Origin of the sequence: Ochrobactrum sp. BTU2 (genome assembly GCF_024539785.1) — a bacterium.
Classification (GTDB): domain Bacteria; phylum Pseudomonadota; class Alphaproteobacteria; order Rhizobiales; family Rhizobiaceae; genus Brucella; species Brucella anthropi.
Genome location: NZ_JAHWRG010000003.1, coordinates 1 through 57671, shown reverse-complemented (window position 1 = coordinate 57671; position 57671 = coordinate 1). Strand labels below are relative to the sequence as shown.

The window sequence follows — 57671 nt, the reverse complement described above, 5'->3', positions numbered from 1 at the left end:
TGCCCGCAAACACGGCACTGTCGGAGCAGTTGCACTGGATCGTTTCGGTCATCTGGCGGCAGCTACATCCACGGGCGGCATGACCGCCAAGACACCGGGACGCGTTGGTGACAGCCCGGTCATCGGTGCTGGAACCTGGGCGGATGACGAGACGGTAGCGCTTTCCGCCACAGGTCACGGAGAATATTTCATTCGCTGGGCGGTGGGTCACGAAGTGGATGCACGGATGCGCTGGGCAGGGCAATCGCTCAATGAGGCGGCTGGCGCGGTTGTCCGCGAGCTGGGTGAAATCGGTGGCTCTGGCGGTCTTGTTGCGGTGGATCGCAAAGGCAATGTCAGCCTGCCGTTCAACAGCCCAGGCATGTATCGTGCATGGTGCGGTTTGGACGGGGAGATAAATACGGGTATATATAGATAGGGTCGAAGCGCTCGCCTGTTTTTAACAGGGCTTGTTCAACAAGCGTCAGCTTCTCTATTCCAAGTTGGAATGGCAAGTCTAAAATTGCATTGGCCAAAGCCTAAATTTGCTGCCTATAAATTTCAAATAACAAAATTGACAGTCAAGGGAGATTACTCCTCGGCTTTTCTTCAAGCTTCTGAAAAAGCAAGAAGATTGGCTTCGGGTAACGATGACTGGTGCGCCTTTCAAACGAGCGCGAAAATGGGGAAATGAATGACGGAAGCCAAGCGCGTTCTGGAGGGGAAGATTTACCCTTCTGACGAAAAGGCGCAGCTATTCAACAATATGGAGCCGCAAAGCGGTGCCAGTGGAGCGGCAAGTCTTGCGCAACCAGTGCAGGAGTTTCGCTTGCCGGTCAGTGACCTGCATGAACTTTCCGTTTTGGAATATGGCAATCCAAAAGGGATCCCAGCTGTCTTTCTACATGGCGGTCCCGGTGCGGGTGTCTCGGCCAAGCAGATTGCCAGTTTCGATCTCAACACTTATCGTGTCATTACCTTCGATCAACGCGGTGCGGGCCGTTCCACCCCTATCGCGGAAATTGCTGAAAACACCACACAGCATCTGATCGCGGACATGGAGACCCTGCGCAAAAAACTGGGTATCAAGCGCTGGCTTGTGGCCGGAGGCTCTTGGGGATCATGTCTTTCGCTTGCCTATGGAATAGTGCATCCGCAGCACTGTCTCGGGTTTCGGCTGCACGGAATATTTCTGGGCGGGCAGGAGGATGTTGACTGGTGGTTCCATGGCTGCCGTGCCATTTTCCCGGATCACTGGCAGGAATTCGCCGAATTCGTACAGGAAAGTGAGCGCGCCGACCTGCTCGCCGCCTACTATACGCGGCTAACGTCTGGTGATCCGGTACAAGAGCAGGCGGCGGCCCAGAGCCTGCGCGGATTTTCGGCGCGCACGCAGACCTTCGAACCGGACACGAACCACGTCTCCGAACTTCTGAAGCCGGAAGCGGCCTTGGCCGTATCACGCATTTTTACCCACTATTGCATCAACCGCGCTTTCTTGCCGGAGAATTATCTCATCGGGAGTATTGATCGTATTCGTCACCTGCCGGCCGAAATTGTGCAGGCGCGATACGATACGGTGACGCCGATGATGACGGCCTGGAAACTCAAGGAAGCCTGGCCGGAGGCCGGATTCACCGTCGTCACACTTGCCAATCACCAGTCGACGATCGGCCCAATGGCCGATGCGCTGGCAGCTGCATCTGCCCGGCTGGCGCGGCAGTTGGTGTAACCCAGTTCATCAATGTTTGGAATTGAGGACAATTCGATGTTCGATACAAGGACCGCCGATACATCGCTTTCGATGACGCACTACGTCGATATCTGCAAGGCGGTGAAGCCCGCCGTGTCGCCGGACGGTGAACTTCTGGTCTATCTCAGCGATGAAAGCGGTACGGCACAGGTTTGGGCGCGCTCGCTTGCAGGTGGCAAGCCACGCCAGCTCACCAATCTGCCGGAACCGGTCGGCAATCTTGCCTTCAATCCCAAGAACCGTGATCTGCTGATCACCACAGACTGGGGTGGCGACGAACGTCACCAGCTGTGGCTGATCGAAGACGCCGAAGGTGAGCCGCGCCTCCTCACCACCGATACTACGGTGGTGCACGCCTGGGGCTGCTGGTCGCCGGATGGCACCCAGATCGCCTATAGCGCTAATTATCGCGACCGTTCGCACATGGATATTCATGTGATGACCGTTGCAACGGGCGAGACGAAATGCGTCTACGAGGGTATCGGCTGGCGCAGCCCGGCAGCTTTTGCGCCCGATGGCAAGTCGCTTCTGGTCAATGATTGCCAGCGTGCCATGACGGATCAGGACTTCTGCCGCCTCGACCTCGAAACAGGTGCCTATGAAAACATTCTGCCGCATGAAGGCCGGGCGCACTATCAGGCACCGAAATTCTTCAAGGATGGCTCCGGTATTCTGTTGATTGCCGATCAGGAACGCGAGTATCTCTCGGTCATGGTCAAGCCGCATAACGCGGCATCGCTGACCGAACTCGCCGCTTTTGAAGGGCAGGATGTTGAAGCGCTCGCAATCTCACCTGATCAAAACAGGATAGCACTCGTCCTGAACCGTCAGGGCTGGAATGATTTGGTTCTGATCGGTCGCGACGGAGCGGTGCTGAAACAGCTAGAGATGCCGGTTGTCGGGGTCGTTGCTTCGATTGCATGGACGCCCGATGGCATGTCGTTGATCATGCCTGTGGAAGGTGCAGCGACGTCGGGCGATATCTGGCGCTGCGATGTTGAAAGCCGTGTTTTTACACGCCTGACAGATGCGCCGAAAGCCAAGGTGAAATTGCCGGCCTTTCTGGAACCAACGGTAACGAGCGTTGCAAGTTTCGACGGTCTGGACGTTCCATATTTCGTCTACAAGCCGGAGCGTGCACCGGGTCGTGATGGTTATCCAGTTATGATCATTGTGCATGGCGGTCCTGAAGCCCAGTGGAAACCGGATTTCCGGGCGGACATCCAGTACATGCTGGCACGGGGCATCATGGTCATCGCGCCGAATATTCGCGGCAGCACCGGTTATGGCCGCGACTACCAGCATCTCGACGATCGTGAACTACGCATGGACAGCGTCGCCGATCTCAAAGCGGTGCGCATGGCGGTCGCGACACGCGGTGATGTGGATGAAAGCCGTATTGGCGTGTTTGGCCGGTCTTATGGCGGATTCATGGTCCTCTCGGCCATGACGGAATATCCCGACCTGTGGAAGCTTGGTGTCGAATATTACGGGATCGCCAATTTTCTCACTCTGCTGCAGACAACGGGACCGTGGCGCAAGGAACTGCGCGCCATCGAATATGGTGATGCCGAAACCATGCGGGATGAGCTGGAGCGGTTCTCGCCCATCAATCGCATAGGCAATATCGCCGCGCCATTGATGATCGCGCATGGTCTGGAAGACCCGCGTGTCACGCCGTGCGAAAGCGAGATGGTTTATTCGTGCCTGCGCGGCCTCGGCAAACCGATCGAATATCTGCGTGTACCGCATGAGGGCCATGGCTTCGCGCGTATCGAAAATCGGCGCCGCGTGTTTGGCGCGCTGGCCCGTTTCATTGACGAGAATCTTTAAGAGCATTGTTGGGAGAGAACACCGTGAAGAATGGTGAAGATATCTGGGATCTGGTGGACGCGAAGAAGGCTGATTTTGAAGCCTTGAGTGACCGCGTCTGGGGCATGCCGGAGATCGCTTATACCGAATATAAGTCCTGTGCCGAGCATACTGCAATGTTGAAGGAACAGGGGTTTCGTATTGCCGAGAACGTAGCGGGCATTCCCACCGCCGTGATGGGTGAAGCCGGGGATGGTGGACCGGTCATCGCAATCTTGGGTGAATACGATGCCCTTCCGGGCCTCAGCCAGGAAGCGGGTATTGCGGAACCCCGTCCGATCCCTGGTACGGGACATGGCCATGGTTGCGGCCACAATCTTCTGGGTTCCGCCGCCATTTTGGCTGCGACGGCGGTTAAGGACTGGCTGGAACAGACCGGCAAGAAGGGACGTGTACGCTATTACGGTTGTCCGGCGGAAGAAGGTGGGGCGGCGAAGTCGTTCATGGCGCGTGCTGGCGCTTTCGATGATGTCGACATTGCCATCTGCTGGCATCCGGCTTCGTTCACCCAGGTAGACGACGCGCAGTCGCTCGCCAATACGCGCATGGATTTCGAGTTTACCGGACGGGCCTCCCACGCCGCCGCGGCACCGCATCTGGGGCGCTCGGCTCTGGATGCGGTGGAGCTGATGAGCGTCGGTTGCAATTATTTGCGTGAACACATCCCTTCTGATTGCCGTCTTCACTATGCCTATCTCAATGCGGGCGGTATCGCGCCGAATGTCGTTCAAGCCAAAGCCAAGGTGCGCTACGCCATCCGGGCAACCGATCTTCCGGGTATGTTCGCTCTCAACGACCGGGTGAAGAAGGTTGCAGAAGGCGCTGCGATGATGACGGAAACGACCGTCAACATCTCCATTATGAGCGCGGTGTCGAACCTGCTCGGTAATACGCCGCTGGAAATCGCGATGCATTCGAACATGGAACGTCTGGGCGGTGTGCCGTTTGACGATGTGGATCGTGCCTTCGCAGCCAAGATTCAGGCAACACTTTCGAAGGAAGACATTGAAACCGATTATCTGCGCGTCGGCCAGCCATTGGCGGAAAACGAGCCGCTATGCAACTACGTCTTGCCGCGCGAACAGAAGGGTGTGCCGATGATCGGTTCCACTGATCTGGGCGATGTAAGCTGGGTCGTCCCGACCGTTCAGGCTCGCGTGGCAACACATGCGATCGGCTCGCCCGGTCATTCGTGGCAGATCACCGCACAAGGCAAGATGCCAGCCGCGCATAAGGGCATGGTCTACGCCGCCAAGGTGATGGCGGGCACTGCGCTTGATGTTCTTCAGAACGAGAAAACCCTGAACGACGCCAAGGCTGATCACAAGGCTCGTACGGCAAAGACGCCCTATACCTGCCCGATCCCGTCAGACGTCAATCCGCCGCTCCAACCGCGTCCAGCAGACTGACTGGCTGAATAATTGCATTTCGTGCCACGCGGGCTCGCGCGGCACCTTTCGAAAATGCTCAACCATAAAAGGGGATAATAATGCAAAAACAAAAGACAACCATCTTGCGCCGTACCACAGCACTCGCACTTGTCGCCGGTATGAGTGCTGCGACGTTCCCTGCTGAGGCCGCGTCGCCACCGAACGCGCTTGTCATGGCGTGGAACATCGACGCTATCAGCACTTTTGACCCAGCACAGATCGGTGAGGCGGCTACCAACGAGATCATCCAGAATATCTGCGACCCCATGGTTGATTTCGATCCGACTGACGAGACCAAGATCGTGCCGCAACTCGCCAAAAGCTGGGACGTCTCGCAGGACGGTCTGCAGATCACGTTCCACATGCGCGATGACCTGAAGTTTGACAATGGCGACAAGGCGACGGCGGGCGATATGGCCTGGTCGCTCCAGCGCGCAGTCAAGCTGGGTTTTGGCAATGCCGCGACGTTGACAGAATATGGTTTCACCAAGGACAATGTGGACCATACCATCTTGGCACCTGACGACGACACGGTCGTTTTCAAGCTGGACAAGCCTTATCCGGTCAACCTCATTCTGGCAGCGATCGCTGCCAACCGGGTTGCCAGCCTTCTTAATCAGAAGGTGTTGATGGAGAACCAGGTCGATAATGACATGGGCAACAAATATCTGGCCACTCGGTCAGAATGCGTCGGCCCCTACAAGTTGATGCGGTGGAACCCCGCCGAAGTGGTTATCCTTCAGGCGACCGACAATTACTGGGGAGAAGCGCCGAAGCTCAAACAGGTACTGATCCGCCATGTTTCAGAAGCGGGAACTCAACGGCTTCTGCTTGAAAAAGGTGACATAGACATTGCTCGCGATCTGACGCCGGAGGACCTGCGCGATCTCGAAGCCCAGGATAAGGTGACCGCTTCACGCTCGCTAAAGCCTTCGCTGTTCTATTGGAATTTCAACAATGCCGATCCGATCTTCGCCAATGAAAAGGTGCGCCTCGCAATGCGCTATCTCATTGATTACGAGGGCCTCGGCAAGACGGTCATCAACAATGTCGGCGTGCCGCGTGCGAGCTTCGTGCAGTTAGGTGCTTTCGGTGCACTGGATGAGAAGGAAGGGCAGCCCTTCAAACTCGATGTGGAAAAGGCTCGTGAACTGCTGAAGGAAGCCGGTTACGAGAAGGGCTTCGAGACGACGATGTTTATCAGTACTGCGCCTTATGCGGCTCCGATTGCCCAGAGCATTCAGGATGCCGCCGCCAAGGTCGGCGTGAAGATCAAGATCGAACGCATGGCCAACGCGCAATTGTTCAGCCGCATTCGCGGTCGTGAGTTCCAGACGTCGCTGATGGGCTGGCAGACCACCGTTCCGGACGCGCATGGCAATGCTTCGCGTCAGATTTTCAATCCTGATAACCGGGCTGAGGCCAAGCAGACCATGTATCCGAGCTGGCGCGCGAGCTATTTCAATGAAGCGGTCAACAAGGAGGTCGACACGGCTTTGTTCGAGAAGGACGAGGCCAAACGCAAACAGATGTATATCGATCTGCAGAAGGAGATGATGGAGAAGGGGCCGCACGCCTTCATTTTCCAGATCTATAATGTCGCTGGCGTTAACAAGGCTATGAAGAACTGGAGCTGGAACGGCTTCCGCGTCTACTACGATCTGGCCGCGAAATAGCGAGAATAGCGTTCCCGGTGGCTTCCTCACAGTCGCCGGGCGTTCTTCGCTTCGATGGATGACCGTGTGACCGCTTGTGGCTCGCAGTGCGATCCTGGCCCGGCATCCCGTTTTTCTCTTTCGGGAATTTGCAGATGACGACGCACGAAATCATGGACGACGTGGAGGAGGTGGACCGCGACAGGGAAGCCGGTCCGGTGCTTCAGTTTCTCGCCGCCACAGTGCGCCTGATCATTTCAGTGGCGATTACGCTTCTGGGATTGGTCACACTGACCTTTTTCATCAGCCGCCTTTTGCCGCTCGATCCGGTTATTGCCATGCTGGGGGACAATGTTTCCCAAGAAGCCTATGACACGATGTATCGTAAGTTGGGTCTCGACCAGCCGTTGATCGTGCAATACGGCCTATACCTCAAGAATGCGCTTATGTTCGATTTTGGCAACGCGCTGACTTCCGGTCGTCCGGTACTGGAAGATATTGCACGCGTCTTCCCAGCCACCATCGAACTGGCGACCGTGGCTATCGTCATCGGCACCACGCTTGGTATTCCGCTTGGTGTTTTCTCTGCCATGTATCGCAATTCGCCGCTGGACCATGTCGTGCGTATGGTCAGTTTGCTTGGCTATTCTACGCCGAACTTCTGGCTCGGTCTGATGGCACTGCTGATCTTCTATGCCACGTTGGGTTGGATCGGTGGGCCGGGGCGGATCGACTTCATCTACGAATATTCCGTCGAACCGACGACCGGCTTCTTGCTTCTCGACAGCGCAATGCAGGGGCAGTGGGATGCATTTTGGAACGCTATAAGCCATATCATCATGCCGGCCCTGATCCTCGCGTTTGGCTCAATGGCTTACATCAGCCGCATGACGCGTGGCTTCATGATCGAGCAGCTCAATCAGGAATATATTATCACTGCGCGCGTCAAGGGGTTGTCCTGGGCGCGTACCGTTTGGGGTCATGCATTCCGCAATGTTGCGGTTCAGGTCGTGACGGTGGTGGCGTTGTCCTATGCGTTCCTGCTGGAAGGTGCGGTGCTGACCGAAACGGTGTTCGCATGGCCGGGCTTTGGGCGCTATCTCACCAATGCGCTTCTGGCGGGTGACATGAACGCGGTGGTCGGCTGCACGCTGATTGTCGGCATCCTGTTTGTTGGTATCAACCTGATCAGCGATCTTCTGTATCGCGTTTTTGATCCTCGCACACGATAGGACACTGCCGATGAACACCCACACCAGCACATCGTCGGCCCAAACTTCCAATTCTCTGCGGGGTTGGCTGACTGCCCCCGTGCCTACTTCTGCCTTTCAGGCCAATATCCAGCAGTTACGCCGTTCCTGGTTCAAGCTGATGGCCAATACGTCCGCCGTGTTCGGTCTGGCCGTAATCGTGCTTTTGGTACTGGTAGCTATTTTTGCGCCTCTCATCGCGACGCACGACATTGGTGCCAACAATCTCGCTAACCGGCTTCAACCACCGTCATGGGGGCATTTCTTTGGTACGGACGAACTGGGGCGCGATATTTTCAGCCGCCTTGTCTATGGCTCGCGCATCACGCTTTACATCGTGACGCTGACTGCTGTCATCGCTGCGCCTATTGGTCTCGTCGTTGGCACCACCGCAGGCTATATGGGCGGCTGGGTTGATACGGCACTGATGCGTATTGTCGATATCTTTCTTGCTTTTCCTAGTCTCGTGCTCGCGCTGTCCTTTGCTGCAGCGCTTGGGCCAGGCATCGAAAATGCCGTTATCGCCATTTCGCTCGCCGCATGGCCACCGATAGCCCGTCTTGCACGTGCCGAAACACTGACCATCCGCTCGTCTGACTATGTGGCCGCCATTCGTCTGCAGGGGGCTTCCACGATGCGGGTAATTACGAAACATGTCGTGCCGATGTGCATTCCGTCGGTGGTGATCCGCATTACGCTCAACATGTCTTCGATCATTCTGACGGCCGCCGGCCTTGGCTTTCTCGGTCTTGGCGCACAGCCGCCAAGCCCGGAATGGGGCGCGATGCTTTCCAGTGGTCGCGAATTCATGATGACCTCGTGGTGGCTTGCTGCTGTACCCGGCACTGCAATCTTGATCGCGAGCCTCGCCTTCAACTTGTTCGGCGACGGTTTGCGCGACGTTCTCGACCCCAGAAACGGATAAGATCGATGACAAAACCATTGCTTGAAGTTGACGATCTGTGGGTGTCGTTTCCCGGCGTTGACCGCAATATCGATGTCGTTCGTGGTATCAGTTTTTCCATTGGTCGTGAAAAGGTTGGCATTGTAGGCGAATCCGGCTCCGGCAAATCGATGACTGGGCGCTCGATCCTCAAGCTGACACCAAAGGCGGCACAAATCCGCGCCAAGAGCCTGCGTTTCGGTGAGATAGACCTGCTGTCGGCCAGCGAACGTCAGATGCGCGGTGTACGTGGCAACCGCATTTCGATGATCCTTCAGGACCCGAAATATTCGCTCAACCCGCTGATCCGTATCGGTGATCAAATCATGGAGGCCTATCGGCTACACCATCGGGTGAAATCGGCGGCGGCACGACAGAAGACAATTGCCATGCTGGAGGCCGTGCATATACGCGATCCCGAGCGTGTCATGCGTCTGTTCCCGCATGAGATTTCCGGTGGCATGGGCCAGCGTGTGATGATCGCCATGATGCTGATCCCTGAACCGGACATGATTATTGCTGACGAACCGACCTCCGCGCTCGACGTGACTGTGCGGCGTCAGGTTTTGACTGTGCTCGATGAATTGGTCAGCCGTTCAGGCACTGGGTTGATGTTCATCAGCCATGACCTCAACCTGGTGGCGGACTTCTGCGACCGGGTACTGGTTATGTATGCGGGGCGCATCATGGAAGATCTGCCGGCCAAGGACCTGCACAAGGCGCGTCATCCCTACACTCAGGCGCTTCTGGCAAGTCTTCCTCGGCTGGATCAGCCGGTCGATATGCTGAAGGTGCCCGAACGCGACAAAAGCTGGCTCACCGAGCCGACGCTGGTGGGAGAAAACTCATGACACATGCCGCCAACTCTCCATTTGTGGATGTCTCGGACCTTTCCATCAGCTTCGGCAAAGGGCGCAAGCGCGCCACTGTCGTCAGGAAGGTAAAGTTTCATATCGAGCGCGGCGCGGCCTATGGCCTGATCGGTGAATCCGGTTGTGGCAAATCCACGATCCTGCGCGCTCTCGCAGGCCTCATCCCGCACCATCAAGGCAACTTCGTTTTTGATGAACAGAAGATGGGCGGCGAGCGCGACAAAGCGTTTTTCCGTCGTGTGCAGATGGTGTTTCAGGACCCCTATGCTTCGCTGCACCCGCGCAAGCAGGTGCACAAGGTGTTGGCGGAATCGCTTGCCATTCACGACATGGATCGCAAAGACGAGCGTATTCGTGACGTATTGCAAGCGGTCGGTCTCGGCCCAAGTTTCCTTTATCGCTATCCGCATGAATTGTCCGGTGGTCAGCGTCAGCGCGTCGCAATAGCGCGTGCGCTTATCATCGAGCCGGATGTGCTGCTTCTCGATGAACCGACATCCGCGCTTGATGTTTCCGTGCAGGCGGAAATTCTCAATCTGCTCAAGGTACTGCGCCGCGAGCGCAATCTCACCTATCTCATGGTTTCGCACGACCTCGCCGTAGTGGCGCATATCTGCGAGCGTGTCGGGGTCATGCACAAGGGCATCATTCTGGAAGAACTGACGGCAGACGATCTTCGTCATTTGCGTGCCAAGGCTGAATATACGCAGGAATTCCTGCAGGCCAGCGTGGAAGCCGTCGCACATAATCAGGCTGGGGAAATACGGGTATGAACTATCATTCGGCGGCTAATCCGGGACAGGAATGGGAACGTTTGAAGAGTCCTGCCGCGGCGGGTTGGTCGGAAGCTGGACTTCGTGCTGTTGATACTTGCGCGTACCAACAGGAAACCGATGCGTTGATAATCGTCCAAGGTAACAAGATCGTTCACACATATGGTGACATCACACACAAATATCTCTGCCATTCCATTCGCAAGAGCATCCTTGCCGCACTGATGGGGCAGGATGTGGTCGATGGCACCATTGATCTTAGCCTGACGCTGGAACAGCTAGGTATTGATGACAATGAAGGCTTGAGTGAAGTCGAGAAGCAGGCGACGGTTTATGATCTCCTGACCGCGCGTTCCGGCGTCTATCATCCCGCGGGCTACGAGACGCCATGGATGCGGATGATCAAGGAAAAGCGCCACTCCCATGCGCCGGGTACCTTCTGGTGTTACAACAACTGGGATTTCAATGTGCTCGGCACTATTTTCGAGCAGTTGACCAGCAAGACCGTACCCCAAGCTTTCGATGAGCGTATCGCAAAACCGCTCGGGCTTGAAGATTTCAGACTGGATGGTGACAAGCCGGATGGCTGGCATGATCGCTTTACGGAAAGCCGGCACGCCGCCTACCCGTTCCGTCTGTCCACACGTGATCTGGCCCGCTTCGGCCAGCTTTATCTGCGCAATGGCCGCTGGAATGGTGCATCCGTTCTACCTGATGGGTGGGCGCAGGAATGTGTGATGCCTTACTCTCATGCTGGTGCACGTGGCGCTTATGGCTATATGTGGTGGCTGGAGCGAGACGGTGTGTTCTTCCCCGGTGTGGTGACACCGAAAGGCAGCTATGCAGGCTTCGGTGCAGGTGGCCATTTCTGCGTTGTCTTGCCTGCCCTTGACATGGTGATCGTGCATCGCGTGGATACTGACATTGCTGGGCGCCAGCTCAATCGACACAAGTTCGGGCGTCTTTTGAAGCTCATTCTCGACGCATTTCAGGGGTGAAATCATGCCGCGGGAGGAAATGACGGTCGCACTCGCGATAGCTTCAGCATGCGCAAAGCCAGTGTTGAGCACCAATGCGCGGGAACTGGCGCGTGACGCCATTTTAGATACCTTGGCCTGTATGGTGGCAGGCCGCGACGACGTCAGCACGCAAAGCGTTGTGAAAGCCTTTGCAGAATTCAGCGCTGGTGGAACTGCTTTGTCGGTTGCGGGAGGAACAGGCAGCCCGATGTTCGCTGCGCTGGTCAATGGTACAGCAGCACATGCGCTCGATTTCGACGATAATTTTCTGCCCGGCATGAGCCATGCTTCGGCGGTGATCGTGCCTGCTATCCTGGCGTTGGCCGATCTAGATGAAACCGCAGGGGGGCGTCTGATCGACGCCTATCTGGCAGGACTGCAGGCGCAGGCGCTGGTAGGCAACGGCCTGGGACAGGCACATTACACAGCTGGCTGGCATGGCACCTCAACGGTGGGGAGTATTGGCACTGCTGTCGCCACGGCTCAAATGCTTGGTCTCGACATCCAGGCGACCGCACAGGCGATTACTATCGCTGCCAGTTTCGCATCCGGCACGAAAGGTCAGTTCGGCACGCTGATCAAGCCGTTTCATGCGGGCATGGCCGCGCGCAATGCTGTTGAGGCTGCATTGCTCGCAAAAGCTGGAATGGAGGCACGGCCCGATATTCTGGAAGGGGAGCAAGGTATTCGTGAGCTATTCGCTGGTGACCCACGTCTCAGCTGGAATATCGAAGATATCCTCATCGACAAGGCGCATGTGATTGAAACGGCCGGTGTCATGCCGAAACGGCACCCTTGCTGTGGGTCCACCCATATGATCGTCGACTCATTGCTTGATCTTAAGGAAGAGCACGGGTTTGATGCCGAGGATGTTGTGGCTGTAGACTCTTTGGTCGGGATCGCGAATTATCGCAATCTCGCATATACGCAGCCGACCGACCAGATGCAGGCACGCTTCTCAATGCAATATTGCGTCGCACGCGCCTTGCGGCAGGGCTATCTTACACTTGCAGATTTCACCCCAGAGGCTGTGGTTGCTTTCCGGGACGATCCACTGCTCGATGTTATCGCCATGCGAAGTTATTCGATAGAGGAAGAACGGGTATCAGCGGAAAAGCTGCCGCATGTCGCAACCGTTACACTGAAAAACGGACGTGTTTTGCAGGCGTCGCGCAGCTTCGCTGTTGGTACTCTGCAGCAACCTTTCAATGCCGATGATCGGACGCGGAAATTTCTGGATTGTTGTGCGGCGATTCCGGTCGCAGATAAGATCTATTTGGATTTGCGCGGTCTTGACGATGCAGAGAACCTGAAAGCTGTTGCGGCACTTTTCACGCGGCCTTGATGTTTTAACTCGGCGCAAGACTTCCGGCGTTGTGGCCACTTTTCTGGGAAACCAGTTGTGAGGCGCGGCGCCAGAAGAGTTCCGCCTGTTTGTTCCTGAATTGGGGTGTTCGGTAAACACGGATTTCGATCAACAGATCGGTGTTTGTTTCACTGGCGCGGACCAGCACGCCGCGCTTCAATTCATCGTCGACAAGGCTTTCCGGTATCCATGCAACACCGTGTCCGGAGACCGCCATTGCCTTGAGCGCAACAGACATTCCGTTTTCGTAAACCGTGTTCAATTCGAAACCATGTTTCTCAAACAGCCAGGGCAGAGCGAGAGAAAAGAACGAGTTGCCACGATAGCTGAGGAAGTCGATCGGTAGCGACTTTTCCTTCAGGCTATGCAGGGCCTGTCCATTCGGCGCAGGAGCGGATACAGGGATGACCCTCTCGGTGCCCAGTGCCAAAAACGGATAACCGCCAAGATCGTCCATCTGCGGAACAGCCGGATGCGCATAAGTCAGGAAGAAGTCGCAATGCCCGCTGACGAGTGTGGAGATATTACCGACGAACGATGAATGCGGATCGGCAAAACGGGCGCGGAATGAAGCCCCAGAAGCTTCAATCTGTGCCATCCAATGCGGGAAGAATGTGAGCGACAGCGTGTTGAGTGTTGCGAAAGAAATGATTTCCCACGTTGCGCTGTAGCCGTCGCTGACACTCTTGCGAGCACTGAGCAGCATTTCGAGAGCATCTTGTGCCCGCGGAAGAAAGCATTCTCCTGCCTTTGTCAGGCATATCGGGTTGGATGAGCGATCGATTAGTGGCAGACCAACCCAGTCTTCCAGTTGCTTGATGCGCTTACTGAGAGCGGACTGCGTGATATTGCGGTCACCTGCAGCACGGGAGTAGCTCCTGTGTTCCGCGAGGCTGACGAAATCTTCCAGCCATTTTAGTTCCATAGTCTGTACCAATGCATCGGATAAGCGAAAATGATCCCGCCCTGATTTATAACGCGATCCGGCTCCATTGAGTTAGAACCCATCCGATGTTTTCGATCAAACGATAATCTGACTGATAGTGATAAACAGATAGAACTACCCACCTGATTGCCTTTACATCGAGTCGCGTACGCGCTCCCATGCCTTGGTCAAATGGCGTCCCAATACTTCAGACAGTCGGGTTGCGTCGCGGGCTTCCAGCGCCTCGATCATTTCTTGGTGCTCAGATACAGCCGCCGCCCATTTCTCGGCGCCTTCGTGGCCGACGAAACGGATCCGCTTCAATCTCGTCTGCAGCATCTGGTGAATGTCAGCCAGCGTGGGGTTCTTGGCAAGATGAACGATGGCAAGATGAATCTGCTGGTTCAGTTTGTAATATTGCAGTCGGTCAGCATGCTTGTAGCGTTCGATCATTTCATCGTGCAGCGAACGAACCTCGGCGATTTCCTTGTCGGTCGCAAGCTCGCAGGCGAGTTTCCCAGCAAGTTCTTCCAGAGTACGCAGGACGGTGAGCATGTCCCTGACATCAGCTGCACTGAACCGTTTCACAATAGCGCCGCGGCTTGGAACAAGCTCGACGAGTCCCTCGCTGGCCAGATATTTGATCGCCTCACGCAACGGTGTCCGGGACACACCGAGTTGTTCTCCGAGCTGGCCTTCATGCAGGCGCGTGCCGGGTTCCAGCTGCCCTTCGATAATCATGTCGCGCAGATGGTTGACGAGCATATCGTGCAAGGCCGTGCGGCGGAACGCTTGTGAGCCGTTGTCGGCTTGCCCGGTTTTCTGAATTTCGTCCATCGGCCTTTTTCTCAAAGAGTGGTTTCGAATCCTCATCGCACCAATTGAGGCGAAGATGGCTGGCCCGCTTTCAACCGTCAACATAAAATGCTGCATACAGAATACAAAATGCTTGCGCCGTACGGAAGACCATCTTATGAATGCTGCATACAGAATGCAGACGAGGAGGATGCTAATGTCCGTTACTGGCGCTGAACCGAGCGTGATCGCGCTTGCAATGGGGGATCCAGCTGGTGTCAGTCCAGAGCTGACAGCCCGTCTGCTCGCTTTGCCGGATGTCAGAAAAGAAGCGCATATCATCGTCTTCGGTGATCGCCGCATTCTGGACGAAGGTGCGTATATCGCAGGTGTTAAGCTTGATTTGCAGGATGCCAACCTCGAAAATGCGCCTAACATGCCGGTCGGCAAACACGTCTTCGTTGACTTGAAGAATCTCGATCCGAAGGATGTTGTGCGTAGCGAAGCCACGCTGGTTGGCGGAACTTTCGCAACCCAGAACTTTCGTACCGCACTGAAATTTGCCGATGCTGGACATGCGCAGGCTGTTTGTTTTACGCCGTTCAACAAGCAGGCGATGCGGTTTGCCTATCCGGGTTACGACGACGAAATCCGCTTTGTTGCCGATGTGCTGAGCTTCACAGGCAAGGTGCGTGAGTTCAACGTTCTGGAGAAAGTCTGGAACGCGCGCGTGACGTCGCATATTCCGCTCAAGGATGTAGCCTCGACCCTGACTGTTGAAGGAATTCTCGCCGAGCTGGAACTGGCTTGGGTGTGCCTGAAGAAAGCGGGATACGACAATCCGAAGATTGCAGTGGCCGGGCTCAACCCACATGCCGGTGATGGTGGCAGCTTTGGCATGGAAGAAATCGACATTATCGAGCCTGCAGTAAGGGCAGCGAAGGCCAAGGGTTTCGACGTCGATGGCCCGTTCCCGGCTGACACAGTGTTCCTGCGTGCGCTGAAAGATGATTTTCAGGCGGTGCTGACCATGTATCACGATCAGGGTCAGATCGCGATGAAGCTGATGGGCTTCGACAAAGGTGTGACAATGATGGGCGGATTGCCATTCCCGCTTTGCACGCCGGCCCATGGAACAGCCTACGATATTGCTGGAAAGGGCATCGCCGACGTGGGAGCCACGCGCGAAGCGATCCTGCTCGCGGCACGAATGGCGAAAAGAGCAGCAGCACTTTCAGACGCTGCCTGATTTTCGTCATTTTGACACTATCGGCATGGGGGGAGGCCCATGCCGCTTAACTGGGAGGATAGACCATGAAGAAGTCTTTGCACATTGCCTGCCTGGCAGCAGGAGTGGCAATAATCGCATCATCCGCTCTGGCATTCGAGCCGACACGGCCGGTGGAGTTTGTCGTGACTGCAGGACCGGGCGGCGGCACGGATATTTTCGCGCGTACGATCCAGTCGATCATCGGCAAGTATGACCTGATGAGTGCGCCAATCGTCGTCACAAACAAGGGCAGCGCGGGCGGAGCAGAAGGTTTTGTCTACACTGCCGGCTATAAGGGCGATCCATACAAGCTCGCTTTCGGCACGAACAACGCCTATCTTTTGCCGGTGCGCGCAAAGGTTCCTTATAAATCGGCAGATCTGGTCCCAGTTTCGGCACTGGCTTCGGATGAATTCATTCTTTGGGTCAACGGAAAGTCTGAATTCAAGACAGCCGCAGAGTTCATCGCCAAGGCGAAAGATGATGCGGGCCTGAAGGTTGGCGGCAGCCAGTCCAAGGACGTTGACCAGATTTTGACATCCATGATCAACGATGCCACGGGCTCGAAACTCGGCTACATCCCGTTCAAAAGCGGTGGCGAAGCTGCCGTCCAGCTCGCGGGCGAGCACATTGCTGCCAACGTCAACAATCCCAGCGAGAATCTTGGCCAATGGCAGGCAGGCATGGTGAAGCCGCTTTGCGTCTTCAAGGGCGAAAAGCTCAAAGGTGACGGCAAGATTGCTGGCGATATGGGGTGGAGCGACATCCCAACCTGCAAGGAAGCGGGGATTACAATCGAAAATTACGCCATGCCGCGTACTGTATGGCTTCCTGCGGGCGTTGATCAGGACGTCGTTGATTACTATGCAGGCGTACTCAAGAAGGTTGCCGAAACACCTGAATGGGCGAAGTATCTTGCCGATAGTTCGCAATCTGCCGCCTATATGAGCGGTAATGAACTCTCATCCTTTATCAAGAACGATGAAACAGCGGTAACGGCCGTGCTGAAGCGTGAAGGCTGGCTTGCCAACTGACGTTTCGTGCATTTGTGCAGACGCCGCCGGCGTCTGCACCATTCATTGAAGGAGCTTATCCAATGAATGACAAAGGCGAGGCCGGAATTTCCCGCTTCATCGTCGAGGCGAGCGTAGCTCTTTTGACGGGTGGGTTGGGAGCGGTGGTCTGTTATGGCTCACTACAGGCTGGTATAGGCTGGACGGAAATGGGGCCGGATGCAGGTTATTTTCCGTTCTACATCGGGCTACTGATCATGTTCGGAAGCGCGGTCAATCTCGTTCTGGCATTTGTAAAACATCGTGGTAGTGGAGAAGTATTCGTTGAACTCTGTCGGTTGAAACCTGTTCTCGGTTTCGCCTTGCCGCTGGTTGCCTTCGCTGCCATATCGACGGTTCTCGGACTATATGTCGGTACCGCGCTCTATATCGCTGCAGCGATGATGTTTCAGGGGCGCTACAAGTGGAGGGCTTCATTGCCAGCGGGTATTGCCGTTTCCCTCTTCTTTTTCGTCATTTTTGAAATCGGCTTCAAGGTTCCGCTCCTTAAAGGTCCGGTGGAGGCTTTCTTCGGCATTTATTGATACCGGAAAGTCCGATGTCTTGGGAGGAAAGACATGGAAAACTTCAGTCTCCTGATGGATGGCTTTGCCCACATACTCAGTTTCAATCATGTTTTGCTGATGATGCTGGGTGTGACGCTTGGAATTCTGGTTGGTGTCCTGCCTGGATTGGGTGCGCCCAATGGTGTTTCCCTGCTTTTGCCACTGACTTTTACAATGGACCCCATCTCCGCGATCATTCTGTTGTCCTGTATGTATTGGGGGGCATTGTTCGGTGGATCAACCACGTCCATTCTTTTCAATATTCCGGGCGAGCCTTCGTCCGTTGCCACCACTTTCGATGGATATCCGATGGCGAAGGCCGGACATGCGAGCCGCGCCCTGACTCTGGCATTCGTTTCGGCTGGCATCGGCGCGCTGGCTGGTGTGGTGATGATTACACTGCTCTCTAGTTGGGTTGCCAATTTCGCCCTGCGATTTTCATCGCCAGAGTATTTCGCTGTTTATTTTCTGGCTTTTGCCAGCTTCATATCCATGGGCGCTCAATCGCCCTTCAAGACGCTCGTTTCCATGATGATCGGTTTTGCCTTTGCTTCGGTAGGCATGGACACGATCTCCGGCAATTTGCGCCTGACATTCGAAATACCGGAACTCATCAAGGGTATCTCCTTCCTGATTGCAGTGATGGGCCTGTTCGGGATCGGCGAACTGTTGCTGACGACGGAGGAGGGGCTGCGCTTTGATGGCATCAAGGCACGGGTGCGCCTCGGTGAGATCGGGCGCACGCTTCTTGAAATGCCACGCTACTGGTTCACGCTTGCACGCTCAACGCTGATCGGTATCTGGATGGGCATAACGCCCGCCGGGCCAACGGCTGCATCCTTTATGAGCTATGGCGTGGCTCGTCGTTCCGCCCGCGATAAATCGAAGTTCGGCAAGGGAGACCCGCGCGGTATCGTGGCTCCGGAAACCGCTGACCATTCTGCCGGTACATCTGCGCTTCTCCCCATGCTGGCACTTGGTGTTCCGGGTTCGGCTACCGCTGCCGTGATGATGGGTGGCCTGATGATCTGGGGTCTCACTCCTGGCCCGACATTGTTCACGGATCGCCCGGATTTTGTTTGGGGCCTGATTGCATCCATGTATCTCGGTAATATCGTCGCCGTTATTCTGGTCATTGCGACCGTGCCGCTCTACGCATCTATTCTGCGCGTGCCGTTCTCGATCATCGGACCGATCATTGTTGCGGTCATTTTCTCCGGCGCTTATCAGGTCGCCAACTCGATAACCGACGTCTGGCTGGTGATCGCATTTGGCGTGCTGGGCTATATCTTCAAGAAACTCGACTATCCGCTGGCACCGTTGGTTCTCGCCATGGTTCTCGGAGACAAGGCAGAAGATGCATTCCGCCAGTCGATGATGATGTCCAGCGGTCAGCTTTCGATATTCTGGTCGAATGGCCTGGTTGCATCGTTGATGACGCTCGGCGTCTTCCTGCTTGTTTCACCCGCCATCTTCTGGGGCATTGGCAAACTGCGGAACCGGAAACCCGAAATTCCCTCCGGTAACGGCAACGTGGCCTGATGTCGATGGATCACGCAAAAGAACAGGAATGTAAGTTGCAACAGACGACTTCCAAATGGACACGCGAAACCTGGCCAATTGCAGCAGCGATGATCCAGTATCCCAACATGCTGCCGGATGGCAGTTCGGTGCAGGATCAGTCGGCAGAAGATTGGGTTCGCACTTTGTCCGATGTTGCGGATGCAGGGTTTACCGAACTCGATCCAACTGACAGCTGGCTGCGACTGGCTGACTTGTCATCCGTCCGTCTCAGTGAATTTATGGCGGTCGTCAAATCGCTCGGCTTTACTATTCCTGCAATTTCGACGTCGCGACGCAGCGTGATCGACGCACAACACGGCGACGAATATCTGGCTTATGGTCACAGGGTTATCGACACCGCTAAGGAAATTGGCGCGAGCTGCGTTTCCTTCGGGCTTTTCGAACCGCTGACGGACGTTCAAAAACAGGCATTGTGGTTCTGGACGGTCGATGGTGCTAAGAACCCGGACGATCCGGTTGTGTGGAACAAGGCTGTTGAGCGAATTCGTGAACTCGGCCGCCATGCGGAGGAGCTTGATATAGAGCTGTCGCTTGAAATGTACGAGGATACCTATCTCGGCACTGCGGACAGCTCGGTCCGTTTTGTCGAGGACGTGGGGCTCGACAATGTCGGGATCAATGCCGATCTAGGTAATCTCATCCGTCTGCACCGTCCGGTCGAACATTGGCAGAAGATGATGGAGAAGGTAGCGCCTTACGCAAAGTTCTGGCACGTCAAGAATTACACCCGTACGGAAGACCCAGCATCCGGTGTGACCGTCACGCATCCAGCTCCCCTTGAAAGCGGGATCATCAACTATCGTACGGCTATCAGGATGGCGCTGGATCACGGTTTTGCCAGCCCCTTCTTATGCGAACATTATGGTGGCGACGGGCTCTCCGTTTCGGCTACAAATCGTGACTACCTGCGCCGCATCCTGCCACGCGGCTAATGACCCAGACCAAGGACTGTTTCAATGACGACGATTTTCGACGCGCCGGAGGAGTTTGCCTCGACCGCTCTTGCCGGGTTTGCCAATATCTATAACCGCTATGTTCGCCACGTGCGTGGCGGCGTTGTTCGTTCCACAAAGGTGCCTCAAGGCAAAGTTGCTGTGGTTGTCGGAGGTGGCTCGGGTCATTACCCGGCATTTGCTGGTTACGTCGGGCCGGGCTTCGCGGATGCAGCAGTTGCTGGTGACGTATTTGCTTCGCCTTCCACTGCGGCAGTGGCGCGCGTTTGCCGACAGGCGCACAAGGGCGGCGGTATTCTGCTGGGATTTGGCAATTACGCCGGAGACGTTCTTAATTTCGGTGTTGCCGCCGAACGTCTGCGTGCCGAAGGTATTGATGTCCGCATCGTACCCGTAACCGACGATGTGGCTAGCGCTCCGGCGGATATGCATGAAAAGCGACGCGGCATTGCTGGCGATCTGGTTGTGTTCAAGATTGCGGGTGCGGCTGCCGAAGCCGGTCTGTCACTGGACGAAGTCGAACGGCTGTCACGCCACGCGAACGCGAACACTGTCTCCTTCGGCGTTGCCTTCAAAGGCTGCACCTTGCCGGGCGCGTCGCACCCGCTCTTTACCGTACCGGAAGGCCAGATGGCGCTTGGTCTCGGCATTCACGGCGAACCGGGGATCAAGGAGGAGGCGATCCTGCCTGCCTCCGGTCTGGCAAGCCTGCTGGTGGAGAAACTTCTTGCGGAACGTCCAAAAGGAACGCAAAAAGTTGGCGTTATCCTGAATGGCCTCGGTGCGACCAAATACGAAGAACTGTTTGTCCTGTGGACGGCGATCGCGTCGCTGCTGGAAAAAGCTGGTCTTGACGTTGTCGCTCCGGAAGCGGGTGAATTTGTCACCAGCCTAGATATGCAAGGTTGTTCACTGACCCTTCTTTGGCTCGATGACGAACTCGAGCGCTACTGGACAGCAGCTTGCGATACTCCGGTTCTACGTCGCGGCGAAGCGATTGCAGTCGAGCCTGCAAACAATGTCATTGCCAACGAGGATGCAGCCCCCGATTTCGCTAAGGCGGATGAAGCCGGGCGTGCTGGTGGCGTTTGCATTCAGGGAATTTTGCACGCCGTCGCAGACGTGTTGGTCGAGGCTGAAGAAGAACTGGGCCGCATCGATGCCTTCGCCGGCGACGGTGATCACGGTCAGGGCATGCGACGCGGCTCTGCAGCTGCAAAAGATTCAGCTGATCAGGCCGTCAAGGCTGGGGCCGGGACCGCAAGCGTATTGGCTGTTGCAGGCGATGCCTGGGCAGATCGGGCGGGAGGAACATCCGGAGCACTGTGGGGACTTCTGTTGCGCTCGTGGAGTGCGGAGCTCTCCGATAATGGCAACATTGATGATGGTGCAGTCGTTCGCGGTGGCAGGCGCGCGCTTGATGCCGTAACAACCCTCGGCCGCGCGAAACCCGGCGACAAGACATTGGTGGATGCGTTTGTGCCTTTCGTGGAAACGCTCGAAAACGCATTTGCATCGGGCAAACCACTTGCTGATGCATGGAAACAAGCCGCTGAAGTCGCCAAGGTGGCTGCGGAAGCGACAGCTCCACTTACTCCGAAACTCGGTCGGGCAAGACCGTTGGCAGAAAAGAGCATTGGCCATCCCGACGCGGGCGCCATTTCACTGGCTCTGGTCGCAGAAATCGTCGGCAAGAAACTGAAAAGCTGAATTGTCAATCAGGCGGGCTGGTTCGAAGCCGGCCCACCTGACAGGCATTAAATGATTGTCTAAATAGCAATCAGGACGGGAGGATCTGGTAGAAATTATCAAGTTTTCCCGGCTTTGAGTGGGCTACCAGCATGACCAGTTTTTCCTGATCGAACACGCGAAACCAGTCTTCCCATTCCACGACCTCAAGACCGCCAGCATCCAAGGGTCGTTCGACATCGGCGACGAATTCCGGTTCGAAAACAATTCGCAAAACGGGCACTGCATCGGGGTCTATGGAAGTGCTGACAAAAGCCGGGTTTCCATTGCGAGCGGCCACCCAGTCCCGAATGGCTTCATGCGTATCAAGGGTGATCGTTTCACTCATCGGGAGCATTCCTCTGGTTGCTATCATTAAGGACATCTTTGGCTCGGCTGGCAGATGAGTCAAATGCAAGCTTTCGTAATGTGCCATGATATTCAGATAGGCCCGCTCAGGTTTCTGAAAAGACACTGCTCCGTTCACTTTCTTCATGAATCTGCAATCGGGGTAAAATCTTTCAGTCCATCCTGTTGACGACGGCTGTGCGTTCATTCATGTCGTAAACCGACTATCTGCTGTTACAGCCTGGAAATCCCCAAAATGACTGAACGTCTCTCTCTCGCACGCGACCGCATCAATGTTCTTCTACTGGAGGGCATCAATCAAACGGCCGTCGATTACTTCAAAGCCTCCGGTTACACCAATGTCACGCATCTGCCGAAGGCGCTGGATAAAGCCGATCTGATTGAAGCGATTTCGTCTGCACATATCGTCGGAATTCGTTCGCGGACGCAGCTGACTGAAGAGATTTTTGCTGCGGCTAACCGCCTGATCGCAGTCGGTTGCTTCTCGGTTGGGACTAATCAGGTTGAGCTGAAAGCTGCACGCAAGCGCGGCATTCCGGTCTTCAATGCACCATTTTCGAATACCCGTTCGGTCGCAGAACTGGTGATTGGCGAAATCATCATGCTGATGCGCCGGATTTTCCCACGCTCCGTCTCCGCACATGCAGGCGGTTGGGACAAAACGGCAAACGGCAGCCGCGAAGTGCGCGGCAAGACGCTTGGTATTATCGGTTATGGCAATATCGGTTCGCAGGTCGGCAATCTGGCCGAAAGCCTCGGCATGACTGTGCGCTACTTCGATACTTCCGACAAGCTGCAATATGGCAATGTCAAACCGGCTGCGAGCCTCGATGAGCTGCTGAAGATTTCGGATGTCGTCAGCCTGCACGTGCCGTCCAACAAGTCGACTTCGAAGCTGATTACCGAAGCGAAACTGCGCAAGATGAAGAAGGGAGCCTTTCTCATCAACAATGCGCGCGGTACGGTTGTCGATCTGGAGGCTCTGGCGAAGGTTCTGCAGGAAGGTCACCTTGCAGGCGCTGCCATTGACGTGTTCCCGGTTGAACCAGCCTCCAACAACGACAGGTTTGTCTCCCCGATTCAGGGGCTGGAGAACGTCATTCTCACACCGCACATCGGCGGATCGACAGAAGAAGCGCAGGAACGTATCGGTTTGGAAGTCACCAGAAAACTGGTCGAATATTCCGATGTCGGTTCCACGCTGGGCGCTGTCAACTTCCCGCAAGTCCAACTGCCGCCGCGTCCCACGGGTACGCGCTTCATGCACGTGCATGAAAACCGCCCGGGCATCCTCAACAGCCTCGTGAATGTTTTCTCGACGCATAACATCAACATCGCCAGTCAGTTTCTGCAAACCGATGGCGAAGTGGGTTATCTTGTGATGGAAGCAGACGGCGTCGGTGAGGCCAGCGAAACGGTTTTGCAAGCCATTCGCGAAATTCCCGGCACAATCCGGGCCCGTTTGCTCTATTGAGTGTATTTCGCAGCGCCAACTATCTCTGGCGCTGTGATTTCTCAAAACGTTTGATGAGGCGGTCTCGACGCAATCGCGAAAGGCGCTGAATCCAGAAAATACCATCGAGCTGGTCTATTTCGTGCTGATGGCAAACTGCGAGCAAGCCTTCCGATTCCTCGGTTTGCTCGGTGCCACTCAGGTCTTGATAGCGAATTTTGATGCGGGCGTGGCGCTCGACGTCGTCGACTACGCCCGGCATCGAAACGCTACCTTCCTGATGATGGATTTTTTCGTCCGAAGCCCAGACTATTTCCGGATTCACATAGAATTTCGGGGTTAGCTCGGTAGGTAGTTCTAAAACCACCAAACGTTTCGATATGCCGACATGTGGCGCGGTGATACCGATGCCCGGTGCTGCGCGCATTGTATCGAGAAGATCGGTGCCTAGTTCCTGCAAATCGCTGTCGAATTGGGTGACTGGCTCGGCAACAGCGCGCAGTCGTTTATCCGGATAGCTTACAATCGGGCGAACAGTCATCGGACCTCACATTCTGCATGCGGATAGACCTCGTATCCGCACGCGATCTTTTGGCCGATTTTCACCGTGACTTGCAAACACTATCGCAGGTGACCGTCACAATCCTCGCGCTATAACGAGACGCTGTACGTCGCTGGTGCCTTCGTAAATCTGGCACACGCGAACATCGCGATAAATGCGCTCAACCGGATAATCAGCAAGGTAACCGTAGCCGCCATGAATCTGAATCGCGGCGGAGCAGACCTGTTCGGCCATTTTGGAGGCGACGAGTTTGGCCATTGATGCTTCGGTCAAGCAAGGTTTGCCCGCCTCGCGCAGCGCAGCTGCATGGAGAACCATCTGACGGGCTGTCTCAATCTTCGTTGCCATGTCGGCGAGCCTGAAAGAGACAGCCTGATGTTCGATAATGGGCTTGCCGAATGTAATGCGCTCTTTGGCGTAAGCACATGCAGCTTCGAACGCTGCGCGAGCCATACCGACTGATTGCGCCGCAATGCCGATGCGTCCGCCTTCCAGATTGGCAAGCGCGATTTTGTAGCCCTGGCCCTCATCGCCCAGTCGGTTCTCTACTGGGATGCGCATGTTGGTGAAAGCGAGCGCACAGGTATCCGACGAATGCTGGCCGAGCTTGTGCTCGACGGAAACAACCTCGTAGCCCGGAGTATCGGTCGGCACGATGAAAGCCGAAATGCCTTTCTTGCCTGCCGATGGATCGGTAACGGCAAACACGATCACCACGCTGCCGTTCTTGCCTGATGTGATGAACTGCTTGGAGCCATCGATCACATAATGATCGCCGTCGCGGCGTGCACGGGTTTTGAGCGCAGACGCATCCGAGCCGGCCTGTGGTTCGGTCAACGCGAACCCGCCAATCCATTCGCCTGAAGCCATCTTGGGCAAAAAACGTTTTTTCTGTTCTTCGGTGCCGAAGCGCAGGATCGGAACGCAGCCGACGGATGAGTGGACTGAAACGATGGTCGAACATGCCCCATCGCCAGCAGCAATCTCTTCCAGCGCCAGAGCGTAGGCAACCGTACCGAGATTGGAACCACCCCATTCTTCCGGCACCAGCATTCCGAGAAAACCAAGCTCGCCCATTTCCGCGAGCTCGGCGCGTGGAAAAGCGTGCTCCCTGTCACGTGCGGCGGCGCCCGGCGCGAGCCGTTCCTGCGCGAACTGCCGGGCGGCGTCGCGAATCTGCTCCTGCGTATCGCTCAAGAGCATCAGACGATCCTCTCGATACCAACCGCAGTCGCTTCGCCGCCGCCCAGACATATGCCAGCAACACCGCGCTTCAGACCATGGGTTTCGAGGGCTGAAAGCAGGGTGACAAGTATGCGCGCCCCTGACGCGCCGATGGGGTGGCCAAGGGCGCAGGCGCCACCATGAATGTTGACTTTGTCGTGCGGTAGATCAAGATCACGCATGGCCGCCATGGTTACGACCGCAAAAGCTTCATTGATCTCAAAGAGATCGACATCTTTCAGGTTCCAGCCGATTTTCGCTGAAAGCTTGTTTATGGCGCCGATCGGGGCGGTCGGGTAGAGATTCGGCTTGTCGGCATGGGTCGCATGGCCGACCAGAACCGCACGTGGGGTGAGGCCGCGCTTTTCCGCTTCGGAAGCACGCATGAGAACAAGGGCTGCCGCCCCGTCCGAAATCGAGGAGGAATTGGCAGCCGTCACGGTGCCGCCATCACGAAATGCCGGGCGAAGGGTGGGAATTTTGTCCAGTTTCGCCTTGCCGGGCTGCTCATCAATGGAAATTTCAACTTCGTTACGTCCAGCTTTCACTGAAACGGGGGTAATTTCGGCAGCGAAAAGGCCGTTCGTGATAGCATTCTGCGCACGTGTCAGAGAGGCAATGGCGAACTCATCCTGAGCTTCGCGAGTAAACTGGTAGGCTTCCGCGCAGTCTTCGGCAAAGGTGCCCATCAGACGACCTTTGTCATAGGCATCTTCAAGCCCATCGAGGAACATATGGTCGATAATCTGGCCGTGTCCCATACGATACCCACCACGTGCCTTTGGCAGCAGATAGGGGGAGTTCGTCATGCTCTCCATGCCGCCGGACACGATGACATCGGCAGAACCTGCCAGCAGCAGATCGTGCGCCAGCATGGTTGCCTTCATGCCTGAGCCGCACATCTTGTTGACCGTCGTCGCGCCGGTTGAAACCGGCAATTCGGCTTTGATTGAGGCCTGACGTGCCGGAGCCTGCCCCTGACCGGCAGGCAGAACACAGCCCATATAGACATCTTCGACCGCTTCCGGTGCAAGACCCGCGCCCGCAAGTGCGCCGCGAATGGCGGCGGCACCAAGATCGGTCGCCTGGGCGTTGGCAAAATCGCCCTGAAAGCCGCCCATGGGAGTACGGGAAGCACCGACAATGACAATAGGATCGCTGTTGGACATGATTGTTCCTCGTTACTTTGCTGCCATGCGAAGTGCGCCATCCAGACGGATGACTTCACCGTTGAGCATCTGGTTTTCCACGATGTGGCGGGCAAGAGCCGCATATTCGTCCGGGCGACCGAGGCGAGGCGGGAAAGGCACGGAAGCGCCGAGGGCATCCTGCACTTCCTGCGGCATGCCTGCCATCATCGGCGTGGCGAAAACTCCGGGCGCAATGGTCATGACGCGGATGCCATGTCGCGCAAGCTCGCGCGCCACAGGCAAGGTCATGGCAGCAACGCCGCCCTTGGAAGCGGAATAAGCAGCTTGCCCAATCTGGCCGTCAAAGGCTGCAACCGACGCCGTGTTGATGATGACGCCACGTTCTCCGCCTTCACCGGGCTCGTTCTTTGCCATGGCTTCGGCAGCAAGGCGCAGCATGTTGAATGTGCCAATCAGATTGATCGAAATTGCGCGCGTGAAGCTTTCCAGCTTATGTGCGCCGTCGCGACCGAGAACTTTTTCGCCCGGTGCCACACCCGCACAATTGATGAGTATATCGACGTGCCCGAACGCCTCAAGCGCAGCCGCGATGGCAGCCTTGCCATCCGCATCGCTGGTGACGTCGGTGCGATGAAAGTTCGCCGCCGAACCAAGCGTCTTGGCCTGCGCTTCGCCAGCTTCCGCATTCACATCGAGAAGCATGACTTTGCCACCGGCATCGACGGCCATTTTCGCAACTGCTGCACCGAGGCCAGAGCTTGCGCCAGTAATCAGAAATACCCGATCCTTAATCTGCATAATCTTGTCCTCAGGCCTTCGTCTGTTGCTGTTTGTCGATTTCCGCCTTGCGTAGGAGGAAACGTTGGATTTTTCCACTTGGTGTCTTGGGGAGCTCGTTCACGAAATCGATTTCGCGCGGATAGGAATGGGCGGAGAGCCGCTTCTTCACGTGCAACGCCAGCTCATCCTTCAGTTCATGCGTACCTTCGAAACCGGGTGCAAGAATAACGAATGCCTTCACAATTTCCGTTCGTTGCGGGTCAGGTACGCCGACGACCGCTGCTTCGTTGACGGCTGCGTGTTCAAGAAGGGCGCTTTCGACATCGAAGGGTCCAATGCGATAACCTGATGATGTTATAACGTCATCGGCACGGCCTATGAAGCTGATCGAACCATCCGGCTCGAATTCCACTGTATCTCCGGTGCGATAGTAACCGTCCGCAATGGCTGGTGTTTCCTGCTTGTAATAGCCGGAAAACCAGAGAAGTGGCGATTTTGCAACATCGACAGCAAGAATGCCGGGCTGATTAGGACCGAGCTCATTGCTCTGTTCATCCAGAACGGCGATGCGATAGCCGGGCATTGCATAGCCAGCCGAACCGTGTCGAACGGAATGTTCAAGGCCGTGATGATTATTCACCACCATGCCGAGTTCGGTCTGGCCGTAATGATCGTAAATCGGTGCGCCAAGATATGCGTCGAACCAGCGAATGACTTCCGGGTTAAGCGGTTCTCCCGCACTCGACACCACACGCAGGCGACCTTTGACGCGTTTCGCAGCTTCCGGTCCCTCGGCCATTAACAGACGGAAGGCAGTCGGCGAACCGGCAAGGCTGGTGACGCCAAGACGCTCGATAATGTCGTAGGTGCTTTCGGCGGTGAAACCGCCTTCGTAAAGCGTGGTTGCCATGCCAAGCTGCAATGGCCCGGTCACGGCATAATAAAGGCCATAGGCCCATCCCGGATCGGCAATATTCCAGAAAATATCGTCGGAACGCAGGCCGATGGCTTCGCGCATATAGGCACCGAACGCCATTAGCGCATAAAGCGGGACCGGTACGCCTTTGGGCAGGCCAGCGGTGCCGGAAGTCGACATCATCATGAACAGATCGCTGCCCTTGCGAAGCACCGGCGCGCAGTCAACTGAAGCAGAAGCGGCCGCCGCGCAAAAATCGATGTCGCCGGCTGGCAAGTCTTCGCCGGGTGCCGGTACGATTGCGACTTTGGAGCAGTTTTCAACTTCTGTCAGCTTGGAGCGGTTGGCCGTGTTGGTGACGACCAGTTTTGCGCCGCTGGTTTTCAGGCGATGTTCGATTGCTTTTGGGCCGAAAGCGGTGAAAAGCGGCTGATAAATAGCGCCGATACGCCATGCGCCGAGAATGGTTGCAATGAGTTCTGGTGTGCGCGGCAACAGACCGGCGACCACGTCACCAACGCCGACACCTGCATCTTTCAGTACATTGCCGACACGAGCGGCCATATCGCGCAGGTTCTCGAAGGTAAATTCGGAAAGTTCGCCATTGGCTGTAATCGCGCGCAGGGCTACGCGATTATCACCCGTATGCCGGTCGCAGCATTCAATACAGGCATTAATGCCTGTTTCAGGATTGCCGTGAAGCTTTGCAATGGCATCTTCGATGCGAAATTGCGCGACGGCATCATCATAACGCATCAATCGCGCTGAAACGGACGTTTCAGTCATCCAGTATAACCTCCCTGACCGCCACCTCCTCGTGGCCAACCATGCCTAAAGGTTAACGCGTCACGCATTGCAAACAATGACATTAGATGCATTAATGTGTGATCGATTTTGCAATATAGAGAAACCATGGAACGCCATAATATTGCACCGGGCTTCGTCGAGGATGCGCTCGAAAGCGTGCGTGTCCGGGGGATGGATACGGCTGCCCTGATGGCAAAGATCGGCTTGCCGGAGACAGTGACAGAACCCGTCACTAATGTGGAATATGGTCGTTTGTGGTGGCTGATTGCCGAAACGATCAACGACGAATTCTTTGGGCTGGCTGCAAGGCCGATGCGCCCCGGCAGCTTCAATCTGCTTTGTCATGCTGTGCTGCATGCTGGCACGCTGGAACGGGCTTTGCGACGGGCTTTGCAGTTTCTCAATGTAGTGCTGGATGATCCGCGGGGCGAATTGCGGATCCGCGATGGCATGGCCCATGTCGTTCTGACCGATGCCGGGCACCCGAGACCTGCCTTTGCTTATCGTGCCTATTGGCTGATCCTGATGGGTGTGGTCTGCTGGCTGATCGGGCGACGTATTCCGTTGCGGACGCTCGACTTTGCTTGTCCGGCGCCGGTCCACCGTCAGGACTATCACAAGTTCTTCGGAGCGCCGGTCCTGTTCGACCAGCCGGTGACGCGACTGGTTTTTTCGTCGTCCTATCTATCACTGCCGATCATTCGCAGCGATGTAGCGCTGGACAGTTTTTTACGAGAGGCTCCCGCCAATATTCTGATCCGCTATCGTCATGATAATGATCTTTCCGCAAGGGTACGCGCGCAATTGAATGCTTTGCCAATCACAGACTGGCCTTCTTTTGAAGAACTCGCGAAGGGGCTTGGCATGTCCGTACCGACCTTGCGACGCAGGCTGCGCGGGGAGGGGCAGAGCTTTGGCACGATCAAGGATGAGTTGCGGTTCGTTATTGCTGAAAGGCTTTTGCAGGAAAGCAGGTTGAGCGTGGCGGAGGTGGCTGCCGAACTTGGCTACAGTGAGCCGAGCGCCTTTTATCGCGCCTTCCATAAATGGATGGGGCAAAGCCCTGGGCGGTTTCGGACAATACAACAGGAGGAATAAAAATGCCGGACGTTAAGTCCGGCATTTTGTCGCTTGGGAGGCAGTATCAGTCTTCCTTGATCATGCTGTCCTTGCTCGTATCCCGCATACGCAGATAAACGATGAGGGAAATGCCGATCATGATGGTGACGTACCAGTAGAAGCCGCGTTCCCAGCCACCATTCTTGAAGCTTAGTGCAACATATTCGGCAGTACCACCGAAGAGAGTGTTGGCCAGTGCGTAGGGCAGGGCTACGCCGAGTGCACGGATATGCGCCGGGAAAAGTTCCGCCTTCACCACAGCGTTGATGGAGGTGTAGCCGGTGACGATGATGAGCGCTCCCATGACCAGCAGACCAGCCGTGATCGGGTCGCGGGTCTGTTCCAGCGTCGTGAAAATCGGATAGGTGAAAAGAACACCTGCGGCACCGAACGCGATCATCAATGGCTTACGACCAATCCTGTCTGACAAAGCGCCAGCGATGGGCTGCAGGCACATGAAGATGAAAAGGGTCACGGCATTGATCTGGCTCGCTACTTCACGGCTGAAGCCGGATGTATTCACCAGAAATTTCTGCATATAGATCGAGTAAGCGTAGAATGCGAGCGTACCGCCGGCAGTCAGAAGCATGACGAGAGCGGTTTCCTTCGGATGATGCTTGATAAGCGTCCAGAAACCGGACTTTGGAGTGTCTTTGGTCTTGGCGTTCTTGAAGCTTTCGGTTTCCGCAAGGCCGCGACGCAGCCAGAATACTACAACGGCAAGCAGTGCGCCGATGAAGAACGGAATACGCCAGCCCCAGGCCTCCAGTGCCGGGGTTTCCATGGTCGACTGAAGCACAATCAAAAGCAAGATTGCGAGAAGCTGGCCTGAAATGAGCGTGACATACTGGAACGAGGAGAAGAAGCCGCGACGATCCTTGCCCGCCATTTCCGACAGATAGGTGGCGCTAGCGCCATATTCGCCGCCGACTGACAGGCCCTGCATCAAACGTGCGAGCACGAGAAGGGCCGGAGCTGCGAGGCCGATGGTCTGGTAATCGGGCGTCAGTGCGATGATGAGCGAACCTGCACACATCAGCGTCACGGACAGTGCAAGACCCGCCTTGCGACCCTTGCGGTCGGCGTAAATACCCATGATCCACGCACCGATGGGGCGCATGACAAAGCCGACTGCAAAGACTGCGGCAGCACTCATAAGCTGCGCGGTCTGGCTTTCAGACGGGAAGAAGTGCGGTGCAAAATAGAGCGCGAATGCTGCGTAAACATACCAGTCGAACCATTCGACCAGATTGCCGGTCGAGCCACCGATGATGGATTTCAGGCGGCTATTGGTGCTTTGCACTTCACTCCGTTCACTTGTAATTGAGACCATGGGTTGCTCCTTCCAATCTCTGGATTTTTGAATTTCACCCCTTGTTGTGGAACCGGATCAGCGAAACGGTTTCAGGGTGTTTTTCCGTCGCCATCAACTCGTCTCTCTGCACTTCCACTTGGGTTCGTGAGAGAAGGCTTGTTTGGCGCTGGTGAATAATCTCATTCCGCGCTCCGCTTCAGCTTCGAGCACGCAATATCAGTGACCCGGTCGATAAGAGCGGCTCTGGAAGTGATTGCGATGCGGGTGCTATATTGATGCGGTTCACGGTTAAGCTCCTCCCTTCGAAACTCCCTTTTCGAAGTAGCGCTAACATGCTGTAGCTGAACAATGATCACCAGAGAGCGAATTTAAAAAGATTAAAATATTGAAATTAAATGATTTTCTGCAGATTTCGATTTACTTTCGTGCGCGTCTTGTGCAAGATTCTGCGTGACTATTCGTTTGAATTTGCATAAATATGCACAAATGAAGGTGCCATCGAAGATTACAAAATTCCTTTTGGTTGCCCTCGCTTTCTTACTGGCAATCGGTGTGTGGTTTTCCGCCCGGCTGTGGGCGGAAAACGAGGCGCTTGATGGACTTCGGCAAAATGCCACGCTTGTAGCGCGTCAACAGACCCGCCTGATAGACAGTGAACTGGCAAAGTTCCGGTTGTTGCCTGTGGTTTTGAAGGAATATAGCGATCTGCGTGATGTGCTTGCTGGCAGATCAGAGGACGCGACCACTCGTCTGAACCAAAAGCTTGAACTTCTTGCACATCAGATCGGTTCGCCAATCATCTATGTGATCGCTCGTGACGGAACTGTTATTGCGTCATCGAATGCTAATACGCCGGAGAGCTTTGTCGGACGCAATTACGATTTCCGGCCTTATTTCAAGGGCGCGATGGCAGGAGGTTCGGCAGAATATTATGCCATAGGTGATTTGAGTGGGCGTTTCGGCCTTTTTTTGGCGCGGCGCATCGGTGATCAGGCTAATCCGGTTGGTGTGGTCGTCATCAAATTTGAATTCCACAGACTGGTGCAAACATGGGCAAATGACCCCGGCCAGACCTTCGTTGTTGATCCTCGCGGGATCATACTGGCCTCCACCGATAAGGCCGAAGACCTTCGCTCCTTTCAGCCGATATCAACTACAGAACGCACAAAGATTATCGAGAGTGGACAGTTCAATGCTGCGGATATGAAGCCGAGCAATTATCGTTTTGCGCCGGATGGGATGATGATCGGGCCGTCCGGCCAATATTCAGTTGCGGTTGACGAGCCGATTGCCGAAACGTCTCTGAAACTGGTTCATATGGAACCTATGGGGCGGGCTCTGCGCGCTGCCAACGACCTTGCGCGCCTGATAACGGTGGCAGTTATGCTCGTTTTTGTCATGATTGCCGGTGCCGTTTACTGGCGAGTGAGCCGCGCAGCGCGTGCGGCAGCCTATCGTGCCGAACTCGAGACTGCAGTTGACGAGCGCACTGCCGCATTGAGCGCGGAAATGGCGGAACGTGAACTGGCTGACAAACGCTTTCGTAATGCGCGGGAAGAGCTCGCCCAGGCGAACAGGCTCGCCTCCCTCGGATCGATAACCGCAGGGCTGGTGCATGAAATCAACCAACCCGTCGCGACCATTCGGACGCTCACCGAAAACGCACAGCATCATCTAGCACATGGCAAGCTCGATAAGGTCGCCCAAAACCTCAATACATCTGTGGAACTGACAGCGCGCATAGGCTCTATCACACAGGAAATGCGCCGGTTTGCGCGCCGTCGCAGCGGTGTCGTTCGCTCGCTCCCGCTGAATGAGCTTGTAGATGGCACAATGCTGCTGATGGGAGACCGGTTCCGCAACGCCAAGGTTCAACTGGATATACCGGAACGTTCCGACGTGGTGATACTTGCCTGCCGCGTCCGATCAGAGCAGGTGCTGGTGAATTTGCTGCAGAACGCATTGGATGCGGTCGTGAACATCGAGAATCCACGTGTTTCGTTCAGCGTCCGCGACGAGGGCGACCAGATTTCTCTTGTCGTGGACGATAACGGACCCGGCATTGATCCCCAATTGGCTGACGAGATTTTTAGCCCATTTGTTACAGGAAAAGCGGATGGCCTCGGTCTGGGGCTGGGCATCGCGAGAGACCTCATGACCGAATTGGAAGGAACGCTACGCGTCGTTCCATCGCAGCTTGGTGGTGCAGCTTTTGCGGCAACCTTGAAACGGGCGAAAGAGGAGGGTGGCCTTGACGGAAAGTGAGCCTTTGCGCGTGATGCTGGTCGATGACGATGCAGCATTTCGTACGGCCTTGGCCGATTCATTTGAAATCGCAGGTCTTGATATTGAAGTGCACGGTGACGGTCAGTCCGCTTTGACCAGTTTGACGCCTGACTATCCGGGCATCGTTGTGACCGACATCCGCATGCCGCGGGTTGATGGACATGCCGTGATGGAAACATTGTTGGCGCGTGACCCGGAGCTGCCGGTTATTTTGATGACTGGACATGGCGACATTGGAATGGCTGTGGCCTCACTCAAGAAAGGAGCTTTCGATTTCATAGCTAAACCATTTGCTGCTGATCATCTGATATCGAGCGTTCGCCGCGCCCTGGAAATGCGCCGGCTGGTGCTGGAAAATCGCCGCCTTCGCCGGGCTGCGGCAAATGCCGAGCAGGATTATCCCCTACTTGGCGAGACGCCGGTGATGGTGCGACTGCGTGACACGATCCGCCAGCTTGCCAGTGTCGATGTCGATGTTTTGATAGAAGGCGAAACCGGGACTGGAAAAGAATTGGTGGCTCGCCTTCTGCACCGCTGGAGCGCGCGTCACGCCCGCAGTTTTGTTGCCATCGATTGTGCCGCCTTGCCCGATGTCATTGCCGATGAAGTTCTGTTCGGCAGTCGCATCCAGCGCGGGAGAATAGCCGACGCGGATCGCGGCACATTGTTTCTCGATGAAGTCGATAGCATGTCACTGTCCGTTCAGGGCAAGCTGCTGCGTGTTGTCGAAGAGCGTGAGTTGCCTTCGCTTTCAGGAGAACCGCGCGCGGTCAATCTAAGGATCATAGCGGCTGCGAAAGGCAATCTGGAGGAAGCTGTGACTTCCGGTCGCTTTCGTTCCGATTTGTTTTATCGCCTTGAAACGGTCAGGCTCCGTGTTCCGCCTCTGCGCGAGCGGCGGAAGGATATCGGTCTGCTTTTCTCTTATTTCCTTGATGAAGCGGCAGCACAGTTCAGCCAACCGCGACCTGCAATTGATGCAGTCATGGAAGCGCGATTGAACTCGGACGAATGGTCGGGAAATGTCCGCGAACTACGCAATTATGCCAAGCAGGTCGTGTTGGGATTGCGCCACGATCCAATTACGGAGCCCAGTCCGCTTTCGCTGTCGGAACAGATGGACCGTTTTGAAGACGGCGTTATTCGCGCGACGTTGGATCGTTGCAACGGTGATGTAGGGGTTGCTGCAGTTCTGCTGCAATTGCCGCGGCGCAGTCTCTACGCCCGCCTGCAAAAGCTTGCAATTGACGCTTCGACCTTCAGAAAGCGTGATTGATGTTTTCATTACGGGGTTGGTTTGATAACGATGCCAGCGAACTCGCTGATATTGACGCCAAGTTTTTGCCAGACGACGGTCTGGCAATGAGGATGTGATGGCTACCCCCCTTGATAAAACACAGATCCGCTCCCTGTCGGTCTTTGCCGGTATGGATGATGCGGGTTTTGATCAGTTTCTTGGTCTGGCTACTCGGCGTGCTGTTCCGAAAGGAACCGCCGTCTTCAATCAAGGTGACGATGCAAGCCACTTTTTTGTGTTGTTGCATGGGCGCTTGAAAGTCATGCAAGTTACCGCCGACGGGCAGCAGATTATTGTGCGGGTCGTCAATCCCGGAGAACTTTTCGGCTTCGCGGTAGCGTTGGGGCGCAAAGACTATCCCGGTACGCCTCTGGCCGCGGTCGATAGTTCCGTCCTTGCCTGGCCGATGGAAATGATGACTGATTTCATGGCGCGCAGCCCCGCACTCGCTGTGAATACGATGCAGATGATTGGGCGCAGACTGGATGCCGCGCACAATCGCATCAGAGAGATATCAACGCAAGAAGTCGAACCGCGCGTGGCACATGCAGTGCTGAGACTTGTTCGTGAAGCTGGGGTAAAAGAAAGGGGCGGTGTGCGTATCGATTTTCCGGTTTCGCGACAGGATATCGCTGAACTGACCGGAACAACTTTGCACACGGTTTCGCGTATTATCAGCCAGTGGCAGACTAAGGGCTGGGTGGAAGGTGGCAGACAATCGTTGCTCGTTCGCGACCTCCGGCATCTGAAATCGATTGCCGAAGGCGAGAGCTAGAGTTCTTCCGATAGAAGTAAGAACGGTCTCGATCTAGTTTGCAGCCGCCGACCGCTGACGGCTGATCCATGCAGCCCCGATGTTCCCATGCAAGAACCCGTTGGAGAGCGGGACGCCCGGATAGACAGTTCTCAAGCGCGCAATGCCGTCTTCAGGGCTGATAGATCGGTTTAGCACCTCGTCATGGATATGGGCTACTTCCACCATATCGCAGTCCTGCGGTGACAGTCTAAAACGCCTGATCCCTGCTTCTTGCAGCTCAGGCAGGTCCTCAATCAGTGACTGACAGGTATGAGAGAGCGTCTGCACACCGTTCAGTGCCAGAAATGGTTGGCTATCCAGGGTCTTGACTGGCAGTCCGTCGGGCTCTTCGCCACATACAAATTGGCAGTTGTCCTTTATGTGGCCCTTGGATCGCGCATGCGCACAACGAGCTGAAATGGCGAGCGGCACTCGTCCGAACGTGAATACTTCAAACGCAATCTCAGGCGCGGCTTTGACGATTTCCCGGATTGAACTGATTGGTAACTCTGGCGGCAGGCAGATCGACTGTGCGCCACGGGCCGCAAGAACCTTCGCGGTCGCAGCATTATAAACATTGACCAGTGGACCGACTATATGCGGCACACCGGACAACAGCCCCAGTGCCGACAGATCGTTTGCCTCCACCGGTAGTGTCGCCTCCTTAATCGTGTGACGGACCTGTTTTGCTTCTCGCTCGAGCATGACGAGCGCCAGCGAACCGACGTTCACCGTTTTTCCTGCGCGCTGCAGCCGCTCGATCACAGCGTCCATATAAGGTGTCAAGAAATGGAACCGTTTGGAGCAGACGATTTCACCGACGGTGACATGGTCGATCGGGGCTTCGTCGGCGATACGAAAATAAAAATCCCGCCATTTTGGGCCGTCCCACAGGAAGAGAACGGGACCAAGGCTGAGGCTGGGTGCTGACATATCTATCTCCAGCGTTTGTCGTAAGCGCCCGAAGTCGTTTGCTGGCCTTCGCTCAGCAGACGGAGGCGGGACAGAAGGGCGGCGCGGCTTTCGGGACTTGCTGCGAGTGTCTGACGCAGTGTGGAGACGACTTCACCAACATAAGCCTTGCCGCGTTGGCGACCCTCAATCTTGAGCGCTGAGACGCCTGCCGCCCGCAACTCATCGATATGATTCATGACATCGAGGGAAACCGGATCTTCAAATGCATAACCTTGATCGTCTGCGATATCGAACCGGCCTTTACAGAGTGTCGGATAGCCGGTGGGCTCGCCCAAAGGGAAACGATTGATCGTGTAATCGCCGAGTTCGGAGACGAGTTCCTCTCCGTCTTGCCGGTAGCGGACGTGGCTGGCCGGTGAGCAAACGCCGTTCATGTTGGGCGATCTGCCAGTGGCGTAGGAAGACAGGGAGCATCGTCCTTCTGCCATCACGCATAGTCCACCGAACACGAATACTTCCATTTCGCAGCCGATCTTGCGGCCGAGTTTCGCAATATCGGCAATGGTCAGAACGCGTGGTAACACGACACGCTTAGCCTTGAATGCATCGACGAGAAACTGGATTGCGTCTGCATTGGAAGCGGAAGCCTGTACGGATACGTGGAGCCGCTGTGTTGGATGCTTCCCGGCAGTATAGGCCATGAGCCCGAAATCGGCGATGATGACTGCGTCTGCGCCAAGGGAGGACGCATCGTCTACAGCTTGATACCAAATGTGCTCATCGCCTGCGCGCATGAACGTATTGATGGCAACGAAAACTTGCGTTTTACGAGCATGGGCGAACTGGATTGCGTCGCGTAGTTCGTCACGGCTGAAGTTGAGGCCTGGAAAGTTGCGCGCATTCGTTTCGTCGCGAAAGCCGCAATAGACGGCATCCGCTCCAGCACCCACTGCTTCACGCAAGGCCGATGGCGTTCCTGCAGGACAAATCAGTTCCATCCGGTAGCTTCCTTGCCGAGGGCCTTGCTGCGTACGTAGTTTGCAATGCCGCGGACCATCGGGGCAAACGGTCCGGCACTTGTGCCGAGGTCGGATGGAAGGTCTATATTGCAGTCATCCAGCGCATTGCGAAGCGCCAGCATGGCCTCCATGTCGCCCGTCACGGTAATATCCCTGGAGAAGAACAGCGCATCTCCATCAAGCTTACCTTCGAGAAGCGCGAGCAGCATAACCAGCGGTCCTTCGATGCCTGCGTCGACCTCTGTCGCTTCGTCGTCGCGCACGATTGTGATGCGCGGCTTATCCGGCTCGATCACAAAAGCAAATGGTATGTCGGACGGGCGAAAACGGAACCGCTTCGTCGCATAGTCTCCGAGACGCTCGAAGAGGCCCGGATGCGCGCGCATCACTTGAAAGAAAATGCGCGAGACAAAAGGGGCGATCAAAAAGGGTGGAACAAGCCGGGCAGGAACAGCCACAGCTGGAGGTATCTTCATCATCACTCAGCTCCGGTGAGCTTTACAAGGTGAGTTCAGAACTAGGCGATTCAATACAATGACAGTTTGATTCAGATCAAAGACGGCGAAAGAATTCGATATTCAAAACTAAGGGCATGAAAACGGCTCGCTCTCTTCGGTCACATTACGACTGCCTGCAAAGCTTTTTGTCGGAGCTTGAACGGCGCAACGATCTCATTCGGATCAAACGTCCGGTCTCGCTCGTCCAGGAAATAACAGAAATCCACAAGCGTGTGCTCGAAATGGATGGTCCGGCATTACTCTTCGAACAACCGGTCGATGCAGACGGTCATCAACATTCAATTCCACTCGTGGCCAATCTTTTTGGTTCTAAGCGGCGTATTGCGTTGGGACTTGGCTGTGCCGTTGAGGGAATTCCCGACCTTGCCGAGATGCTTGCGGAACTGCGTGCACCAAAGCCGCCCCGTTCAGCAGGGGAAATATGGAGCAAGCTGCCTTTGGCAAAGGCAGCATTGAATATGCGTCCTCGGCAGGTCAGACGCGCATCGGTGCAGGCGACGATATTGGAAGGCGAAGCGGTCAACCTCGATCTACTGCCGATCCAGTGGTGTTGGCCGGGAGAGCCTGCGCCGCTTGTTACCTGGCCGCTGGTTATCACACGGGCACCAGACGATCCATCCGACGTAAATGTCGGAATTTACCGGATGCAGAAGCTTGGCCGGGATAAGTTGATCATGCGCTGGCTCGCCCATCGCGGCGGTGCGCGTCATCACCGCATGTGGCAAAAGCGAGGCGAGGATATGCCGGTTGCCGTTGCTATCGGGGCCGATCCGGCGACAATCCTTGCAGCCGTTATGCCCTTGCCTGAGGGGATGAGCGAACTTGCCTTTTCGGGCCTGCTTGCTGGACGAAGGCCTTCCGTCGTTGATGCGTACACTGTGCCGCTCTCCGTGCCCGCTAACGCTGAAATCATTCTGGAAGGGCGAGTTTCCGCATCAGTGACAGCGCCAGAGGGGCCTTATGGTGATCACACGGGCTATTACAATAGTGTCGAGGAATTTCCGGTCATGCAGGTGACAGCGATAACCATGCGGAAAAACCCAGTCTATCTTTCGACCTATACCGGTCGCCCGCCGGATGAACCCTCAAGACTTGGCGAAGTGATGAACGAGCTGTTCGTGCCAATTGTACGAAAGCAATTCCCGGAAATCGCCGATCTGTGGCTGCCTCCGGCGGCGTGTTCCTATCGGGCAATAGTCGTTTCGATTGACAAACGCTATCCCGGTCAGGCGCGGCGGGTGATGATGGGGCTTTGGTCGATGCTGCCACAGTTCAGTTACACGAAGCTCATAATCGCCGTCGATCCCGACATAAATGTTTGTAACTGGGATGACGTCATGTGGGCACTTGCCACACGCTTCGATGCTAGTCGCGATGTCATCACGCTTACCGACACACCAGTGGATTATCTCGATTTCGCGTCGCCGCGCTCAGGTCTGGGCGGGAAGCTTGGACTTGATGCGACCAACAAAATCGGTGCGGAAACTGACCGGGAATGGGGTGCGGTGCTGAAGATGAGCGACGATGTAATCGCCCGCGTGGATGCAATGTGGGGCGAGCTTGGGTTGATTAAGGAAAGCATGCGATGAAACGGGTTGTTGTTGGCATTTCCGGCGCATCGGGCGCTCTCATCCCGCTCAAACTGCTGGAACAGCTTTCCACTTTAAACGATGTCGAGAGCCACCTGGTCGTATCGGACGCAGCGCAGCAAACATTGCGCCACGAGCTGGGTCCTGACGGCTATGCGCTTCTGCACAGGCTGGTGCACAGAAGTTATTCCGTCAGCGATATAGGTGCACTGATTGCAAGCGGATCAGTCGCAACGGCCGGTATGATCGTTGCGCCGTGCTCCATGCGGACGCTCGCGGCGATCGCAACGGGGCACAGCGACAGTCTGTTAACCCGCGCTGCGGACGTTCATTTGAAGGAGCGGCGCAGGCTGGTCCTGATCGCGCGGGAAACGCCGCTGCATCTGGTCCACCTGCGCAACATGTGCACGGTGACAGAAATGGGCGCGATTGTGATGCCGCCGGTTCCGGCCTTTTACTTCAAACCCCAATCGGTCGATGAAGTAGCCGATCAGATCGCGGCGCGAGCCATTGATCTGATCGGTATTGGCGAAAAGCAATCGGAAAGCTGGGCGGGAATACCCGGCAATCGATAGCAGTAGTTACGGCATTATGTGAAAGGTTCGGTTGGGCCTTTTGCTGGTTGGGTGAACCATTTTGGTCCGGTCGCCGTCATATGGATATGATCTTCCAGACGAATACCGAACTGGTCCGAGACTACGATCATCGGCTCGTTGGAGAAGCACATGCCTTCAGCGAGCGGAAGCGAATTGCCGCGAACGATGTATGGGGCCTCGTGAATTTCCAGACCAAGGCCGTGACCGGCTCGATGCGGAAGGCCGGGTAGCGCATAGTCCGGTCCCAATCCATGCTTCACCAGCGTAGCGCGTGCCGCATCGTCAAGGGTTGAACAGGCCGCACCAAGCTTTGCCGCATCAAAAACGGCTTGCTGCGCTTCGCGTTCAATCGCCCATATGCGCGAAAATTCTGCGCTTGGCTCTTCCAGCATGTAAGTGCGCGTGAGATCGGAGTGATAGCCATCGATACGGCATCCGGTATCCACAAGGATAACGTCACCGGGCTGATAGAACTGTTCGCCATCTGCGCCATGTGGCAACGAAGTCGCCGTTCCGAACGAGACGATGCAGAATGTCGAGCCGCCTGCGGCGCCGAGGGCACGGTGCTGTTCATCGATAAAGCGCACCACTTCGCTTGCGGCAATGCCGGGCTTAATCAGCGCATGCGCCCGGCGATGAACTTCAAGCGTCAGATCCATCGCGTGCTGAATAATAGCGATTTCATTGGTTGACTTGCAGATGCGCTGTTCACGGATCAGTTCGCCGCCGTCAAGCAAGCGCTCCGACGAGATTTCCTGTTTAAGGGCATTATAGACGAACAGCGGCACGGCATCGTCCACGGCAAGTGTAGCACTTGCCGGAATGAGTGATGCTATCAGCGCTGCGCTACTTTCTTCCTCCTGCCAAACACGGATTTCTCCTGGCAGATGCGGCAGGCTTTCGACGCGGCTCTGTTCAAAGCCGGGAACGATATAAATGACTTCCGACGGTGTGACGAGGGCACCCAGAAAACGTTCGCTGATGTGCCAAACAAGCCCGGTATAATAACGCAAACTTGCCGTTGGCCCGAGCAGAAGGCCGCCAATCCCGCGCTCTCTCAACTTGTCTTGCAACAATGCCAGTCGTTCCAGGCGTTCTTCCTGTTCGATCCGCGGAGGAGATGACGGTGAAGTCATAATGCATACCTTTGTGATTTTGTTTGTACGCAAGCCTGTGTCTGAAAGCGGCTCGCTTGTCGCCAGATATATCACGGCTTGCGCCGTCTGAAAGTAATCTCTCTGCTCTTGTGTTCAAAAGTGCAGGACTGCATGGTCGATCGGCGAAACACGATGTGGAGTTCGTTTTCAGCATTTATTGCGACAGATACGAGACCATTCCTGCAAATGTATGAGAGAGGTAAGCGATCACAAATTGATGATTACCGGACTAAACGTCCTATGGTACATTGCAGGCTTGAATGTGAAATATTAAGTGACATCACACTGTAGTAATAATGTTTTGATATAATTCGCGCAGTTTCAAAATGAGTTCAGCATTTGTGAGGTTTCATGTCCGAGATATGGCAGTGGGTTTCCGCTTTCGGTTTTTCGATTGTCATCATCGTCGCTGCGCTGGTCTATCTCAACATGTCCAACCGTGAAACGCCTGGCGACACGTTCAATCTTTTCACAAAGGTCGGTGCTGTCGCAGTGGCGTTTGTTGCCGCTTTCGCGAGCCTCGCCGCCGCAGCTATTATCGATTGATCTTACTACTCATATTTTCAGCGAAGACACTGCCGCTTCGCTTTTATGTACATAGTCATTGGCATCCTGCTGTCGTTGGAACAACAGGATAAAAAGCAAGTCGGTCAGAACCAGTTGTGCATCGCGTGCGGTGATCGATGATGAGCGAACGCGTTCTTCGTCTGCGACTGTGTACAGACGAATGTCGGCAATCTTATTGAGCGGGTTCTCGTTGAGGCCTGTGACGGCAATCACAGTCGCTCCCCATTTTTTAGCCTGTTCAGCAATGCGAAGGGTTTCAATGCTCGTTCCGGAATAGGAAAGGGCAAACAGAACGTCACCCTCGTGCAATGTGGAAACATTGGCCATCTGGATGTGACTATCGCTGTCGTGCATCACATTGCGACCGAGCTTCATCAGCTTGTAAGAAAAATCGCGTGCGACGAGTGACGATGCGCCAACGCCGGCGAGGTGGATACGCCGGGCGCTGATCAGGGCTTGCAAAGCGCCGTCGATACCTTGTTCATTGTTGGCGGAAATCGTCTGCTGCATGGATTGCAGTTTGCTGCCGATAAGCTTCTGCAGAACCGTGATATAGCTGTCCCCGGTCTCAATGCTGCCATGGACCATGCCTGCCGGAACCTGCCATTCCTTGGCGCGCGCCTCACTGACGGCGAGTTTAAGTTCCTGATAGCCGTCAAACCCGAACTTCTGACTGAACTTGACGACACTGGATTGACTCCGACCGGTTGCGACCGCGAGCGCGGAAGAGGAAAGCTTCAATACCTGTTCTGGATGATCGACGATGAACTGGCCGATCTTTCGGTCTGCAACAGTCAATTCGTTCAGTTTGGCGTTGATCTTTTGCAGGATCGACATGCGCGATTATTCCCCATTCCGGCGCCGGAGGGCTCGATATTCGGTTGCCTTGCCTCATAAGACAACCGAAATTGATTTGGAATATAAAATTCCAATCTTTTAAAATTTATGGAATGAGCTAACAATCCGCAAGAGAGGACATGGTGGAGAGACATGGAACGATTGCGAATTGTCGGTGGACGACCATTGCAGGGAGCGGTCAATATCTCCGGTGCAAAAAACGCCGCGCTGCCTCAGATCGCGGCTTCCTTGTTAAGCCCTCACCCTGTTGAACTTACCAACCTCCCAGCGGTGAGTGATGTCGAAAACATGCTCAATGTCGTGCAGTCACATGGGGCACAGGTCTCCCGCGCGCCGCACTCGACGACAGTAACCGCCACGGATGTTGTCGGAGGAGAAACTCCTTATGACACTGTAAGGCGAATGCGTGCGACTGTTCTGGTGCTGGCACCCTTGTTGGCGAGACTGGGCAAGGTTCGTGTTTCCTTGCCGGGCGGGTGTGCCATTGGTGCGCGTCCCGTGGATATGCACTTGAAAGCGCTCGCAACACTTGGCGCAGATGTTTCCATTGATCGCGGCTGGATCGTGGCTTCGACTGATAACGGCCTGATCGGAAGCCGGATTGTTTTGCCAGCGCCTTCCGTTGGTGCGACGGCGACGGCGATGATGGCGGCAACTTCCGCTCGTGGCGAAACGGAAATATTGAATGCGGCTCGGGAGCCGGAAATTGGCGACCTTGCCGAATGTCTCGGGGGCATGGGTGCGCAGATTGAAGGAGCGGGTACGCATCGCATTCTGATCCAGGGCGATACATCTTGGCGGACTGCACGCCACCACGGCATACCGGATCGTATCGAGGCCGGAACTTACGCTGTTGCCGCCGCCATTACAGGCGGCACGCTCGAACTCACGCATGCCCGTCTTGAACATCTCGCGTCTGTTGTGCAGATGCTTGAAACGATGGGCGTCAGCGTTTGGCCAAGTGATCGCGGATTGGTTGTTTCACGTAGCGGTTCCTTGCGTGGATCTGATCTGACGACAGAGCCCTATCCTGGTTTTCCGACCGATCTGCAGGCCCAATTCATGGCACTGGCAGCTTGTGCCGAAGGAGCATCACTCATTCGCGAAACGGTGTTCGAAAGCCGGTTCATGCATGTGCCGGAACTGATGCGGCTTGGTGCCGACATCAAACTGCATGGGACAACTGCGCTGGTACGCGGCGGGCGCCCGCTGCATGGCGCACAGGTTATGGCAACGGATTTGCGGGCGTCCGTATCACTTGTTCTTGCAGCACTCGTGGCCGAGGGAGAAACTGTCGTTAATCGCATCTATCATCTGGATCGTGGATATGAACAGCTTGACCGCAAACTGAAGCTTTGCGGTGCAGATATAGAACGGCTGTCAGAATGATGTCGGACAGGGTTGGGAAAGATCAGTTCTATCTTGGTGTGGATGGCGGCGGTACGGGCTGTCGAGCCCGGCTGGAAAATGAGACCGGCAATGTGCTGGGACAAGGATTGTCTGGCCCGGCAACTACACGGCTCGGGATAGACAAGGCGTGGGAATCCATCGCACGTGCGTTTGACGCAGCAATCAGCGAGGCGGGCCTGGGTGCTGAAGAGTTGGCCAGAACACATGCAGGCGTTGGGCTGGCGGGCATAGGCAGGCAAGGTGCGCTCGAAGCACTTCAGGCTATACAGCATCCCTTTTCGAGTATTCATTTCATGAGTGACGGCAAAGGCGCGTGTCTCGGTGCACATTCGGGTAGTGATGGGGCTATCGTTATTGCCGGGACCGGCTCAATTGGTCTCGGCTTCGTGAATGGTATCGACATTCGCGTCGGAGGCTACGGCTTTCCAATTTCCGACGAGGGCAGCGGTGCTTTTCTGGGGCTGTCAGCGATTCAACAGGCCCTTCAGGCTTATGATGATCGGATCGAGCGTACGCCGCTTCTCTATGAGGTTATGGAGCGCTTTAATCAGACCCCGATGGACGCTGTGGCGTGGATGGACCGCGCAACCGCTACAGAATATGCGTCTCTGGCGCCTATGGTCATGCGTCATGCGGACCAGGGAGATGCAGCGGCACGCCGTATCGTTCAGGCGGCTGCGGGCCACATAGATACTATCGTGCGCGCGCTTTTCGAAAAGGGGGCGCCGCGCGTGACCTTGCTTGGCGGGCTTGCTACCCCACTTGAACCGTGGTTGGCGCCAGACGTCCGCAGACGGTTGAAACCTGCCGACGGTGATGCGGTTTCCGGTGCGATCATTCTTGCGCGAAACATGGCTTCTGCAAATAAGGAATAATTTATTCCTTATTTTGATTGACTGATGGAATTTATAATCCTAACATTTGTTAACCATAAGGCGGCGCGTTTTGAACGCTGCTCGATAAGCAGGCAGAGGCATGACGGAACAGGCGTTGTTATCTGAACTGGATAGGCTGGTTTCTGAAGAGCGAAACCCACGCACGATGGATATCGATCTCTTGTCGAGCCTTGCTATCGTACGCCGCATCAACGACGAGGATCATCTGGTTCCCGCTGCTGTTGAGCAAGTGCTGCCTGAGGTTGCCCAGGCCGTCGATAAGATCGTCGACGCATTTCGGGTTGGCGGCCGACTGATTTATTTGGGCGCAGGAACAAGCGGACGTCTTGGCGTTCTTGATGCATCGGAATGTCCGCCGACTTTCAGCGTACCGGAAGGCATGGTGATCGGGCTGATTGCAGGTGGCGTGGATGCATTGCAACATGCAATCGAAGGGGCAGAAGATGATCCGTCGCTCGGGGAATCTGATCTGCGCAACATAGGTCTGACTTCGCACGATGTTGTCGTGGGAATCGCCGTTAGCGGGCGAACGCCCTATGTAATAGGCGGGCTCGCCTACGCAGAATCGATCGGCGCTACGACCGTGGCGCTCTCCTGCAATCCCGATTCGACCATTGCGACCATGGCTGAAATCGCGATATCGCCAGTTGTTGGGCCTGAAATACTGACGGGCTCGACGCGGCTCAAGTCCGGTACGGCGCAGAAGCTCGTTCTTAATATGCTGACGACGGCGAGCATGATCCGAATAGGGAAGACATACGAGAATCTCATGGTGGACGTCAGTGCCACCAACAATAAGCTTGTCGCGCGGGCATCGCGAATTGTCATGCAGGCAACCGGTTGCGGGGCGGGGGAGGCAAAACGCGTTCTCGCTTTGACGGATAATGAGGTCAAGCTTGCAATCCTCATCACGATCACCGGAATGCCAGTGGATGAGGCAAGAAAGGCATTAAAGAATGCTGGGGGATTTCTTAGACAGGCAATAAATGCCAATAAAGCGTGAGCCGAAGCGGGGAAGCAGTCGGACATTAGCATTGCAGTCATTTGCGAGGGAAGAAAATGGGAGCGAGTTTCAAGAAAAGCCTTATTGCAGGCGCGGCCGCAATAGCGTTGAGCATTGGAAGCTTTGGTGGATTAGGTGTTTCGACGGCTTTTGCCGCGACGCTCCGAATGGCCTGGTCGCAGGATGCCACTGGTCTCGATCCGCATAAGCAGCCAGCATTTTCATCGATTCGTCTGCTCGAGCTCATCTATGAGCCGCTCGTCCGTCTTGGTTCCGACCTTCAGATCGCACCTGCCATTGCCAAAAGTTGGGAATTTTCCGAAGGCGGAAAGGTTCTCACATTCAAGCTCGACAAGAATGCGAAATTTCAGAACGGTCAGCCGGTAACGCCAGCCGATGTGAAGGCCTCCTTCGAGCGCATTCTGGATGAAAAGACAGGCGCCGTCGCGCGTGCGAATTTCGGTTCCATTTCTGCTATTGAAACGCCGGATGCTGAAACGGTCGTCTTCAAACTCTCCCAGCCTGACGTTCCGCTATTGGCTGCAATCGCCAGCATCAATGCGGCGGTCGTTCCAGAAAGCGAGATCAAGGCGGGAACTATAGGTACGAAAACTATTGGGTCGGGTCCATTCATCCTTGAGCGCTGGGAACCGAATTCCAAGGAAGTGCTGAAAGCCAATCCCGACTGGGCGGGCGGTAAAGTAGCGATCGACGGGATCGATATCAGTGTTCTGCCGGACGAAACAGCAATCCTTGCGGCGCTTCGCGCCAAGCAGATCGACTTTGCGCTCCTCAACGACCCTCTGGTTGCAACGATGGTGCCGAACGAAAGCGCTCTGGAACTGGTGCGCACTCCGGCTCTTGCTTATCATGTCTTGCAGTTGAACCCGTCGCGCAAGCCGATGACGGAACTGGCCGTGCGTCAGGCAATCTCCTGTGCCGTTGATCGTCAAGATGTGCTCGATACAGCCTTGCTCGGTGAAGGCAAGGTAACGGGCCCGCTGACAATGCCCGCCTATGCGAGCGATCCAAACACGCTCTTCTGCTACAAGCGCGATGTCGAAAAAGCGAAGAAGCTGATGGCGGATGCCGGTTATGCGGATGGTTTTTCGGCAACTATCATTGCTGCAAATGGAGAGCCTGCAACCGCTGCAGCCGAAGCCCAGGTTCTCCAGTCGCAACTCGCCGAAATCGGCATCAAGCTCGATATCCGCATGATGGAACTCAACGTCTATGTCGATACGTGGTTGAAGGGCGACTTCGATATGGCGGTGGCGCTTAACGGTGGTTCGGCTGATCCCTACACGATGTATGGCCGTTACTGGACAAAGGCGGGTAACCTGCAGAAAGTCGCACAGTATATTGACGATACGCTTGACGATCTGATGCAAAAGGGAAGAGCCGAGACTGATCCTGAAAAACGCAAGCTTATCTTCTCTGACTTCGAAAAGCACATAACGGAAGTTTCTCCGTGGATATGGCTTTATACGGCCAACAACTATGTCGCCTACCAGAAGAACGTTACCGGTTTTGAGCCTCGCGCTACCGGTTCGCTGTTCGGCGTAACCAAGCTGCAGATCGGGCAGTGACGTCATGAAATCCGCCACGTCTTCAATATGGAGGCGTGGCTTTCCAGTGCCTTCCTTGACGGCAGGCCGTGAGTAATCTGACATGAATTATCTGACACGTCGGCTGCTGACATTTCCCCTGGTTATGCTGGGGGTGTCGATCCTTGTCTTCGTCGCGATCCGTATGGTTCCAGGTGATTCCATTACGGCTATGCTTGGAACGGAAGCAGGGCTGCTGACGCCGGAACAGCGGCAGTCTCTGGCGCAATATTTTGGTATCGACCAAAGCTGGACCACGCAGTACTGGCGTTGGCTCGGTGACGTAGTGCAAGGTAATCTGGGTGTCTCGGTCACATTCGGGAAGCCAGTTCTGACAGTTATTCTGGAACGCTTCCCGCTGACACTGCAGCTGGCATTGATGTCGATGATTATTGCCTTGCTTATCGGCCTCCCGGCCGGGGTTTATGCAGCAACGCGCAACGAAAAAATGTCCGATCTGGTGGTCCGCATTTTTGCAATGATCGGGCAGTCGACTCCGAGCTTCGTTCTTGGTCTCCTCTTCATTTATATTCTTTCGGCAGGGTTCGGTGTGTTGCCGACTATGGGCGAATTCACGCCGCTATGGGTAAATCCGTGGCAGAATTTTCTACAGATGATTTTGCCCGCCATAACGCTCGGCTGTGCATTTGCGGCGTCGGTCACACGCATATCGCGTTCGGCTATGTTGGATGTTCTAAGTGACGATTATGTTCGCACTGCCCGCAGCAAGGGTGCCTCGGCCCGCTCTGTCATCTGGCGACACGCATTGCCGAACGCACTCATCCCTGTGGTGACGCTGAGTGGTGTAGAATTTGGTTACCTTCTGGGCGGAGCCGTGCTGGTCGAGCAGATCTATGCTCTGCCGGGGCTCGGACGCATGGTGCTGGATGCCATATTGCAGCGCGACTATGCGCTGGTACAGGGTAGTATTCTCTTCATCGCGTTCAACTTCATGATCGTCAATCTGCTTGTTGATCTTCTTTACGTTGCGCTCGATCCGCGCATTCGTCTGGGGGAAAACTAATGCGGATATTGCGTTCCGTTTTTGCTCATCCGAGTGGCCGTATCGGCGGGCTCATCGTATTGATCTATCTGATCGTCGCGTTTCTGGGGTATTTCGGTTTTACGCCGCATGACTCGTTGATGCAGTACCGGATAGACAGGCTGCGTCCTCCAAGTGCTGCCCACTGGATGGGAACTGACCTGTTCGGTCGTGACGTCATGAGCCGCCTGATGGCAGGCATCGCGCAATCCTTCATCGTTGGCTTTTCTGCGGTCGGAATTGCCGCCATCGCGGGCACCGTTCTGGGATTGACTGCGGCATGGTTTGGGCGCTGGTGGGATGGAACTGTCATGCGCGTCATGGACGTGCTTCTGGCATTTCCGGCAATCTTGCTTGCGCTTCTGATCATTGCCGTTGTCGGACCGGGAACAGGAACAAGTATCGCCGCCATCGCCATCGTCTACACCCCGATTTTTACGCGGGTTGTGCGTGGTCCGGCCTTGTCGATCAAAACACGTGAATTTGTTGATGCAGCGCGTACGTTCCACAGTAGCAACCGTTACATCCTTTCGCGCCATCTGCTGCTTAATCTGATCGCGCCTCTGACCGTCCAGATCACCTTGGCGCTTGCCTGGTCGCTGCTGACTGAAGCAGGCTTGAGCTTCCTCGGTCTCGGCACGCAGCCGCCGGCTTCGTCGCTTGGTCTCATGCTGGCAGATGCGCGCAATCTCATGGAAACCGCGCCATGGCTGCTGGCATTTCCGGGACTGGCGATCATGATCGGTATACTTGGCTTCAACCTTCTGGGTGATGCTCTGCGCGACATTCTCGATCCCAGAATGCGGAGGGTAGCGGCATGAACAAGCTTCTGTCCGTCTCAAACCTTCGTGTCGGTTTCGGGCGCAATCCTGAAGCTAATGAGATTGTGCGCGGTGTGAGTTTCGATCTTGCCGCCGGGGAAACGCTGGCGATTGTCGGGGAAAGCGGTTCCGGTAAATCTGTAACGGCCTTGTCGATCAATCGCCTTGTGGATTTTGGCGGCGGGCACATTATCGATGGAACGATCGAGCTGAATCGCGCGAACGGTACCACCATCGATCTTGCGACTGCGAATGAAGCTGAGCTGACGAAAGTCCGTGGCGCGGAAATCGGCATGATTTTTCAGGAGCCCATGACGTCACTCAATCCAGTGCTCACTATCGGGACACAGATTGAGGAATCGTTTCGCCTTCACCGTGGACTTACCGGCAAGCAGGCAGCTTCCGCTGCCAAGGACGCACTTGATCGCGTACGCATTCCGGATGCTGCACGGCGTCTCAAATACTGCCCGAACCAGCTTTCCGGCGGTATGCTGCAACGGGTGATGATTGCAACGGCGCTTGCCTGCAATCCGCGCCTCATGATTGCCGACGAGCCGACCACAGCGCTCGATGTTACGGTACAGGCACAGATCATGGCACTTCTGGCAGAGCTGAAGCGCGAAACCGGCATGGCGATGATCTTTATCACTCATGACATTGGTCTGGTCGCAGGTATGGCCGACAAGGTCATGGTGATGCAACACGGCGAGGCAGTGGAGCAAGGTGAACTGAATGTCGTTCTCGATCAGCCTCAGCATCCTTACACGCAGCATCTCCTGAAGGCTGTGCCACATTTTGAAAGCGGCAAGGCGGTACGAACGGATAACGTACGCGCAGCCAAACCCGGAACGAACCCAATTCTGGCTGTGGAAGGGCTCACAGTCCGGTTCCCCGTCAAGGGCGGCATTCTTGGCCGCAGACTTGGTGCAGTTCATGCCGTGGAGAGTGTCGATTTCGATCTTGTTCCGGGCGAAACACTGGCGGTCGTAGGGGAGAGTGGTTCGGGTAAGTCGACGACTGCGCGTGCGATTCTCGGGCTCGTCAAAGCGTCACGCGGCAAGCTTGAAGTCGGTGTGGCAGATACCGCCGATACTCGAAATTCATCTTCTGTGCAGATGGTTTTTCAAAACCCCTATGCATCGCTTAATCCTCGTCTGCGTATCGATAGCATTCTTGCTGAGCCGGTCATAGCTGCTGGCGGGCGCGACGGGCCGGAAACACGACAGAAGATGCTGCAGTTGCTTGACCGGGTGGGGCTGCCTGCAAACAGTCTGGAACGCTATCCGCACGAGTTCTCCGGCGGGCAGCGGCAGCGGCTTTGTATTGCCCGCGCCTTGATGCTGAATCCTTCAGTGTTGGTGCTCGACGAAGCCGTCTCAGCTCTCGACGTATCCGTACAGGCGAAAGTGCTGGAGCTGTTGATCGATCTCCAGAAGGAACGTGGTCTCGCCTATCTGTTCGTGTCGCATGATATGGCGGTGGTGGAGCGTATCGCGCATCGCATCGCCGTCGTTTATGCTGGGCAGATCGTGGAAATTGGCGATGCCGCTTCCATTCTTTCTGCACCGAAACACTCCTATACGAAGCGGCTGATCTCTGCCGTTCCAAGTATTGATCGGCGCAACGAGCATTTTACCCTCGATACGCGACAAGTGCCTTCACTCGTACGCCCGCTGGGATATGAGCCGGCACCGGCAAACTGGCAGACATATGGCCATGATCACATGGCCCGGGCCGAGGCATAACTATCATGGCAGAACCGAATGTCCGCCACTCCGTCGATACTGCTTTTACGGCTCGCTTTGAGAAAGCTTTCAGCCTTCTGACAGGTGCGTGCGACTCAGGCCGTATTCCGGGAGGGGTGCTCGGAATGGTCGATCTCTCCGGGAACCGGGCTGTCCGGGCGACTGGCTATGCGCAGATCATTCCGGCCCGGCGCGCGATGACAACCGATACGTGGTTCGATCTCGCCTCGCTGACCAAAGTGATTTTCACGACACCTCGCATCCTTACGCTGGCTGAGGAAGAGGTCATTGACCTCGATGCACCATTGATCACGTTGCTTCCGGATCTTCGGCAATATGATAATGATGCCTGGGAGCGCAAAGTCACCTTTCGTGAATGTCTCGGCCACCAGACGCCATTTCCGTCGGTCGAACCGATCTACACATATGGACGGGATCCGGAATTGTTGCGCGCGTTCGTATTGCAACGCGAATGGAGAGAATCCGCGCCGGTTTATTCAGACATCAATTTCATTCTGCTCGGTTTTGCGATGGAAAGATTATACGGCAAGACCATTCGCGAGATGGACCCCGGCGAAGGCTTTGCCTTTTCCGCGGAGCCGGAGATTAGTGCCGCTACCGAAAATTGCACCTGGCGCAATCGTGTACTCTGCGGTGAGGTGCACGACGACAATTGTTCAGCGTTGCAGGGTGCGGCGCATGCGGGTCTGTTCGGTACGGCTGCGTCCATACTTGATTTCGCGCTTGGCTTGCTTGACGGCACGGGTGCATCGCAAAACGTTATCGAACACATGCGCCAACCACTATCCGCCACCCGTACGCATGGCTGGGAACGGCCTTATGACGGTTGGTCGGGGGGCAATTTCAATTCGAAGGATACAATCGGGCATACCGGTTTCACGGGAACCGGCTTGTGGATTGATTTTGAAGCGGGCAGGGCATGGACCTTGCTCACCAATCGTATTCATCCGACACGTCACTTTGACAGCGGTATTCTGGCGCTGCGTCAGGGTGTCGGCGACGCAATTTCATTGGGATAGGAGACGTCTATGCAGCCAATATGGGCCGTTGGCCTGATGACCGGTACCGTTCTTGATGGAAACATCGATGTTGCTCTGTTGAAAACTGATGGCGAAACCATTGCAGAATTCGGCGCTTACGCGTTGAAACCTTATCCGCGTTGGATTCGTGATCTTCTCGAACAGGCGCAGGCCGAGGCTCGCGTCTGGAATTTTGAAGGTGCGGAACCTGCGATTTTTGCTGAGGCAGAGGAAGCGCTGACACGCGCGCAGTCTGCGGCAGTGCGCGAACTGGTCGAGGAAAGCGGGCTGTCGATGGCGGATATCGGCGTTGTCGGTTTCCACGGGCAGACGGTTTTACATCGCGCACCGCAGGCAGGCAGGCTTGGTGATACAAGGCAGCTTGGCGATGGAAGGCTTATGAGCCAACTGCTCGCTACTAAAGTGGCTTATGATTTCCGGACGGCAGATATTCGGGCTGGCGGGCAGGGTGCTCCGCTTGCGGCCGTCTATCATGCTGCCTTGCTGCGCAGTGCCGATGCGAGTGGTAATACTGCGATTCTCAATCTCGGTGGTGTCGGTAACATCACCTGGTGGGATGGTGATGATGCGCTTGTGGCATTCGATACCGGTCCAGCCAATGCGCCTATCAATGACTTTATGAAAAAGCGGGGATTGGGCGAAATGGACCGCGATGGGGCACTGGCAGCAAAAGGTAAGGTAGACGAAGACCGGCTCGCCGAACTGCTCAAGCACCCCTATTTGATTGCTCCGTATCCCAAGTCGTTGGATCGCTTCGACTTTACCGAGATGATGGCCGACGGCCTGAACGAGGAAAATGGCGCGGCGACATTGACCGCGTTCACGACCTCGGCGGTGGGGAAGGCTCTGGATATTTTGCCGCGTCGGCCGAAGCGGCTTGCAGTCAGTGGCGGTGGCCGTCGCAATCCAACCATGATGCATATGCTGGTCGAGCGCGCCGAGGTGGAACTCGTGCCTGTCGAAGCGCTCGGCTGGCGAGGCGATGCTGTAGAAGCTGAATGTTTTGCTTTCCTCGCAGTGCGAGTCTTGCGCGGTTTGCCTATCAGTTTTCCGAGCACAACCGGGGTTCCTGAGCCAATGACCGGCGGAGAACTAGTCGGTTGAAGAGACAATAACTATCCAATTTCTCCAAAGGGCAGCGTCAATCACGTTGTCCTTTTTGTTTTTGACAGCACGAATTGAGCCTGATTGACCTAGTGCTCAGCTGATACGGCATATTAAAAGCGTTACTATCCAATAAAAACGATCTAACATTAGGGTAATTCACTAACTGCGGTCGTTTGAAGTTACGTTGCGGCAAGCTTGACGCCGATATTCCATTTTTATTGCATAAGAACATGAAAAAATACAAGACTCATGCGATCTTCACGTTGATTTAGGCAATTCTCTTTATTGTTCTAATTTATCATGGAGAAATGCAATGAAACTAATTCGAGTCCTTGCCTGTCTGCTCTTGCCTTTCGTCTGGCTATCCGGGGCCGCTGCTGAACCGCTGGCCAAACCGACGGGTAAGCCGATCCTGGTCATATCCGGCAATATTTCGAATACAAATGTTGACGATACAGCGCAATTTGATCGGGATATGCTGGAGGCCCTGGGTTTGGTGACCGTAGAAACGGCAAATCCATGGTATGATGGTCGTGTGCGTTTTGACGGCGTGTCGATGGACAAGCTTATGACGCTTGTCGGCGCCAAGGGAACGAAAGTGACTGCGGTAGCGTTGAACGATTATGTTAGCTCGTTACCGATGGAAGACTTCAAGAAGTTCAATGTTATTCTTGCCATGAAACGAGATGGCAATTACATGCCGGTTCGCGATAAAGGACCATTGTTTATTATTTACCCGTATGACAGCGACCCACAGCTCCAAAGCCAGACCTATTACACACGTTCCGCGTGGCAGGTTGCCAAGCTGATAGTTGAATAGAGGCAAAGTGTGAGACGAATTCTAGGCGTCATTATCTGTTGTTTCGTGGTGGCAACGGCCTATATCGCCTATGTCATTGCCGAACGACAGACAGCGCTTCAGAAATTCTCCCGTTATAATGATTCCTGGGCTGTTGGTCAGACAGTATCGGAATATATGCGGCTTGAGCATGTTCTGGCTGGATACGTCCTGGATATGAACGAAGAAACGCGCGACGAAGTGCGGCTTCGCCTCGATATTATGCTCGGGCGACTTGAACTGTTGCAGCAAGGCAATCTGCGCTCCTTCATTCAAAACGATCAGCGGCGACGCGATCTCTTTTTGAAGTTAAGCGACGTTCTTCAGGCACTTGACGTCCAGCTGGATAAACTTGATGCAGACGAGGTCAAAACCCATCTGCAATTAATGAGTGCGCTTGATGGTCCGATGACAGCGCTTGCGTCATCTGCAGTTGAGTATGATGTCGGACTTATCGATGCTGCCCAGGCAGAAGTTCGCCAGTTGCATCTTATCTACACCGGATTGGCGGCGGGCCTCATTCTCTGCGGCGTCGTGCTCGTTATTCTTCTGCTGCGTCACAACAAGCTTCTTGATCGGGCGCATGGCAGCATGCAACGCCTGACAAGCGATCTTCGGCAAGCGACAGGTGAACTGCAGTCGCAGAATTTTCGGCTGGAGCACGATGCACATCACGATGCGCTGACCGGATTGCCCAATCGTGTCCTGTTCCGGCAGGATTTGGAGAAAAGGCTTGAGGCCGCACAGACGGGAAGCCAGTCGGCCATTATTCTTCTTCTGGATCTCGATGGGTTCAAGGACGTAAACGATACGCTTGGGCATGATGTTGGCGACGCACTGTTGCAGGCAGTTGCACGGCGTCTTACCAAGCTCGGCGAACGAGGTGACATGGTGTGTCGCCTGGGTGGGGACGAGTTTGCCGTGCTTTCCACGGGATTACGGGAAGAGGAAGCACTGGAACTTGCGGATCGCCTGATGGACGTGATCAGCCAGCCTTATCATGTCGGCGAGCTGGAAATCAAAATCGGAACCTGTGTCGGTGTCGCAATCTCCGAGGGTGAACCCGACACGGAGGAACTTTTCAAACATGCCGATTTGGCGCTTTATGAGGCAAAGGCTCTCGGGCCTGGTCATGCGAGCGTATTCAAATCGCAGATGCAGACGCGTTTGCGGGAGAAGAAGTCATTTGAGGCCGATCTTCAGAAGGCACTGGAGAATGGTGAAATGGAAGTTTACTATCAGCCGCAGGCCTGTACTATAACGCGTGAGATATGCGGTTATGAAGCTTTGCTCCGTTGGACCCACCCTATCCGGGGGGCAGTTTCACCGGTTGAATTTATTCCTGTGGCAGAGAAGATTGGCTTTATTCACGCACTAGGGGATTGGGTACTCAAGACGGCCTGTCTTGAAGCTGCTCATTGGAACAAACCGCTCAAGATCGCAGTCAACCTCTCTCCTGTTCAGTTTCGCAGCCTGAACCTCATTCAAAGCGTTATCGATGCCCTGGAGCAAAGCGGCCTCGAAGCGAATCGGTTGGAGCTTGAGATCACAGAATCAGTTCTGCTGGACAAAAATGAGCAGACCTTGAGCACTCTACGCCAGTTAAAAGCGTTGGGTATCCAGATCGCGATGGACGATTTCGGAACAGGCTATTCCTCGCTTGGCAGTCTCAGCGGGTTCCCCTTCGACAAGATCAAGATTGATCGATCTTTCGTACGCGATGTGACAACGCGACCGGACGCACTGGCGATTGTCGAACTCGTAACTGGGGTCGGGCGCAGCCTCAGAATGGTAACAATTGCAGAAGGCATTGAAACCGAGGAGCAGTTCGAGTGCCTGAAGCGGTTGGGATGCGATCAAGTTCAGGGTTACCTCATAGGTAGGCCGATGCCAGCTTCAAAACTCAAACATCTTCATGGTCGGAGTGGGCAGGACGTCAAGGCGGTCGGTCATGCATCAAATCGCTGACGATATAGCGGTGTGACAACTGGCATCAGATACGCAAATCAGTTTATGTTCATATGCTAATCACATCGTAAAGTTACGTGTGATGCTTTCAATAAGTTGGGGCGCATTTGGTCGTTCGTTCGGACGCAATGCTCCAATGCTGGGGAACTGGGGCGTAGGAATTGCTGAAAGTACATGGGATTAACGTGCCGATCGCATCTGACGAAGTTTCGCCGGTTATCTGGCAAGCTTTGATGAGCGGCAGCTATGAAGCCAAAGAAGCGCGTTCGATTTTCAAAGCAGTGAAGCCGGGAGATCGCGTGCTGGAGCTCGGCTCAGGCATCGGAATTATCACATCGATTATTGCCAAGATTGCCGAGGTGTCTGTTTGGGCTTTCGAGGCGAACCCGTCTACTGCAGCGCTTGCTCAGCGTGTAATCGATGCCAACGGCATCAACAATGTTGTGCTTTCCCAAGGGATTCTTACTGCAGGCGAACCCCGCTCTTTCCGCTTCTATGTGCGGCGTGACCTCTGGATGTCATCCATGGATGAGAATCAAGGGCCATACGAACACGCTATAGAATTGTCCTCGACCAATATTGACGAGTTCATCACTCGGCACGGTATCAATGTTCTTGTCATGGATATCGAAGGCGCTGAGCATCACCTGCTGCAAAACGCCGATTTGACGGGTGTGGAGCGCATCTTCCTTGAATTACATGATCACCTTTATGGCTTGGCTGGCATCCGGGATATGATGCATGCGCTAGCGGCGAAGGGATATGCGTATGATCCACGGGGGTCTCAGGGGCCATGTGTGTTGTTTGCCAAGGACGACGGTGTTCGCGAATACGAACCCGAATAGAGTATCGCGATCATAATATGTGTGTTTTTGAAAGGAGCCGCTTTGAGCGGCCTTTTTCCTGTTGGTCTGTGGAAAGATTTTTTGGAGGAATTGCGGATTGGTCGTTGACAGTTTGGAATGATGGGGTCTATATGGCGCCACAACGAGGGCGGCGACGCTGCTAGCGGCAGACTGGTTCGTCCCTTGGGTTGGTTGAAAGTGTTTGACGGCGACGTTGGGTGTGAGTAGATCGGCGATGTTAGCGGGATG

At 55.3% G+C, this 57671-nt stretch carries 51 protein-coding genes (1 of these 51 running past the window's edge); 37 read left to right on the top strand and 14 right to left on the bottom strand.

What is annotated here, in order from left to right:
- The 11 genes from KWJ32_RS09335 to KWJ32_RS09285 all read left to right on the top strand — a co-directional run.
- Positions 1-418: the 3' end of an isoaspartyl peptidase/L-asparaginase gene (locus KWJ32_RS09335; RefSeq protein ID WP_040128753.1), read on the top strand. Its footprint begins 515 nt before the window's first position; 418 of the gene's 933 nt are visible here — the last part of the coding sequence; its start codon lies off the left edge, out of view; its stop codon occupies positions 416-418.
- Positions 419-673: 255 nt separating this feature from the next.
- Entirely contained in the window at positions 674-1711 is a 1038-nt protein-coding gene (gene pip / locus KWJ32_RS09330) for a prolyl aminopeptidase (RefSeq protein WP_012092530.1), read from the top strand.
- Positions 1712-1747: 36 nt separating this feature from the next.
- Positions 1748-3565, top strand: coding sequence for a S9 family peptidase (locus KWJ32_RS09325; RefSeq protein WP_125335710.1), 1818 nt, complete (start codon positions 1748-1750; stop codon positions 3563-3565).
- A 23-nt stretch (positions 3566-3588) separates the two neighbouring features.
- Positions 3589-5013, top strand: a complete 1425-nt coding sequence (locus KWJ32_RS09320) for a M20 family metallopeptidase (RefSeq protein WP_012092532.1) — start codon at positions 3589-3591, stop codon at positions 5011-5013.
- A gap of 80 nt (positions 5014-5093) precedes the next feature.
- Positions 5094-6710 (top strand): ABC transporter substrate-binding protein, encoded by a 1617-nt coding sequence (locus tag KWJ32_RS09315; RefSeq protein WP_125335712.1) that lies wholly within the window; start codon positions 5094-5096, stop codon positions 6708-6710.
- Positions 6711-6862: 152 nt separating this feature from the next.
- Complete coding sequence (locus tag KWJ32_RS09310) at positions 6863-7921, top strand: ABC transporter permease (RefSeq protein WP_049768450.1); 1059 nt, start codon at positions 6863-6865, stop codon at positions 7919-7921.
- Positions 7922-7931: 10 nt separating this feature from the next.
- Positions 7932-8864 carry a nickel transporter permease gene (nikC, locus tag KWJ32_RS09305; protein WP_012092535.1) on the top strand — a complete coding sequence of 311 codons (933 nt, stop codon included), beginning with the start codon at positions 7932-7934 and terminating at the stop codon, positions 8862-8864.
- A 5-nt stretch (positions 8865-8869) separates the two neighbouring features.
- Positions 8870-9733: an ABC transporter ATP-binding protein gene (locus KWJ32_RS09300; RefSeq protein ID WP_012092536.1), complete on the top strand. Its 864-nt coding sequence runs from the start codon at positions 8870-8872 to the stop codon at positions 9731-9733.
- Positions 9730-10527 (top strand): ABC transporter ATP-binding protein, encoded by a 798-nt coding sequence (locus KWJ32_RS09295; protein ID WP_012092537.1) that lies wholly within the window; start codon positions 9730-9732, stop codon positions 10525-10527. The genes KWJ32_RS09300 and KWJ32_RS09295 overlap by 4 nt, the downstream gene beginning before the upstream one ends.
- A complete protein-coding gene (locus KWJ32_RS09290) occupies positions 10524-11525 on the top strand; it encodes a serine hydrolase (protein WP_012092538.1) in 1002 nt (333 codons plus the stop codon). The genes KWJ32_RS09295 and KWJ32_RS09290 overlap by 4 nt, the downstream gene beginning before the upstream one ends.
- A gap of 4 nt (positions 11526-11529) precedes the next feature.
- The gene (locus tag KWJ32_RS09285; RefSeq protein WP_151610524.1) at positions 11530-12891 is read left to right on the top strand and encodes an MmgE/PrpD family protein; all 1362 of its coding nucleotides are present in this window, start codon (positions 11530-11532) and stop codon (positions 12889-12891) included.
- A 4-nt stretch (positions 12892-12895) separates the two neighbouring features.
- Here KWJ32_RS09285 and KWJ32_RS09280 read toward each other — a convergent pair whose 3' ends face one another.
- Both KWJ32_RS09280 and KWJ32_RS09275 read right to left on the bottom strand, forming a co-directional pair.
- Complete coding sequence (locus KWJ32_RS09280; RefSeq protein ID WP_151610525.1) at positions 12896-13837, bottom strand: LysR family transcriptional regulator; 942 nt, start codon at positions 13835-13837, stop codon at positions 12896-12898.
- A gap of 153 nt (positions 13838-13990) precedes the next feature.
- Positions 13991-14674: a GntR family transcriptional regulator gene (locus KWJ32_RS09275; RefSeq protein ID WP_040128426.1), complete on the bottom strand. Its 684-nt coding sequence runs from the start codon at positions 14672-14674 to the stop codon at positions 13991-13993.
- 175 nt (positions 14675-14849) lie between these two features.
- Here KWJ32_RS09275 and KWJ32_RS09270 point away from each other — a divergent pair, with 175 nt between their 5' ends.
- The 6 genes from KWJ32_RS09270 (at position 14850) to KWJ32_RS09245 (ending at position 21767) form a co-directional block, all read left to right on the top strand.
- Positions 14850-15881, top strand: coding sequence for a 4-hydroxythreonine-4-phosphate dehydrogenase PdxA (locus KWJ32_RS09270; RefSeq protein ID WP_040128423.1), 1032 nt, complete (start codon positions 14850-14852; stop codon positions 15879-15881).
- Between the two features lie 65 nt (positions 15882-15946).
- On the top strand, positions 15947-16936 hold the full coding sequence (locus KWJ32_RS09265) for a tripartite tricarboxylate transporter substrate binding protein (protein ID WP_010661730.1): 990 nt from the start codon (positions 15947-15949) through the stop codon (positions 16934-16936).
- A gap of 62 nt (positions 16937-16998) precedes the next feature.
- The gene (locus KWJ32_RS09260; RefSeq protein WP_151610526.1) at positions 16999-17499 is read left to right on the top strand and encodes a tripartite tricarboxylate transporter TctB family protein; all 501 of its coding nucleotides are present in this window, start codon (positions 16999-17001) and stop codon (positions 17497-17499) included.
- Positions 17500-17532: 33 nt separating this feature from the next.
- Entirely contained in the window at positions 17533-19062 is a 1530-nt protein-coding gene (locus tag KWJ32_RS09255) for a tripartite tricarboxylate transporter permease (protein ID WP_012092544.1), read from the top strand.
- Complete coding sequence (locus KWJ32_RS09250; RefSeq protein ID WP_012092545.1) at positions 19062-20036, top strand: sugar phosphate isomerase/epimerase family protein; 975 nt, start codon at positions 19062-19064, stop codon at positions 20034-20036. Before KWJ32_RS09255 ends, KWJ32_RS09250 begins: the two co-directional genes overlap by 1 nt.
- 24 nt (positions 20037-20060) lie before the next feature.
- The gene (locus KWJ32_RS09245; protein WP_012092546.1) at positions 20061-21767 is read left to right on the top strand and encodes a dihydroxyacetone kinase family protein; all 1707 of its coding nucleotides are present in this window, start codon (positions 20061-20063) and stop codon (positions 21765-21767) included.
- A 70-nt stretch (positions 21768-21837) separates the two neighbouring features.
- Here the strand turns inward: KWJ32_RS09245 and KWJ32_RS09240 are convergent, their stop codons facing one another.
- Positions 21838-22134, bottom strand: a complete 297-nt coding sequence (locus KWJ32_RS09240; protein WP_010661735.1) for a hypothetical protein — start codon at positions 22132-22134, stop codon at positions 21838-21840.
- A 255-nt stretch (positions 22135-22389) separates the two neighbouring features.
- On the opposite strand from KWJ32_RS09240, the gene serA reads away from it, so the two are divergent.
- On the top strand, positions 22390-23628 hold the full coding sequence (gene serA / locus KWJ32_RS09235) for a phosphoglycerate dehydrogenase (RefSeq protein WP_012092547.1): 1239 nt from the start codon (positions 22390-22392) through the stop codon (positions 23626-23628).
- 19 nt (positions 23629-23647) lie between these two features.
- Here serA and KWJ32_RS09230 read toward each other — a convergent pair whose 3' ends face one another.
- The 5 genes from KWJ32_RS09230 to KWJ32_RS09210 form a co-directional block, all read right to left on the bottom strand.
- The gene (locus KWJ32_RS09230) at positions 23648-24148 is read right to left on the bottom strand and encodes a peptide deformylase (protein ID WP_012092548.1); all 501 of its coding nucleotides are present in this window, start codon (positions 24146-24148) and stop codon (positions 23648-23650) included.
- A 96-nt stretch (positions 24149-24244) separates the two neighbouring features.
- Positions 24245-25372 (bottom strand): acyl-CoA dehydrogenase family protein, encoded by a 1128-nt coding sequence (locus KWJ32_RS09225; RefSeq protein WP_012092549.1) that lies wholly within the window; start codon positions 25370-25372, stop codon positions 24245-24247.
- The gene (locus KWJ32_RS09220) at positions 25372-26562 is read right to left on the bottom strand and encodes an acetyl-CoA C-acyltransferase (RefSeq protein ID WP_012092550.1); all 1191 of its coding nucleotides are present in this window, start codon (positions 26560-26562) and stop codon (positions 25372-25374) included. Before KWJ32_RS09220 ends, KWJ32_RS09225 begins: the two co-directional genes overlap by 1 nt.
- 12 nt (positions 26563-26574) lie before the next feature.
- Positions 26575-27342: a 3-hydroxyacyl-CoA dehydrogenase gene (locus KWJ32_RS09215; RefSeq protein ID WP_012092551.1), complete on the bottom strand. Its 768-nt coding sequence runs from the start codon at positions 27340-27342 to the stop codon at positions 26575-26577.
- Positions 27343-27352: 10 nt separating this feature from the next.
- Entirely contained in the window at positions 27353-29026 is a 1674-nt protein-coding gene (locus tag KWJ32_RS09210) for an acyl-CoA synthetase (protein WP_012092552.1), read from the bottom strand.
- A gap of 126 nt (positions 29027-29152) precedes the next feature.
- Here KWJ32_RS09210 and KWJ32_RS09205 point away from each other — a divergent pair, with 126 nt between their 5' ends.
- The gene (locus KWJ32_RS09205; protein ID WP_012092553.1) at positions 29153-30145 is read left to right on the top strand and encodes an AraC family transcriptional regulator; all 993 of its coding nucleotides are present in this window, start codon (positions 29153-29155) and stop codon (positions 30143-30145) included.
- Between the two features lie 46 nt (positions 30146-30191).
- Here KWJ32_RS09205 and KWJ32_RS09200 read toward each other — a convergent pair whose 3' ends face one another.
- Positions 30192-31499 carry an MFS transporter gene (locus KWJ32_RS09200; RefSeq protein ID WP_012092554.1) on the bottom strand — a complete coding sequence of 436 codons (1308 nt, stop codon included), beginning with the start codon at positions 31497-31499 and terminating at the stop codon, positions 30192-30194.
- Between the two features lie 468 nt (positions 31500-31967).
- Here KWJ32_RS09200 and KWJ32_RS09195 point away from each other — a divergent pair, with 468 nt between their 5' ends.
- The 3 genes from KWJ32_RS09195 to KWJ32_RS09185 all read left to right on the top strand — a co-directional run bounded on the left by KWJ32_RS09195 (position 31968) and on the right by KWJ32_RS09185 (position 35839).
- A complete protein-coding gene (locus tag KWJ32_RS09195; protein WP_012092555.1) occupies positions 31968-33746 on the top strand; it encodes a cache domain-containing protein in 1779 nt (592 codons plus the stop codon).
- On the top strand, positions 33733-35043 hold the full coding sequence (locus KWJ32_RS09190; RefSeq protein ID WP_012092556.1) for a sigma-54 dependent transcriptional regulator: 1311 nt from the start codon (positions 33733-33735) through the stop codon (positions 35041-35043). Before KWJ32_RS09195 ends, KWJ32_RS09190 begins: the two co-directional genes overlap by 14 nt.
- Positions 35044-35140: 97 nt before the next feature.
- Positions 35141-35839, top strand: coding sequence for a Crp/Fnr family transcriptional regulator (locus KWJ32_RS09185; RefSeq protein ID WP_012092557.1), 699 nt, complete (start codon positions 35141-35143; stop codon positions 35837-35839).
- Positions 35840-35872: 33 nt separating this feature from the next.
- Here the strand turns inward: KWJ32_RS09185 and KWJ32_RS09180 are convergent, their stop codons facing one another.
- From KWJ32_RS09180 to KWJ32_RS09170, 3 genes are read right to left on the bottom strand one after another with little or no spacing between them, the layout of a single operon-like run.
- Complete coding sequence (locus tag KWJ32_RS09180) at positions 35873-36793, bottom strand: U32 family peptidase (protein ID WP_012092558.1); 921 nt, start codon at positions 36791-36793, stop codon at positions 35873-35875.
- A 2-nt stretch (positions 36794-36795) separates the two neighbouring features.
- Positions 36796-37773, bottom strand: coding sequence for a peptidase U32 family protein (locus tag KWJ32_RS09175; protein ID WP_012092559.1), 978 nt, complete (start codon positions 37771-37773; stop codon positions 36796-36798).
- Positions 37764-38273, bottom strand: coding sequence for an SCP2 domain-containing protein (locus KWJ32_RS09170; protein ID WP_012092560.1), 510 nt, complete (start codon positions 38271-38273; stop codon positions 37764-37766). The genes KWJ32_RS09175 and KWJ32_RS09170 overlap by 10 nt, the downstream gene beginning before the upstream one ends.
- Before the next feature lie 113 nt (positions 38274-38386).
- On the opposite strand from KWJ32_RS09170, the gene KWJ32_RS09165 reads away from it, so the two are divergent.
- A complete protein-coding gene (locus tag KWJ32_RS09165; RefSeq protein WP_012092561.1) occupies positions 38387-39901 on the top strand; it encodes a UbiD family decarboxylase in 1515 nt (504 codons plus the stop codon).
- Complete coding sequence (locus tag KWJ32_RS09160) at positions 39898-40476, top strand: UbiX family flavin prenyltransferase (RefSeq protein ID WP_012092562.1); 579 nt, start codon at positions 39898-39900, stop codon at positions 40474-40476. Before KWJ32_RS09165 ends, KWJ32_RS09160 begins: the two co-directional genes overlap by 4 nt.
- A gap of 14 nt (positions 40477-40490) precedes the next feature.
- On the opposite strand, the gene KWJ32_RS09155 is transcribed toward KWJ32_RS09160, so the two are convergent.
- Positions 40491-41633, bottom strand: coding sequence for a Xaa-Pro peptidase family protein (locus tag KWJ32_RS09155; RefSeq protein WP_151610527.1), 1143 nt, complete (start codon positions 41631-41633; stop codon positions 40491-40493).
- A 372-nt stretch (positions 41634-42005) separates the two neighbouring features.
- Between KWJ32_RS09155 and KWJ32_RS09150 the strand changes: the two genes are divergently transcribed.
- Complete coding sequence (locus tag KWJ32_RS09150) at positions 42006-42200, top strand: hypothetical protein (protein WP_012092564.1); 195 nt, start codon at positions 42006-42008, stop codon at positions 42198-42200.
- 9 nt (positions 42201-42209) lie between these two features.
- On the opposite strand, the gene KWJ32_RS09145 is transcribed toward KWJ32_RS09150, so the two are convergent.
- Complete coding sequence (locus KWJ32_RS09145; RefSeq protein WP_012092565.1) at positions 42210-43058, bottom strand: MurR/RpiR family transcriptional regulator; 849 nt, start codon at positions 43056-43058, stop codon at positions 42210-42212.
- Positions 43059-43211: 153 nt separating this feature from the next.
- On the opposite strand from KWJ32_RS09145, the gene murA reads away from it, so the two are divergent.
- The 12 genes from murA to KWJ32_RS09085 all read left to right on the top strand — a co-directional run bounded on the left by murA (position 43212) and on the right by KWJ32_RS09085 (position 57422).
- Positions 43212-44468 carry a UDP-N-acetylglucosamine 1-carboxyvinyltransferase gene (gene murA / locus KWJ32_RS09140; protein ID WP_125302137.1) on the top strand — a complete coding sequence of 419 codons (1257 nt, stop codon included), beginning with the start codon at positions 43212-43214 and terminating at the stop codon, positions 44466-44468.
- Entirely contained in the window at positions 44465-45364 is a 900-nt protein-coding gene (locus tag KWJ32_RS09135; protein WP_012092567.1) for an N-acetylglucosamine kinase, read from the top strand. The genes murA and KWJ32_RS09135 overlap by 4 nt, the downstream gene beginning before the upstream one ends.
- A gap of 100 nt (positions 45365-45464) precedes the next feature.
- The gene (gene murQ, locus KWJ32_RS09130) at positions 45465-46388 is read left to right on the top strand and encodes an N-acetylmuramic acid 6-phosphate etherase (RefSeq protein WP_151610528.1); all 924 of its coding nucleotides are present in this window, start codon (positions 45465-45467) and stop codon (positions 46386-46388) included.
- Positions 46389-46444: 56 nt separating this feature from the next.
- On the top strand, positions 46445-47977 hold the full coding sequence (locus KWJ32_RS09125) for an ABC transporter substrate-binding protein (RefSeq protein ID WP_012092569.1): 1533 nt from the start codon (positions 46445-46447) through the stop codon (positions 47975-47977).
- A gap of 82 nt (positions 47978-48059) precedes the next feature.
- Complete coding sequence (locus KWJ32_RS09120) at positions 48060-49019, top strand: ABC transporter permease (protein ID WP_012092570.1); 960 nt, start codon at positions 48060-48062, stop codon at positions 49017-49019.
- Entirely contained in the window at positions 49019-49858 is an 840-nt protein-coding gene (locus KWJ32_RS09115) for an ABC transporter permease (RefSeq protein ID WP_012092571.1), read from the top strand. The genes KWJ32_RS09120 and KWJ32_RS09115 overlap by 1 nt, the downstream gene beginning before the upstream one ends.
- Positions 49855-51603 (top strand): ABC transporter ATP-binding protein, encoded by a 1749-nt coding sequence (locus KWJ32_RS09110; RefSeq protein ID WP_012092572.1) that lies wholly within the window; start codon positions 49855-49857, stop codon positions 51601-51603. Before KWJ32_RS09115 ends, KWJ32_RS09110 begins: the two co-directional genes overlap by 4 nt.
- 5 nt (positions 51604-51608) lie before the next feature.
- Positions 51609-52643 (top strand): serine hydrolase, encoded by a 1035-nt coding sequence (locus tag KWJ32_RS09105; protein ID WP_040128414.1) that lies wholly within the window; start codon positions 51609-51611, stop codon positions 52641-52643.
- A gap of 9 nt (positions 52644-52652) precedes the next feature.
- Positions 52653-53768 carry an anhydro-N-acetylmuramic acid kinase gene (locus KWJ32_RS09100; protein WP_012092574.1) on the top strand — a complete coding sequence of 372 codons (1116 nt, stop codon included), beginning with the start codon at positions 52653-52655 and terminating at the stop codon, positions 53766-53768.
- 316 nt (positions 53769-54084) lie between these two features.
- Complete coding sequence (locus KWJ32_RS09095; RefSeq protein ID WP_012092575.1) at positions 54085-54591, top strand: oxidoreductase; 507 nt, start codon at positions 54085-54087, stop codon at positions 54589-54591.
- A 9-nt stretch (positions 54592-54600) separates the two neighbouring features.
- Positions 54601-56577 (top strand): EAL domain-containing protein, encoded by a 1977-nt coding sequence (locus KWJ32_RS09090; RefSeq protein WP_012092576.1) that lies wholly within the window; start codon positions 54601-54603, stop codon positions 56575-56577.
- Between the two features lie 161 nt (positions 56578-56738).
- Positions 56739-57422: an FkbM family methyltransferase gene (locus tag KWJ32_RS09085; protein WP_012092577.1), complete on the top strand. Its 684-nt coding sequence runs from the start codon at positions 56739-56741 to the stop codon at positions 57420-57422.
- Positions 57423-57671 lie beyond the last annotated feature (249 nt).

Bases quoted from the DNA above. Each gene is read 5' to 3' on its own strand.
- KWJ32_RS09135 (WP_012092567.1), top strand. From the start codon at position 44,465: ATGATGTCGGACAGGGTTGGGAAAGATCAGTTCTATCTTGGTGTGGAT.
- KWJ32_RS09270 (WP_040128423.1), top strand. From the start codon at position 14,850: ATGTCCGTTACTGGCGCTGAACCGAGCGTGATCGCGCTTGCAATGGGG.
- KWJ32_RS09115 (WP_012092571.1), top strand. From the start codon at position 49,019: ATGCGGATATTGCGTTCCGTTTTTGCTCATCCGAGTGGCCGTATCGGC.
- KWJ32_RS09175 (WP_012092559.1), bottom strand. From the start codon at position 37,773: ATGGAACTGATTTGTCCTGCAGGAACGCCATCGGCCTTGCGTGAAGCA.
- nikC (WP_012092535.1), top strand. From the start codon at position 7,932: ATGAACACCCACACCAGCACATCGTCGGCCCAAACTTCCAATTCTCTG.
- KWJ32_RS09310 (WP_049768450.1), top strand. From the start codon at position 6,863: ATGGACGACGTGGAGGAGGTGGACCGCGACAGGGAAGCCGGTCCGGTG.
- KWJ32_RS09105 (WP_040128414.1), top strand. From the start codon at position 51,609: ATGGCAGAACCGAATGTCCGCCACTCCGTCGATACTGCTTTTACGGCT.
- KWJ32_RS09255 (WP_012092544.1), top strand. From the start codon at position 17,533: ATGGAAAACTTCAGTCTCCTGATGGATGGCTTTGCCCACATACTCAGT.
- KWJ32_RS09280 (WP_151610525.1), bottom strand. From the start codon at position 13,837: ATGGAACTAAAATGGCTGGAAGATTTCGTCAGCCTCGCGGAACACAGG.
- KWJ32_RS09185 (WP_012092557.1), top strand. From the start codon at position 35,141: ATGGCTACCCCCCTTGATAAAACACAGATCCGCTCCCTGTCGGTCTTT.
- KWJ32_RS09100 (WP_012092574.1), top strand. From the start codon at position 52,653: ATGCAGCCAATATGGGCCGTTGGCCTGATGACCGGTACCGTTCTTGAT.
- KWJ32_RS09220 (WP_012092550.1), bottom strand. From the start codon at position 26,562: ATGTCCAACAGCGATCCTATTGTCATTGTCGGTGCTTCCCGTACTCCC.
- KWJ32_RS09250 (WP_012092545.1), top strand. From the start codon at position 19,062: ATGTCGATGGATCACGCAAAAGAACAGGAATGTAAGTTGCAACAGACG.
- KWJ32_RS09245 (WP_012092546.1), top strand. From the start codon at position 20,061: ATGACGACGATTTTCGACGCGCCGGAGGAGTTTGCCTCGACCGCTCTT.
- KWJ32_RS09205 (WP_012092553.1), top strand. From the start codon at position 29,153: ATGGAACGCCATAATATTGCACCGGGCTTCGTCGAGGATGCGCTCGAA.
- KWJ32_RS09260 (WP_151610526.1), top strand. From the start codon at position 16,999: ATGAATGACAAAGGCGAGGCCGGAATTTCCCGCTTCATCGTCGAGGCG.
- KWJ32_RS09290 (WP_012092538.1), top strand. From the start codon at position 10,524: ATGAACTATCATTCGGCGGCTAATCCGGGACAGGAATGGGAACGTTTG.
- KWJ32_RS09325 (WP_125335710.1), top strand. From the start codon at position 1,748: ATGTTCGATACAAGGACCGCCGATACATCGCTTTCGATGACGCACTAC.
- KWJ32_RS09110 (WP_012092572.1), top strand. From the start codon at position 49,855: ATGAACAAGCTTCTGTCCGTCTCAAACCTTCGTGTCGGTTTCGGGCGC.
- KWJ32_RS09165 (WP_012092561.1), top strand. From the start codon at position 38,387: ATGAAAACGGCTCGCTCTCTTCGGTCACATTACGACTGCCTGCAAAGC.
- KWJ32_RS09275 (WP_040128426.1), bottom strand. From the start codon at position 14,674: ATGGACGAAATTCAGAAAACCGGGCAAGCCGACAACGGCTCACAAGCG.
- KWJ32_RS09120 (WP_012092570.1), top strand. From the start codon at position 48,060: ATGAATTATCTGACACGTCGGCTGCTGACATTTCCCCTGGTTATGCTG.
- KWJ32_RS09210 (WP_012092552.1), bottom strand. From the start codon at position 29,026: ATGACTGAAACGTCCGTTTCAGCGCGATTGATGCGTTATGATGATGCC.
- KWJ32_RS09240 (WP_010661735.1), bottom strand. From the start codon at position 22,134: ATGAGTGAAACGATCACCCTTGATACGCATGAAGCCATTCGGGACTGG.
- murA (WP_125302137.1), top strand. From the start codon at position 43,212: ATGGAACGATTGCGAATTGTCGGTGGACGACCATTGCAGGGAGCGGTC.
- KWJ32_RS09200 (WP_012092554.1), bottom strand. From the start codon at position 31,499: ATGGTCTCAATTACAAGTGAACGGAGTGAAGTGCAAAGCACCAATAGC.
- KWJ32_RS09195 (WP_012092555.1), top strand. From the start codon at position 31,968: ATGAAGGTGCCATCGAAGATTACAAAATTCCTTTTGGTTGCCCTCGCT.
- KWJ32_RS09285 (WP_151610524.1), top strand. From the start codon at position 11,530: ATGCCGCGGGAGGAAATGACGGTCGCACTCGCGATAGCTTCAGCATGC.
- KWJ32_RS09155 (WP_151610527.1), bottom strand. From the start codon at position 41,633: ATGACTTCACCGTCATCTCCTCCGCGGATCGAACAGGAAGAACGCCTG.
- KWJ32_RS09295 (WP_012092537.1), top strand. From the start codon at position 9,730: ATGACACATGCCGCCAACTCTCCATTTGTGGATGTCTCGGACCTTTCC.
- KWJ32_RS09095 (WP_012092575.1), top strand. From the start codon at position 54,085: ATGAAACTAATTCGAGTCCTTGCCTGTCTGCTCTTGCCTTTCGTCTGG.
- KWJ32_RS09125 (WP_012092569.1), top strand. From the start codon at position 46,445: ATGGGAGCGAGTTTCAAGAAAAGCCTTATTGCAGGCGCGGCCGCAATA.
- KWJ32_RS09160 (WP_012092562.1), top strand. From the start codon at position 39,898: ATGAAACGGGTTGTTGTTGGCATTTCCGGCGCATCGGGCGCTCTCATC.
- KWJ32_RS09150 (WP_012092564.1), top strand. From the start codon at position 42,006: ATGTCCGAGATATGGCAGTGGGTTTCCGCTTTCGGTTTTTCGATTGTC.
- KWJ32_RS09265 (WP_010661730.1), top strand. From the start codon at position 15,947: ATGAAGAAGTCTTTGCACATTGCCTGCCTGGCAGCAGGAGTGGCAATA.
- KWJ32_RS09225 (WP_012092549.1), bottom strand. From the start codon at position 25,372: ATGCTCTTGAGCGATACGCAGGAGCAGATTCGCGACGCCGCCCGGCAG.
- KWJ32_RS09145 (WP_012092565.1), bottom strand. From the start codon at position 43,058: ATGTCGATCCTGCAAAAGATCAACGCCAAACTGAACGAATTGACTGTT.
- murQ (WP_151610528.1), top strand. From the start codon at position 45,465: ATGACGGAACAGGCGTTGTTATCTGAACTGGATAGGCTGGTTTCTGAA.
- pip (WP_012092530.1), top strand. From the start codon at position 674: ATGACGGAAGCCAAGCGCGTTCTGGAGGGGAAGATTTACCCTTCTGAC.
- KWJ32_RS09230 (WP_012092548.1), bottom strand. From the start codon at position 24,148: ATGACTGTTCGCCCGATTGTAAGCTATCCGGATAAACGACTGCGCGCT.
- KWJ32_RS09170 (WP_012092560.1), bottom strand. From the start codon at position 38,273: ATGATGAAGATACCTCCAGCTGTGGCTGTTCCTGCCCGGCTTGTTCCA.
- KWJ32_RS09315 (WP_125335712.1), top strand. From the start codon at position 5,094: ATGCAAAAACAAAAGACAACCATCTTGCGCCGTACCACAGCACTCGCA.
- KWJ32_RS09215 (WP_012092551.1), bottom strand. From the start codon at position 27,342: ATGCAGATTAAGGATCGGGTATTTCTGATTACTGGCGCAAGCTCTGGC.
- KWJ32_RS09180 (WP_012092558.1), bottom strand. From the start codon at position 36,793: ATGTCAGCACCCAGCCTCAGCCTTGGTCCCGTTCTCTTCCTGTGGGAC.
- KWJ32_RS09300 (WP_012092536.1), top strand. From the start codon at position 8,870: ATGACAAAACCATTGCTTGAAGTTGACGATCTGTGGGTGTCGTTTCCC.
- serA (WP_012092547.1), top strand. From the start codon at position 22,390: ATGACTGAACGTCTCTCTCTCGCACGCGACCGCATCAATGTTCTTCTA.